Genomic DNA, 57,671 nt, shown 5'->3' with positions numbered 1-57,671 from the left:
GATTCATTAAAAGAAGATCCTTCACCTAACGAATTAAAATATACTGGTGCAACACTTGGCCCAACTGACCACTTACTATCTATTTTCTCTACTTCAACAGTTTCTTCATCATCTTTATAAATTTCATCGAAAATAGATTTCTTTTTAAACTCTTTCTCTCCTACTCCTTCATCTACTGCAACATCATTTTTATTTGAAATTCCTTCTTTAGCTTTATTATGATTAGAAGCTATAGCTGAGTTTTTAGTTTGACCTTGCCCTACTAAAATTTCTTTATTAGACTCATTTTCATCTTTACTAACAACTGTATTATTGTCATTAAAATTAGCTCCCGAAGCATTGTTTTTATTTGAGTCTCCAACAATCTCATTGTATACAGGTGTACTACTTTTATGACTATTGTTTAAACCTACATTTTTTATGTTCTGATTGGTATTTTTAATTTCATCAACAACGTAAGAAGGTTCTTTTCTATAATTGATTTTTTCTTTTTTATTGGTTTGATTACTATCTGATTTAATAGTGCTTAGGTTTTTATTACCCTTTTCTTCAATTAAATTTTTATGCTCTTTATAACTATTAGTTTTACTATTTGTAATCTCAATATCACTATCTGAAAATTCATTTTTGAACAATTGAATTGTAAAAATAAATCCTGCCAATACAGCAGCCACCCCACCTAACTTCCACCAGACAGGAATTATTTTTCGAGACTTCTTTTTTTCTAAAGACGTCTCGATTGCACTCCAAATTTTCTCGTCTGGAATTGCATCAAAATCTTTGAATTGCTCTTTAAACAATTCGTCTATGTTCCGTTTACTCATACTCTAATCTATTGCACAATAGTGCTATACTTTATATATTATTTTTTAAGAAATAACATCTTGTTTTATACTTGTTTCTATCTTCTCTTTTAATATTTTTCTAGCTCTAGCTAGGTTTGATTTTGAAGTGCCAATAGAAGTACCTAAAAGCTCACTAATTTCATGATGTGAATAGCCATCTAAAACATACATATTAAATGTAATTCTATATTTATTTGGCAACTCTTGTATGTATTTTAAAAGGCTTGGTAAGCTTACATCAGAATAACTTGAATCTACTTCTTCAATTTCCTCAACCTCTTCAGAAACAACACTTAAATTTGTTTCCTTTCTATATTTTTGTAATACTGTATTTACAGTAATTCTTTTTATCCACCCTTCAAAAGAGCCTTTAAATTTATATTGATGGATTTTATTAAAGATGGTCATAAAACTATCATGCAAATTATCTTCTGCCTCAGTTTTATTTTTTGAATATTTTAGGCATATCCCAAACAGTACACGAGAGTATTCTCGGTACATTTGTTCTTGTGCTTGCCTATTGCCTTTTTTGCAATTATGTATGAGTTCTTCTAGACTCAAATTTTGTGTATAAGTTTAAGATTTTACTATTTGAAAAATACAACATTTTAGATCTTTATCTAATTTTATTCTACAACAGGCACTTCAATTTCAATATATTCAGCTTTACCAGCTTCATTATTTCCTTTTAAAAATTTAAAAACATAGGTGTTATTATACAGCACAATAAAATTAAATGTAGCTTCTACTTCATCAGATATTTCATCACAATTATCGTCCGAACTAATTAATAGTGAACCAGCAACAACAACATTTCTGATAGTATCGGCCTCTTTAGTAACTTCAAAACCTTCAAAAAAAGCGCAACTTGATGTTCTATCATACGTCACATTAATCTCATACGTTTCATTCAAAACAAATGATTCTGGCATAGTAACAGCCGTAATTGGCAATGCAACAAACTGGAAATTTTCTTGATCTTCTAAACTGCAACCAAAAAGGCTCAACACTAATAATAAAACAAACGAAAAGGATAATTTCTTCACCATAGACCGCATTATTTTATTTGAAGATGTATATAATGCTGATAGGTTGCGTTATAAAAAGAAAAATCCCGATTTTCATCGGGATTTAATATTAAGACTTTACTGTTGAAATAGCTTCTCGTATTTTAACATCGAGCTCTTCAAAAAGCTCAGGATTATCGAGTAATAAGTTTTTGACAGCATCTCTACCTTGCCCAAGTTTGGTATCACCATAACTAAACCAAGATCCACTTTTCTTTACAATTTCAAACTCAACACCTAAATCGATTATCTCACCAACTTTAGATATTCCTTCTCCATACATGATATCAAACTCAGTTTGACGGAAAGGAGGAGCAACTTTATTCTTAACCACTTTTACTCTGGTCTTGTTACCCTTAACATTACCATCAGTATCTTTAATTTGAGTTGATCTTCTTATATCCAAACGAACGGAAGCATAAAATTTCAATGCGTTACCACCTGTTGTTGTTTCAGGGTTACCAAACATTACACCAATTTTTTCACGTAATTGGTTAATAAAAATAACGGTACAATGTGTTTTACTAATTGAGCTTGTAAGCTTTCTAAGTGCTTGTGACATTAAACGTGCATGAAGTCCCATTTTAGAATCTCCCATTTCACCTTCAATTTCACTCTTTGGAGTTAATGCCGCAACAGAATCGACAACAACTATATCAATAGCTCCTGAACGAATTAAATTATCTGCAATTTCTAAACCTTGCTCACCATTATCTGGTTGTGAGATTATAAGATTATCAATATCAACACCTAATTTAGCAGCATAAAAACGATCAAAAGCATGCTCTGCATCAATAAATGCAGCTATACCACCTTTTTTCTGTGCTTCAGCAATAGCATGTAATGTTAATGTAGTTTTACCTGAAGATTCCGGACCATATATTTCAATAACTCTACCTCTTGGGTAACCACCAACACCTAATGCTACATCTAAACCTAACGAACCTGAAGGAATAACTTCAACGTCTTCAACAACGCTATCACCCATTTTCATTACAGCACCTTTACCGTAAGTTTTATCAAGTTTATCTAAGGTAAGCTTTAATGCTTTTAATTTTGCTTCTTTTTCTGCACTCATTTTTTTCCTAATTAGAATGGCTAAATTACCATTTCTTTTTGCATATCGCAATTTGATACACAACCTTTTTACGAAACATCATCAAGATTTTTATTTGCCTATGGGTTCTAATTTTATAAATTTGCAGTTCGAAAAATAATCTTTAACGCGAAAAATTAGTATAGCATGCAACTGTACAATACTTTGAGCGCAAAAGAAAGAGCAGCACTTATTGAAGAAGCTGGTAAAGAACGTCTTACAATCTCTTTCTACAAATATGCGCGTATTGAAAACCCAGAATTATTTAGAAACCACCTGTTTATTACTTGGAATGAACTTGATGTTTTAGGCCGTATTTATGTTGCCAAAGAAGGTATAAACGCACAATTATCTGTACCAGCAGAAAATTTTGAACCTTTTAAAAAACATTTAGACAGTATTTCATTTTTAGAAAATGTGCGGTTAAATATCGCCATTGAACAAGACAATAAATCTTTCTTAAAACTAAAAGTGAAAGTCCGTAAGAAAATTGTTGCTGATGGTTTAGATGACAATACTTTTGATGTCACCAAAAAGGGAATTCATGTTGATGCTAAAAAATTCAATGAACTTATTGAAGATCCTGATACGGTTTTAGTTGATATGCGTAATCATTACGAAAGTGAAATTGGTCATTTTAAAAATGCCGTTACACCAGATGTTGATACGTTTAGAGACTCTTTAGATATTATTGAAAATGATTTAAAAGACCATAAAGTAGACAAAAAATTAGTCATGTATTGTACTGGAGGTATTCGATGTGAAAAAGCTAGTGCATATTACAAACACAAAGGTTTTCAGCAAGTTTACCAGCTTGAAGGTGGTATTATTGAATATACAAGACAGGTTCAAAATAAGAATCTTGAAAATAAATTTATGGGTAAAAACTTTGTTTTTGACCATAGAAGAGGTGAACGTATTACTGATGATATAATATCTAACTGTCACCAATGCGGTAAACCTTGTGATACTCATGAAAATTGTGCCAATGAAGCTTGCCATTTATTATTTATCCAGTGTGAAGAATGCGCAAAAGAAATGAACAATTGTTGCTCAACAGAATGTAAAGAAATTCATGCATTACCTTTTGAGGAACAAAAAGCATTGAGAAAAGGTAAAACTGTTAGTAATAAAATTTTCAAAAAAGGAAGATCTGAGGTTCTTAAATATAAAAAATAATTTAAATCTATTATTTCAAAAAAGAACATCATACATACTTATAAATCTACAAAAATGAGCTAATCTATTTTAGAATAGATTAGCTCATTTTTCAATAATTTTTATCGAATTGAAAAATCACTATCTTTACAGATAATAAATTTTAGTATGAACCTTTTTTCTTGAAAATTTGATAAAATTTATCAAGAAATCAATATATATAATATGGGTTGTAGCAGTTGTTCAACTGGTAAAGACGGACAACCAAAAGGCTGTAAGAACAATGGTACTTGTGGCACTGATGGTTGTAATAAATTAACAGTTTTTGATTGGCTTTCAAACATGTCATTACCAAATGGAGAAAAACCGTTTGATTGTGTTGAAGTCCGTTTTAAAAATAGTAGAAAAGAATTTTTTAGAAATACAGAAAACTTATCATTGGCCATCGGAGATGTTGTAGCTACTCAAGCACAATCTGGCCATGATATTGGTATGGTTACATTAACAGGCGAACTTGTAAAAGTTCAAATGAAAAAGAAAAAGGTTGATTATAAATCATCTGAAGTCCCTAAACTATACCGTAAAGCATCACAAAAAGATATAGATATTTGGCAGAAATGCCGTAATCGTGAACCTGAAATACAAAAACGCTCTCGTGAATTAGCAATTGCACTAAACTTGCAAATGAAACTTTCTGATGTTGAATTTCAAGGTGATGGATCAAAAGCTACATTTTATTACACAGCAGAAGAACGTGTTGATTTTAGACAACTGATTAAAGATATGGCCAAAGCATTTGGTATTCGTATTGAAATGCGCCAGATAGGCTACAGACAGGAAGCACAGCGTTTAGGTGGTATTGGCTCATGTGGTCGTGAACTTTGTTGCTCTACTTGGTTAACAGATTTTAGATCTGTAAGTACCTCAGCAGCACGTTACCAACAATTATCGTTGAATCCGCAAAAATTGGCAGGCCAATGTGGTAAACTAAAATGTTGTTTAAATTACGAACTTGATGTTTATTTAGATGCATTAAAGGATTTCCCTTCTCAAGACACTAAAATAATGACTGAGAAAGGCTTAGCAATATGTCAAAAAGTAGATATCTTTAAAGCTACACTTTGGTTTTGCTATAAAGATGATTGGGCAAACTGGCATGCATTATCAAAAGATCAAGTAAATGAAATGCTTGAGAAAAATAAGCGTAAAGAAAAAGTAAGTGCATTAGAAGAATTTGCTATTGTACCTGTTGAAGAAACTGAAAAAGTTTTTGAAAATGTTGTAGGTCAAGATAGTTTAACACGTTTTGACAAACCTAAACAAAGAAGAAACAATCGCAATAAGAAAAAAGGGAACAATAAAAACCCTAATTCTAATGCGAACAAGAACAACCCAAATCAAAAAAACAACAGACCAAATACTCCAAGGGCAAAACAAAACAATAAACCTAAACCTGCAGGAGGTCAAAAGCAAGCTGGAACTCCAAACCAAAATCGCGGACAAAAGCCTGCTCAAAAACAGCAATCTAAAAAACAAGGTAACCCACAGAAAGAAGAGCAAAAAGGGCAAGGAACAAAAAAACCTAACCCTAATAATAAAAGAAGAAACAATAGAAAAAGACCCGCGAACAATGACTAAATATTTTTTTTCGCTTCTCATTTTAACTCTTTTAGCATCTTGTAATGGTGAAATTGTAAAATCTGAATACAAGACCACTTCTGATGGAAGTTGGGAGAAAGATGATAGTATTGAATTTAAAATTTCAGATATTGATACAATACAATCGCACAATGTTTTTATCAACCTAAGAAACGATGAAACATTTGCTTACAGTAATATTTTTTTAATTGCAGAATTAGATTATCCTAACGGTGCATCAGTAAAAGACACTTTAGAATACGAAATGACTTTACCTGATGGGCAATGGCTTGGAAAAGGTTATGGAAGTATTAAAGAAAATAAGCTTTGGTATAAAGAAAACTTTGTTTTCCCTACTCAAGGTGTATACAGTTTAAAAATATCTCATGCCATGCGCAAAAATGGTAAGGTTAATGGTATCATAGATTTAGAAGGCATTACAGATGTCGGTTATCAAATAGAAAAAAGCAATAAATAAAGCAATGGCAACGGCTAAAAAGAAAAAAACAACAAACAACTATTTTAAATTTATTAAATGGTTTTGGATTTTATTTATCACAGGTTTAATAATACCTGTATTGGTTTTTTTAGCAGCTTCTTGGGGCTGGTTCGGAGAACTTCCAACCTTTGAAAGACTTGAAAATCCTCAAACAAATTTGGCAACCGAAATTATATCATCTGACGGCATTACGCTAGGTAAATATTATTTAGATGATAACCGAACACCAATTCCATTTGAAGAATTACCAAAAAACTTAGTTGACGCACTTGTTGCAACTGAAGACGCTAGATATTATGATCATTCAGGTATTGACGCACGTGGAACACTAAGAGCTTTCGTATTTTTAGGAAAAAAAGGTGGAGCAAGTACCATTTCTCAGCAGTTGGCTAAACAATTGTTTACAGGTAGAGCATCAACGGGCTGGCAGCGTTACACTCAAAAAATTAAAGAATGGGTTATTGCTACTCGTTTAGAAAGACAGTATACTAAAGATGAAATCATTGCCATGTATTTTAATATATATGATTTTAATTACAATGCTGATGGTATACGTTCTGCTGCTAAAATATACTTTAGTAAAGAGCCACATGAATTAAACACGCAAGAAGCAGCTATGCTTGTAGGTATGTTTAAAAATTCATCACTTTACAACCCAGTAAGAAGAGAAGAAATGGTAGTTACTCGTAGAAATACCGTTTTATCTCAAATGGCTAAATATGGCTATTTAGACGAAAAAGTAAAAGATTCGCTACAAAAAATTCCGTTAGGTTTACGATTTTCTCCAGAATCACACCAAGATGGTTTAGCTACGTATTTTAGAATGCACTTGCAAAAATTTTTAAATGATTGGATTGAAAAAAACCCTAAACCTGCCCTTGAAGGTGAAAGAGATAAATGGAATATCTATTTAGATGGTTTAAAAATATATACTACTATTGATTCTCGCATGCAACAAAACGCAGAAGATGCTGTAAAAGAACATATGAAACGTTTGCAAGCAGAATTTTTTCATCAAAATACTCCTGATCGTAATAAAACCGCTCCATTTTTAGATTTAAACTCTAAACAAATAAGTCGTATTTTGGAACGTGCTATGAAAAATTCAGATCGTTGGAGAGAAATGAAAGCGAAAAAGAAATCTGAAAAAGAAATAAGAGCATCTTTCAAAAAACCAACACCAATGGTTGTGTTTGATTGGAATAGTGAGGGTAATGAAAAAGATACCATCATGACTCCTATAGACTCTATTCGCTATTACAAATCATTTCTAAGAACCGCAATGATGTCTATGGAGCCACAAACTGGGCATGTAAAAGCATGGGTTGGTGGTTTAAATTACAAACACTTTCAGTATGATAATGTGATTCAAGGTGCTAGACAAGCAGGTTCAACATTCAAACCATTTGTGTATGCAAGCGCAATTGACCAATTACGACTTTCGCCTTGTGAAACAATATACGATGATGAGTATTGTATTGAGGCTGGAAAGCATGGAAATCAAGAAGCATGGTGCCCTAAAAATTCGGACGGTAAATATTCTTTAAAAAACATGACATTAAAAGAAGCTTTAGCTGGTTCTGTTAATACAGTGACTGCTCAATTAATGGATAAAGTTGGACCAAGAACAGTTGCAAACATGGCTAAAAATATGGGAATCACTAGAGAAATACCCGAGGTTCCTTCAATTGCATTAGGTACACCTGATGTAAATGTTTATGAAATGGTTGGTGCTTTTGGGACATTTGCAAATGCAGGTGTTTATGTAAAACCTGTTTTAGTTACACGTATTGAAGATAAAAATGGAACAGTACTTTATGAGTATGTTCCTGAAACTAGAGACGTAATGAGTAATGAAGTTGCCTATGCAATGGTTGACCTTATGAAAGGTGTAGTTCAATCTGGTTCTGGAGGACGATTACGTCACAACTACAATAAAAACAATCATGTTTATAAAGAGATTATTACAGGCTATCCTTATAACCTAAATAATCCTATAGCCGGTAAAACAGGTACTACTCAAAATAATAGTGATGGTTGGTTCATGGGTATGGTTCCAAACCTAGTCACTGGTGTATGGGTTGGTGGTGAAGAACGAGCGACTCACTTCAAAAGTATCACTTACGGTCAAGGAGCATCAATGGCATTGCCGATTTGGGGCTTATATATGACTAAAAATTATGCAAATAAAGAATTAGATGTTTCTGATGGGGACTTTAAGAAACCTAAAAATATGTCAATCGAATTAGATTGTAAAAAAATACTTGAAGAGAAAACAGAAGAAAGTGCTCCTGCAAATGATGATTTAGAAGATTTAGACTTCTAATAAAAATGGATTATCCAATCAAAAAGCCCTTACTTTTAATACAGTAAGGGCTTTTTAATTTAATTTCAGTATTTTAGAAAGAACTCAATTTAATAAAAATTAATTATGATACTTAAAACTGTCTCTGATGTACAACAAGCGTTAAAAGGTGTTGAAAATGGCATGACATTTATGCTTGGTGGTTTTGGCTTATGTGGTATACCTGAAAAAGCAATAGCAGAACTTGTTACGTTAGGTGTGAAAAACATTACTTGTATTTCAAACAACGCAGGAGTTGATAACTTCGGTTTAGGCCTGTTATTGCAAAAGCATCAGATAAAAAAAATGATTTCTTCATATGTTGGAGAAAATGCTGAATTTGAACGCCAAATGCTTAGTGGAGAACTAGAAGTAGAACTTACTCCTCAAGGCACATTAGCGGAAAAATGCAGAGCAGCACAATCAGGTTTTCCAGCATTTTATACTCCAGCAGGTTACGGAACCGAAGTTGCTGAAGGTAAAGAGGTTCGAGAATTTAATGGCAAAATGTATGTGCTTGAAAAAGCATATACATCTGACTTTTCATTTGTAAAAGCGTGGAAAGGTGACGAAGCAGGTAATTTAATTTTTAAGGGAACAGCAAGAAATTTTAATCCATGCATGTGTGGAGCATCAAAAATCACAGTTGCTGAAGTAGAAGAGTTAGTTCCCGTGGGAGAATTAGACCCGAATGAAATTCACGTACCTGGCATTTTTATACAGCGAATTTTTGAAGGGTCAAAATATGAAAAAAGAATTGAGCAACTAACGGTGAGAACAGATCATAACCCATAGATTTTAAAATATTGATATGTTAGATAAAATAGGAATTGCAAAACGCATAGCAAAAGAAGTTAGAGACGGTTACTACGTAAACTTAGGTATAGGCATACCAACTTTAGTCGCAAATTATGTAGACCAAAATATTAGTGTAGAATTCCAAAGTGAAAATGGTGTGTTAGGAATGGGAGCTTTTCCATTTGAAGGAGAAGAAGATGCTGATATTATAAATGCAGGTAAGCAAACCATTACAACATTGCCTGGAGCGTCTTTTTTTGACTCTGTAACGAGTTTTAGTATGATTAGGGGTCAACATGTCGATTTAACCATTTTAGGCGCAATGGAAGTCTCTGAGGGTGGTGATATAGCAAACTGGAAAATTCCTGGTAAAATGGTTAAAGGTATGGGTGGTGCAATGGATCTTGTAGCCTCAGCGGAAAATATAATAGTTGCTATGATGCATACCAATAGAACTGGAGCATCTAAATTATTAAAAAAATGTAGTTTACCCTTAACTGGTGTTGGATGCGTAAAAAAAATTGTGACCAACTTAGCTGTTATAGAAGTTACTAATAAAGGTTTTAAATTATTAGAACGTGCACCTGGCGTAAGCGTGCAACAAATTATTAATGCTACAGAAGGTACGTTAATTGTTGATGAAGATATCCCAGAAATGATAATATAATTTTACAAACATCATATTTAGATTAATTGACCATTAATTTATATGTATTTCACAACAATAAATTATATTAAAAAAACTTTTTTTCTTAAGTTTACGAAACAAACATAAAACCCCAAGTTTATTTAGTATTAATTTAAAAAACCATTCAACCTATGGACGCTCAGATAAATCAAACAAACGCACAACAAGAAGAAATACAAGTTTATAAAAACAACTTCCTCAGTGGAATTATAGTTTTAATGAAAAAACTTTTCATGTTATAAAACTTGAAATTAAAAAATTAGATACAAAAAGAGCAGACTGAATAGTCTGCTCTTTTCGTATTACGCTACTTTCAACGAGTAAATTTGCTTTACATAGAAAATTAAAAATAATAATTTTTTTATACCTGATATATGCTCTTTTTAACCAATAAAATTTAACAAGAAAAAGCATTGCATGAACTTGCAGTATTGTTAATTTATAATTTGGGGATTATGAGGAATATTTTACTCGTTAAAGAAATTTATTTTGAAGCATTTAGAAACCTGGGGAGTTTTCTAATAAAAAACTACATGAAATTTTATTCATGGTTTTGTTTTGCATTAATTGCTGTTTCAATATTTGCGCTTGTATATAGAATATCTACAGGATATGCTTTTCAATAGCATTTAAATTTCGACAAAAATTAACCCCAATAACAAATGTTATTGGGGTTTTTTATTTTAAGAAATAGAGATATTATTCTTTTGGAGTAGTTTCTTCTATTGAATCAAACTTTAATGTTTTGATGATTGCTTCAAGTTCAAACATATTATCTCTTTTTTGGGTAGCAGGAGCGAACGTAAAGCCCTCAATTATAAGTTTTCGGTGATTTCCCTTATCATTTATAATATACGTTAAGTACGGGCCTCCCATAGGATAATCACTCATTTCCCACAACCCTCTTACTTCTACAGCTTTTTTTCCTGAAACTTCAACAGGGTAAACATGTGGTGCTAAATTTTTCTCTGAAACCATATGATTCTTTTTTCCTGGAATATCTTCGCCTGGAATATAATATGCACCAATAGAATCACGCATTCTAATAATGTCTTTAACTAAAGTAGTGTCAGACTTAAAATAGTCTTCTGGCATTTCGTAAACCACAAGATTCATAGTTCCTTTAGGAACTTGACGATCAATCCACACAAAATTACGTTCTTGCTTCCCTACTCTATAGGCTGATGGAATATCTAAAGTAATGCCAAAATTATTTTTAAGGGCTTGCTCTTTATTTAATGATCTTCTAAATCTATTTTGAGCCTCAGTAATTTCTAATTCTTTAAATGTTTCTATAATTTCAGAGGCTTTAGCATCAATATTAGTTATTATTTCATCAACGGTACTACCTGAAATTACCGCTACATTCTGTGGTCTAGCATAAACATCTTTTTTCAATAAAGCTTTACTTGTACTGTCTTTAGCCACAAATAATACTGAACGTGAATGTCGAATAGTACCCGAAAAAACAGATTGTGGCATGTAATTAATTGTAAACAAAGGTTCTTCTAAAGTTAAACCTACAACAGGAGCTGCAAAATGTTCTCTTACCCTGTCACCTACCTCACCTTGCCAAAGTTCATTATCCATAACCACAGCTAATGAATTAATTGCGCCAGTAGATTCTGGTAGGTATTTTACTTTTTTCTCATCTTTACAAGCAGTAATTACAAGCAGTAAAGCAATGCTTAAAATTTTCAATTTTTTCATGTTCCCCTTTAGTTTATGGTTGACAATCACATAACACAAGTTTCGTGCCTAATTTTAAATTGTTACCACTAATTCCGTTCCACTTTTTTAAATTATCAACAGTTAGTCCAGGGTATTTTCTTGAGATGGTCCAAAGTGAGTCTCCTTGAGAAACTGTATGTATTTTTGTGCCCTTAGGGATTACTCTATTTGTTGACGATTTACTTGCATTTTTAGCAACTGCAGGTCGAGTTTTCCCATAGATTAATAATCGTTGACCAATTTTTAATCTATTACTTCTTAAATTATTCCATCTTTTTAATTGGCTGACACCAACACCATGACTTTCTGCAATTTTACCTAAATAATCACCACTTTTTACATAATAGCGAATTTGGTCTTTAGTATTTACAAACTGTGGTAATGGTTTTTCTTCTGTTTTAGATTCTTTTTCAGCATATGCATAAATTGCATCTTCATTACTTACAAACTTACCAATAGCCGTAATTGGTAAACGCAATGCATAATCTTCACCATCAACATAAGGTATAATATTCAATTTATAAGATGGGTTTAAGACCTCCAATTCTTCCTCAGAAACATTTACTAATTCAGATACATGTTTAAAAGAGATATTCTTTTTAATTAAAATAGTATCGGTTTGAAAATAAGGTCGCTCAGCGTTTTTAGGGTTTATACCATGTTCTTTAGCGTACTCAAATAAATACATAGTGGCTAAAAATGCAGGTACATAACCAGCAGTTTCACGTGGTAAATTTTTTCTAATATTCCAGTAGTTGGTATAACCACCTGACCGTCTAATCGCTTTATTTACGTTTCCTGGTCCAGAATTATATGCTGCTAATGCTAAATCCCAATCTTCAAAAATGCCATACAATTTTGCTAAATATTTACATGCAGCTTGTGTTGACTTTATAGGGTCACTACGTTCATCAACGTAACTACTTACATCTAAGTCATACATTTTACCTGTAGGGTACATGAATTGCCATAAGCCCGTTGCTCCTACTCTAGATTTTGCTTTAGGGTTTAATGCAGATTCAATTACAGCCAAATACTTAAGCTCTAATGGAATATTATAATTAGCTAATTCTTGCTCAAATAATGGAAAATAAAACTGGCTTAAAGTAAGCATACGTTCTATTAACCCTCTTCTTCTTTTCAAATACGAATTAATAACACTTTCAAGTGAAGCATTATATTCAACATTAAAAGGCGTTTTTTGGTTTAGTTTTTCTAAACGAATTTTTAAAGTTTCTGTATCTATAGATGCGTATACATCTTCTCCATTTTCATCTAAAGTTATTGTAGAAACTTCTTCATACATTTCATCAAACAAATGAGCACTATCAGACATTTCTTTTAACCAAATACTATCGTATTTAGCGGCTAATGGATTATCTGGTAATTGAAATTTTTCACCATTTTTCACTAAAAAACCAGGAGCATCTTTTGTACCTATTGATAGTATAGTAGTAGAATCAGGTATGACATTTTGTACTCGAACAGTACTATCTAAGGGAATATCTTTGGCCTGAATAATTCTAATTTTATTACCTGAAGGAGTAATTGAATCAATCTCTTGGGCCACTAAATTTACACTTAAAAACAATGAAGAGTAAAGTGCTAAATATTTAGCTGTATTTTTTATCATAATAAGACCTTTAACAATAAGCAGTTGGCGAAAATCGTGTTTTTTTTACAGAATATAAAATTTTTACTGTAAAAGCCTGCCAATACTAGATGTTAAAGGTCTCTTAAATTATAATTTGTTAAATATTAAAGTATTGCGGCAATACCTGGTAAGGTTTTTCCCTCTAAACTTTCTAACATTGCACCACCACCGGTTGATACATAACTTACTTTATCTTCAAAACCAAATTGCTTAACAGCCGCAACAGAGTCACCACCACCTACTAATGAAAACGCCCCTTTTGAAGTAGCTTCATCAATAAAATTACCAATTGCAATAGTACCTTTTGCAAAAGTTGGCAATTCAAAAACACCAATTGGTCCGTTCCAAAGAATAGTTTTAGACTTTAAAATTACTTCTTTAAAGTTCTCTAATGTTTTTGGACCAGCATCTAAGCCTTCCCAACCATCAGGAATTTCATTTACAGGAACTACTTTTGTATTAGCATCATTGCTAAAATCATCTGCAGCTAAAACGTCAACAGGAATATGAACTTCAACTCCTTTTTCTTTAGCTTGTTTTAAAATATTTAAAGCCAATTCTTGCTTGTCATCTTCACAAATAGAATTACCTACTTTACCCCCTTGAGCTTTAATAAACGTGTACGTCATTCCGCCACCAATAATTAAATGATCAACTTTATCAAGTATATTTTCAATAATTGTAATTTTTGAAGATACTTTTGAACCTCCTAAAATTGCAGTTACAGGCTTTTCTCCTGTTTGCATCACTTTGTCAATAGATTCAATTTCTTTTGCTAATAAATAACCAAAACATTTATCTTCAGAAAAAGATTCTGCAACTATAGTTGTTGAGGCATGTGCTCTATGGGCAGTACCAAAAGCGTCGTTTACATAAACATCACCTAATTTTGCTAATTGAGCAGCAAACTCTTTATCACCTTTTTCTTCTGCAGCATGAAAACGAAGATTTTCTAATAAAAGAACCTCTCCACTTTTTAAATTACTTACAGCTTCTTCGGCAGTACTACCTACACAATCTTCAGCAAATTTTACTGTTACACCAATTATATCAGCAACTTTACTTGTAATGTGCTTTAAAGACATATCAGGATTTACTTGACCTTTTGGTCTTCCTAAATGGCTCATTAAAATTGCACTACCACCATCTTCTAAAACTTTTATAATTGTTGGTTTTGCAGCTTCAATTCTACTTGTATCAGTAACATTTAAATCACCATCTAATGGCACATTAAAATCTACTCTAATTAATGCTTTTTTGTCTTTAAAATTAAAATTGTCTACCGTTTTCATTCTTAATGATTATTTGAATAGTCACAAATGTAAAAATTTATGTGTAGCGATAAGTAATTGACACCGTCTTATTATTGATGATTTAACAGAAACTTGCTAAATCATCAATAATTCTAAGAATTCGGTAAACACTTTAAGATTTCTAACGTTTTCGTATTTATATCAAATTTTAAAGCGTTTAACAATAGCGGTTCGATAATATCAAAAACCTTATATTTGAATCATGTTATTTGATGAAATTCTTGGTTTATCTCATATAAAAAACCATCTAAAATTAAGTGCTGATGCAGGCCGTACACCACATGCTCAATTGTTTATTGGAGCAGAAGGTTGTGGTACCTTACCAATGGCGATTGCTTATGCTCAATATATACTTTGCAACACAACGGAAGGGAAAGTTGAAGATGCTATAAATGCTTGCAATTTAAAATGCAATTCACTAACTCACCCAGATATGCATTTTGCTTTTCCGGTGTCTAATTCTGACAAAGTAAAAAGCCATGCTGTAAGTGATAATTACATTCAAGATTTTCGTGAGTTTGTAAAAGAACAACCTTACGGAAACCTTTTTGATTGGTATTTACAAATTGGAATTGAAAAAAAACAAGGTCAAATTGGTGTTGATGAAGCTCAAGATATTGTAAAAAAACTATCTTTAAAATCATACGAAGGTGGTTATAAGGTTTGTATTATTTGGATGGCTGACAAAATGAATTCTTCAGCTTCAAATAAACTTCTAAAACTTATTGAAGAACCACCTAACAAAACTGTTTTTATTTTAATTGCACAAGATGAAGAACAGATTATACAAACAATCCGATCAAGATGCCAAGTATTACATTTTCCGCCATTAGCTGCTGATGCTATTGCAGGCGGACTTGTAGAAAAAGGTTTGACACAAGAGCAGGCTTTACGAATTGCAAATGAGGCTAACGGAAACTATAACAAAGCACTTGATTTAATGAATAATGATTCGGAAGATTTAGTGTTTGAAAAGTGGTTTGTGCAATGGGTACGTAGTGCTTTTAAAGCAAAAGGAAATAAAGCCGCTATTCATGATTTAATTATGTGGAGCTCTGATCTTGCTAAAACTGGTAGAGAAACACAAAAAAACTTCATCTTATTTTGCATTGCTATGATGCGCCAAGCCATGTTAATTAATTTTAATGTCAAAGAGCTTGCTTACATGCGTGTACATGTAGAAGGTTTTGATATTAATAAGTTTGCGCCTTTTGTACATGAAAATAACATTATAGAAATTACAGATGAACTTGAAAAAGCAATGTACCATATTGAACGGAATGGTAATGCTAAATTGGTTTTCACAGATCTTTCAATAAAACTTACTAGGTTACTCCACAAAAAACCATCTGTAGTTTCTTAACTAATTTTGAAATAGACTTATGCATCAATTTTTATCGTTTGCTACTGAATTACTAATTCTGGCATTTTTAATTATTACATTTTTACAAAGTGGTATTGATAAATTGTTAGACTGGAAAGGCAATGTTACTTGGCTAAAAGGTCATTTTTCCGAAAGTCCGTTTAAGAATATTGTACCACAACTATTAGTTGTTTTGGTAATTTTAGAAATGATTACTGCATTACTATGCTTTGCAGGTATTTACCAGATTTTTACGAGTAGTAAAACAGAATTTGCTTTCTATGCTGCAATTTTATCAAGTATAACACTGTTATGTTTACTTTTTGGTCAACGCATGGCGAAAGATTATGAAGGAGCTAAAACCATTGTTATATATTTTATACCAATTGTTTTATTAGTTTACTTATTACAATAAAAAAAGCCCCAACTTTAAGTTGAGGCTTCTAAATTTCTAATACTAAATTAGAGCTTATTTTTTATATCCGTCGTTTAAAACTTTTAAAACTGGATCTGTAACATCATTAGCTTCAGCACCATAAAGTACGCTTCCACCTTCGCCACCACCTAAAATATATGTGTAACCGTTAGATTTACCGTAAGCATTAATCTCTTTTTTTACTTTACTGATTAAGCTATCCATTTCAGTCTGACTTTCCATTTGTAACTTTTGCTCTTCTTGTTGCAATTGTTGACCAATTATTTGACCTTGTTGTTGCAATTGCGCATATTCTTCCTCTGCTTTTGATTGCGCCATTTTTTGAGCTCTCGTTTGAAAAGCTTGAGCTTTAGCTTGAAAACTTTGAGAAATACTATCTCTCTTTTTTCCGAAAGCTTCCATTTTTACTTTTAAGCTTTCTTCTAAATCCATTTTTTCTTGATAGTCATTCATTACTTTTTGAGTATCAACAAATCCGATTTTACTTTCTTGGCATGCAAAAACACTAAAAAGTGCTAAAGCGATAACTATTTTCTTCATTATTTATATTTAAGTGTTTCGCAAAAATAGAAAAGCTTTTGCGATATATTGTAAAAACTCAGTTATAAAGCTTTAAATATATCTCTTAATTTTATTATAAATACATTCGATTATATAAAAAATGGAAGTGCTAAGCCTAAAAGTCTTACCAAAATATTATAAACTATGCCTATAACAAACCTGTCTCCCATTCACCTCCAGTATCAAAATATAAACTATAATAAATTTTAAAAAAACATAACTGTTAAAAGCCTATAAATACTACAAAATACAAGCGGTAAGACTCTGAATAAATATGATTACGATATATTTAAAACTATTTATAGTTAAATTTAAAGTCAAAAAAAAAAAGACAACTGCATAAATGCAATTGCCTTTTCTAATCATCAAAAAAAGAATCTACCAATATTGGTAATTTCTTCTTTTGAATTTATTCTTCCTCTGTGCTTTCAATAAACTTTTTATCACGTGTATTTTTTTGTACCGCTATTGCAGCAAATAAACTTAGTAAGAATGACATACCGTAAAAACCTTTTTCACTCAACTCTAAATCAGCATTCCATAACCCGACAACTAATAATGATATTGACGCTAAAGTAGCAAACCAGCTTATTCCATAATACATATCAGTAACCTCAATACCTTCTAATTTATCACGTACATTTTTTTGAACTGACACTGCTGAAAACAATCCAAATAACAAAATTGTTAAGTAGTATCCTTTTTCATTCAACATCATTGCTGCATTTGACAAACCTGTACAAAACGCTAACATTCCTGCAATTAAAGCTACCCAAGAAGCTCCTATAAAAGCAGGTGTGGGTTTGTTGTCAAACTCTTTATTAATTTTTTTACTAGCTTCTTCTTTAATCTCGTTACTAAAATTGTAATTCATAATAATTGATTTTGATGATTAATTATTTGTTGAATTAATTTGTTTCAACGCTACAAAGATGCATTAGATTCAAGGTTGAAAAAACTCTAATTTATATAAAAACTTACGATATATATTATTAAAAATAATACTAAATAATTGTTATTAATATATTTACATTAAAATTTAATTACGATATAATGAATGTAATTGTTGCTATAATTTCAACATTAAGTATTGAAGATCGAAAAGCTTTTGTTAATCTATTGAGCAAAAAAAATAAAAGGAAAGACACTAAAAACATTCAGTTATTCAAATTATTGGAAAGCCAACCCAATGCAAAAGATATAGATGTACAACTATATGGAAAAAGTGCAAAAGGAGCTTATCATGCTTTAAGTAAGCGTTTATTTGATTCATTGATTGACTTTGTTGCCACTAAAAACTTTGAAGGCGAACAAACCCAAGAAATGGAAATTATTAAGTTATTGCTGGCAAGTAGAATCCTTTTTGAACAAAAAGCATTTAAAGTAGCTTTAAAAATTATTAAAAAAGCCGAATTAAAAGCAAAGCAATATGAATTGTACAGCATTTTAAATGAGATTTATTACACTCGAATACAATATGCGCATTTAGATAAAACCATTGCCTTAAATGATTTAATAAGCCGTTTTAAATCGAATAAATTATTATGTCAACAAGAAGAAAACTTAAACCTCTTTTATGCTACAGTGCAAAATCAATTACTAACGAAAAGTAAAAGTGTTAGTGAAACTATGTCAAGAACATTAGCTAAGTTCGATTTGTCTATTGAAAATGGGTTGAGCTATAGGTCATTATTTAAGATTGTTGAAATAAATAATAAAGCTGCAACTATTACACGTAACTTTTATTCTATACTCCCATTTATTGAAAAAGTTAATAAAGAGATTGAGCTTAAGAAAAAACTTTCTGAAAAGCATTTATTCTATCACATTCAAATCTTATACTACATAGCAAATTCGTATTTCAGGAATAAAGAATTTGAAACTTCAGTTGAATATTTAGACAAGATGTACTCTGAAATGCAAAAACAAAATAAGACGTATTACAGCCGTTTTTTACCACAATACACTCTAGTAAGAATTTTAAATTATAATTACACAGGACAAGCTAAAAATGCCTTAAATCTTATAAATAGTTTTGATTTTACAATACATAAACAACAAATCTCATACTTATTAGATTTAAAGTTAACAACAGCGATGATTCTATTCCAACAAAATGAACATAAACAAGCTTTTAAGGTCATAAAAGAATTTAATCATAGTGATAATTGGTACACACAAAAAGCAGGCGAGATTTGGGTGGTGAAAAAAAATATGACAGAAATTATATTTTACTTAGAAAGTGAAAATATAGACTTGGCTGAATCAAGAATAAAAAGTTTTAGAAAAAAACACGGAGAATTTTTAACCACAATTGGAGAAACTAGAGTTTTAAATTTTCTGTCATTAGCAACTCAATATTTTTATAACAAACAAAAAAATGAATCAAACTATTTTATGAAAAAAATAAAAAATAAGCTCTCTGCAGAAAATTATAAAAATGAAGATTTATTCATACAAACATTTTATGCTTGGTTAAAATCAAAAGTTTTAAAATTAGATGTGTATCAAACAACTTTAGATTATGTGAAAAAAGATTCAAAAAATTAGAAAATTCAATCATAGACACAAACTATTAAAAATAACATTTAAATAAATAAACACAATTAACTTTAGATGCTTAAAACAACACTATTTTAAACTAAAAAAATAAATCAATATACTTTGTTAGGTCACGCCATTAAAATCCATTAGAAGCTTTTAAAAGAACAAATGAACTGTTTGGGATAATTAAAATAGATTCTGAGTATTAAGATTTATAATAATTAATTATCATCAAGTTTTACTTAAAAAAAAGTAATAAGAATTGACTAAATCACAGAAGAACTCCATATAATAAATATCTATATTAAAAATATTTTTAATAAGTTAAACCAATCGAAAATAGCTCTCTAAAACAAGCCTTAAATCAACTAATATAATTTAAGCATAACAATATTCCAGAAGTGAGCATAAAGCCGATTAAAAGCCTTTAAAATAACTTTTCACTTCTTTTAAGTACATAAATTAATGAAGAATATTCTTTTGAACGCATAGCTTTCAAATTTGAAATTAATCCCACAAAAAAAGCAAGCACGAAATTCTTTTTTCCTTTTTTATATTTTTCTGAAAGAAGAGAAACATAAAACGAATCAAAAATCATTGGAAAAGTTTTCACCAACTCAAAACCTGTTTTTGAAAAAAGTTTTTGAATACTTGATTTTGAAAAATGCCAAAGGTGTCGAGGAACATCAAAAGCTGCCCAATGGATTTTATAAAATTTAGCATCATAAGATTTAAAATTTGGCACTGCAATTATTAGCACTCCATTTTCTGAAAGTAAATTTGAGAGTTTTGAAACTTGCTCTTCTAGATTTGGTAAATGTTCTAATACATGCCAAAGTGTAATTACATCAAAAGTGGAATTTTCAAAATCATCTAAACTAGATTTTAAATCAATCCCCTTTTCAATTGCTTTTTCTTTTGCTTTAAAATTTGGCTCAACACCTGAAACTTGAAAACCAAAATTTTTAGCCACAACTAAAAAATCTCCAGTTCCTGCTCCGACATCTAAAATATTTTTAGCGTCAGTAAATTTTTGAACAAGAGTGATTTTATTTTTAAGATTTATTTTTTTTACTTTTTGATAAATTCTATCTGTAAAATTTTTTGATGCATCAGTGTGTGAAATATAATTTTCACTTTCATAATACGAACTTAAATTTTGTGGAACAGGATTTGTAATCAACATTTCAAAATCTTCATCATAAAGCAAATCAAAATCTTCATTGCTCACAGAAAAGTCTTTCGTTTTTAAATAGGTCTTCATCAAAAAAATAAATTACAAAAAAATTAAATTTTAAAAACACGAAGATACTTTAAAAGCAAACTATCAAAAAATGAAATTCAGAAAACAAATCAATCTAATTTTAAAAAAGAAAAAATTCATCTTTATAAAAATCATTATTGAAAAAAGAAAAAAATTTTATGATTAAAAATCGGAACCTAAAATAAGATTATTTGATACTATAATATGAAAATAAATCTAAATCTGATCAGTCATTTTTTTATAAAAAAAATTCAAATTTTGAAACAAAAACTTAAATCAAAATCAAAATATTCTAAAATAGAAATTGCGGATAAAATAAAAAAAGAAGTTACAAAAAACGAATAAAAAGATTTTAAAAAAGAGATGAAAAAACAAAAAAACAAGTAACTAAAAATCTCAAATATAATTCACAAAAAACAAATCAAAAAAAGCATTACAAAATTGAAAATTATTGTTTCTTAAAAACAAAATAGTAGGTAGTGAAAATTCAAAAAAACAAAATTGTTCCACGTGGAACATTGAATAAAAAAGAGTCATTACAACAAAAAATGTAATGACTCTTTTAATCTTATTTAATAAAAAAATTATCGCCCTAGAAATACTAAAAGCACACTAATATCACTTGGTGAAACTCCACTAATTCTAGATGCTTGTGAAATTGTAACAGGTTGAATTTTGGAGAACTTTTCTCTAGCTTCATAAGAGAGAGATTTAAGTTGTGTATAATCAAAATTAGCAGGGATTTTTACATTCTCTAAACGCTGTAATTTATCAGCATTATTTTTCTCTTTAGCAATGTACCCTGAATATTTAACTTGAACTTCGGTTTGTTCTAGAACTTCCCTATCAAGATTATGTTCAGCCACAAAATCTGAAACAGTATCAATTTGAAGCATATGTTTCATAGTAACATTAGGTCTAGAAAAAGACTTAAACATTTTATCAGATTGTTTAACTAAAGAAGAGTTAACACTCTCAAGTATAGGGTTTATCTGATCTGGAAGCACACTAGTGTCTTTAAAGAACTTCACAAACAAGTCTGACTTAGACTGCTTTTCTTCCATTCTTTTTAAACGATCTTCTGTAGCTAAACCTATTTGAAAACCTTTTGGTGTAAGTCTCAAATCTGCGTTATCTTGACGTAATAAAGTTCGATATTCAGCTCTTGAAGTAAACATTCTATATGGTTCTTCAGTACCTTTTGTTATCAAATCATCAATCAGAACACCAATATAAGCTTCGTCTCTTTTAAGTATAAAGTCCTCTTTTTCGTTCTGTTTTAGATGGGCATTTATACCTGCCATCAGCCCTTGAGATGCTGCTTCTTCATACCCAGTTGTACCATTAATTTGACCTGCAAAATAAAGGTTATTTACAAGCTTAGTTTCAAGTGTATGTTTCAATTGTATGGGTGGAAAATAATCATATTCAATAGCATAACCAGGTCTAAAAAACTTCACATTTTCAAATCCAACAACTGAACGTAAAGCTTTAAATTGTACGTCTTCTGGTAGTGAAGTTGAGAAGCCATTTACATAAACTTCTACTGTATCCCATCCCTCTGGTTCAACAAATAATTGATGGCTATTTTTATCAGAAAACCTATTAATTTTATCTTCAATTGAAGGACAATAACGAGGTCCTAAACTCTTAATTCGACCGTTGAACATAGGTGATCTATCAAAGCCTTCACGGAGTAAATCATGAACTAATTCACTAGTATGAGACATATGACAATCACGTTGATTAACTAATGATTTAGTATTGGAATAACTGAATTTTTCAGGTATTAAATCACCTGGTTGAACAATCATTTTTGTGTAATCTAATGATCTACCATCAACTCTTGGAGGTGTTCCAGTCTTCATTCTACCACTCTCAAAACCGAGTTGAACTAACTGTTCTGTAATACCAGTTGAAGCCTTTTCTCCAGCTCTACCACCACCTAATTGTTTATCTCCTATATGAATCAAACCATTCAAAAAAGTCCCATTTGTAAGTACTACAGACTTAGATTTAATACTAATTCCTAGCGATGTTTTAACTCCACAAGCCTTTCCGCTTTCAATAATTAAACCAGAAACCATCTCTTGGTAGAAGTCAACATTAGGTGTGCTTTCTAAAGCCAAGCGCCATTCTTCAGCAAAACGCATACGGTCATTTTGTGTCCTAGGACTCCACATTGCAGGCCCTTTTGACTTGTTTAGCATCTTAAATTGAATGGCAGATTTATCAGAAATAATTCCACTATAGCCACCAAGAGCGTCAATTTCTCTAACAATTTGACCTTTTGCAATACCTCCCATTGCAGGATTACAAGACATTTGGCCAATAGTTTGTAGGTTCATTGTTACCAATAAAACCTTTGAACCCATATTTGCGGCAGCTGCAGCAGCTTCACAACCTGCATGCCCTGCGCCTACAACAATAACATCATACTCTTTATCAAACATAATAACTAGTGTTCCACGTGGAACATTTTAATTTTTTCTTCTTCTTTTTTTTTCATTTCAACAGATTGTTCATCTGTTTTATCATTGTAACCAATCAAATGAAGAACTCCATGAGCCATAACTCTACTCATTTCTTTATCAAAAGAAACATTAAATATCTTAGAATTTTCTTCTACCCTTTCAACAGATATAAAGATATCTGAAGAAATTAAATCACCTTCACAATAATCAAAAGTGATAATATCTGTGTAGGTATCATGATCTAAATACCTTTGATTTATATCCAATAAATACTTATCATTACAAAAAATAAAAGATACATCACCTTCTGTTTTACCTTCAGAACTAATAATTTCTTGAATCCAAGAGATATTTTTATCTTCAGAATTTAGTTTAAAATCAGTTTCATAATTAAATTCAATCATTATTTTTAAAATAATTTTTAAGTTTATTTTGATAATTTTGTTGTAAAGGTAGCACTTGCCTATTTAAGATTTCGTTTTCATTTTCATTATTCTTCAATAATTCAGGTATAGAAAGTAAAGGGTTTTTAAATGAATTTTGAAAAACATTACTTTCTCTTTCTTTTATTTCTCCTTGTTTTAAAGCAGCACCTTCTAATTTTATTAATTGATATTCTATAATATTTGCTTTTTCTATGGTTGATTTTGTTATACCATTTTCAAGTAAATTATCTTGAAATTCATTCATTTGTTGAATTAATTTAGAAGCAAGTTTACGATCAGAACCATTAATTATGTTTTTTAACTGATCTTCAAGATGATTTTTAAGTTCTTCTTGTTGCTTATAAATGTCATATAATTCTTTTAGTTCGGACTCAGTCAGGTTAGAATTACCATTCCCTGAGCTTAAATTTGAACCAGATTTACCTTTACCTTCACTGTTATTTTGCGACTTAGGAATAATTTTAGAATTAGATTCACCACCATTATTCCCTTCAGAATTTGAATTTATATCTTTATTACCTTTTTTTCCATCATTACCTGATTCACCAGAATTTCCATTTTTACCAGATTCAGATGATGATTTAGGTTTACCTTGACCAGAATTTTTCATTTTATCAGATATTCCACGCTGAGATTTAATTATATCTGGTAATTGAAAATCACCATTTTGACCAGATCCTTGACCTATTTTTGTACTCTCATTCATATTATCAAGAATGTCAGCCAATAAAGCAGATAAAGAATTACCAGAATTTAGTGTGTATTTTTGATAAGAAACACTTTGGTATATTCTTGATTCTGTTAAATTATCAATAGTCTTATCAACATTATAATATATTTCAACAACTTCTTTATTTATTTTTTCTGATATTTCAGGAACTCGTAATGATAACGCAAATAAACTGTCATCAATATGTTCAAAAAGGGCTTTTAAATTTTGTTGTTTTTTAATAGTAAAAGATTGATTATCAAAAGTCCCCTCATTAATATCTAAACTATTAATCAACTGTTCTTGTTTAAAAGTAAAATCAATTAAATTATCTAATATTTGTCTAAGAACATTAGCATTTTCGGTTACTGTTGAAGAGCTACTGTCGGAAGATGAACTCTCTAATTGTTTACTTAATTCATCAATTTTCTTTGATATAGAATTTTGTATATTTTTAGTAGTGTTAGATTTTTTAGCTTTTGAAGCATTAATATCTTTACTTAAATTCGATTTAGCTTCTGCTTGTTCTTTCTTAATTTTTTTATACTCATCAGTATTATTATGAATCTTTAATGGTTTATTTAATCCTCCATTGTCCTTTAATAATTCATTGAATTTTTCTGATAGCTTATTAAATTGTTTATTTAAACTATCTTGTTTAGATTCAGAAAATTTATTAATCATCTCATTATCAGAGAGTTGATTTTGTTCTTTTGCTAAATCTTTAAGGTCTTTTGCAAGTTGAGATAAAGCTTCTTTGATGTAATATCGTTTAGTCAATTCTAATAATTGTTCTAAATTACGTTCACTACCTTTTTGTTTTCTAGCTATTTCATCCAGCTTTTTAGTTAATTCTTCTTTTGTGAGTTTATCAGCAATTTTTTTTAATTCTTCTAAAAACTTCTTATTCTTCTCAGCTTTAAGTTCTTGTCGTTCTAAACGCTCTTGTAATAATTTATTTAATTTAGCATCAGCACTACCCTTCTTCAAATTTTCTTTTAAAAGTTTAGAAAATTCTTGCATCTGAGCTTCTTGTATTTTTTGTTTGTTCAAAAAACTATTTACTTTATTCTTATCATTAAAACTTAAAGATTTTTTTTCTTTATGTTGATCGGTAAGTTTTTTTAAAGATTTAGATTGTTCTTTTAGATTTTCAACAGATTTATCTAACTCTGATAAAATATTATTCTGTTGTTCTAAATTTTTATTACGGATTTGATTATCGTTAAGGATAAAAGAATTAAACATTTTACTTTTACTTGTTTTACCTTTATGTAAAGCGTCATTATCAGTAACAACAAAATAGTAATTATAGTTTTTATTTGAATCTATATTTAATCCTGAAGGGAAAGTATAATAAAATTTTTCTATAGTATTAGTTGAATTTAAAAGAGATATTTCTTGCCTATTTTCAATATTATCAGACTCATAACATATTAATTTTAAGTTAGTTACAGCGTAATCATCTGAAACAATACCATTATAATAAAATTGATTAGTAGTTAATGAATCAATAACTTCTTCAACTTCAATTTGGGGAAATTCATCTTTTATAACGGTAAAATTATAATCTAAACTTTCAAAATTTTTAACATCTTTATTAGATGTGGTAATAGAATAATCAATGTTATTAAAGATATACGTACTCATTAAAAAACTATCATTATCCTTATTAAAAGAATAAATAGAATCTTTGGTTTCTAAAAAAACAACATCGGTATATAATGTATTTAATTTCAAGCTAACTTTAGTTCCCTCTAAAAGCGTTGCATTACCTGTTCCAGAAATTAATTCAGTTTTTTTATTTGTATAATCTGGATAATTTAATTCAAGATAAAACGTAGTTATAAAAGGAGTTTTTAGAACATTTAATTTATAACTATTTGATGTATAATCATTAGCAATAAAATTAAATAATATATCTTCTTGAACAGATTTGATAGTGTATTCAAAGATCTCATTGTTCTTAGTCATCAAAAAGTTTTCTCCATTAATCATAACAGAAACTTCATCAGGAAGTATTTTACCATTTATACCAACGCTTATAGTATAGTCGTCATTTTTAATAGCCTTAAGTTGATTATCTAATAAATTAAAATTAAAAGGTGCAGGTTTCTCAAAAGCTAAATCGTAATTTATAACACGATTATAACTATTAAAAAAAGAAGATAAACTACCTGATAACCAAATTAGTAGAACAATAGTTAAAGGAATAAAAATATACTTTAAATATTTAAGATTGCCTTTAAAATTAATAGCATTACTAAAATTAAAAACGGATAAAGAATTGCTACGTTGTTCAATACTAGCAATTAGTAATTCATTAGATAAAACATTAGTGTCTGATAATTCAAGTAAATTTAATAATTTGTCAGAAATATCAGGGAAGTGTTTCCCAATTAGTAAAGATGCATCCTTATTATTAATTCCGTTTTTAAATTTTAATAAATAAATTAATGGTCTAATTATAAAAAATACCAATAAAAATAATTCAACAACTAGAATTGTTAAAAATAAAACAAACCTTGATGTTGTATTTAACCATAGGAAATATTCAAAACTTAAAAAAATAATAAAACATAACAATCCTAGGCCTAAAAAAAGAAGTACTCCTTTTAAAAGCTTATTTGTATAAAACTTATATACAAATTTGTTTAAATTACTTTTTATAATATCTAATTGACTCAAATAATTGGATTAAAAAACAACTTATTAACAAATAAAACCAATGAATTGTGCATAAATTGCCAACTTGCAAAATTATAAAATAGATTGGTATAAAAGAACATTACAATGTTAAATGTAGTTAATTGATTGTTAGTAATTTAAGGTTAAAATATTTGTAAATAGAAAACAATTATAAATTAGTTAGGCATATTGCTTTTATTATATTTGTCACAAATTATTAGTTATGAGCAAAAAAGTCCGTGTTAGGTTTGCACCTAGCCCAACGGGACCGCTACATATAGGCGGTGTAAGAACAGCACTTTTTAATTACTTATTCGCCAAAAAAAATGGTGGAGAATTTATTTTACGTATTGAAGATACAGATCAAAATAGATATGTAGAAGGAGCTGAAAAATATATAATTGATGCTTTAAATTGGTGTAATATTCCTTTTGATGAGGGACCAGGAAAAGAAGCAGATTGTGGACCATACAGGCAAAGTGAGAGAAAGCCAATGTATAAAAAGTATGCTCTTAAGCTAATAGAAGAAGGTAAAGCTTATTATGCATTTGATAGTTCTGAATCACTAGATACGCACAGAAAAGATCACGAAAAGGAAAGTAAAACATTCATCTATAACTGGCACAATAGATTAAAGTTAGATAACTCTTTATCAATGATGCCTGAAGATGTAAAGGCTAAAATCGAAAAAGGAGATGATTATGTGATACGTTTTTTAACACCTCAAGATGAAAAAATAGAATTAGTAGATATTATTCGAGGGAATATGACAATAGACTCTAATATTTTAGATGATAAAGTTTTATTTAAAAGTGACGGTATGCCTACCTATCATTTAGCGAATATTGTTGACGATCATTTGATGGGTATTTCGCATGTAATTAGAGGTGAAGAATGGTTACCATCATTAGCATTACACTATCAATTATACAAAGCATTTGAATGGGAAGTACCTGAATTTGCTCACTTACCATTGATAATGAAGCCCGTAGGAAAAGGGAAATTAAGTAAAAGAGATGGAGATAAATTAGGATTTCCTGTTTTTCCTTTATCATGGAAGGAATCTAAAGGTTACAGAGAAGAAGGATATTTTCCTGAAGCAGTAATCAACTTTTTAGCTTTATTAGGTTGGAACCCTGGTACAGAGCAAGAAATATTCTCTTTAAAAGATCTTACTGAACTATTTTCTTTAGAAAGAGTAAATAAATCTGGAGCTCGTTTTGATCCTGACAAAACAAAGTGGTACAATCAACATTATTTACAAGAAAAAACGAATTATGAATTAGTACCTATATATAAGGACATACTAAAATCAAATAATATTAGAGTTGAAAATGAAGCTTTAATAGAAAAGGTAATTGGTCTAATAAAAGAAAGAGCCGTATTTCCATCAGACTTTTATGAGTTATCAGACTACTTTTTTGTTACTCCAACTTCTTATGAAGAAAAAGCTTCAAAAAAACAATGGAAAGATGGTACTTGTGATATAATGACTTCATTAATAGAAGTAATTAAAACGATTGATGATTTTAGTACTGAAAATACAGAAAAGATTGTAAAACAATGGATTGGAGAACAAGAATTATCGTTTGGTAGAGTAATGCCACCTTTACGTTTAGTAATAGTTGGTGCTATGAAAGGACCACATATTTTTGATATATTAGAAGTAATTGGGAAAGAAGAAACTATTAAAAGAATAGAAAAAGCTATCGATTATTTAAAATAAAAAGAGATAACTGTAACAATTATAAGTATTTTAATACATATAATTATAAACCAATAAATTTAAAACTATGGGATACTTATTAATACCACTTATTTTTTTCGGATTAGTAATTTTATTTTCTTCTTTTTTTACTGTAAAACAGCAAACTGCTGCAATAATAGAAAGATTTGGAAAATTTAATAGCGTTAGAACATCGGGCTTACAAATGAAAATTCCGATTGTAGATAGAATTGTATCACGTGTAGGACTTAAAATTCAACAATTAGATGTAATAATAGAAACAAAAACGTTAGATGATGTATTTGTAAAACTTAAAGTATCAGTACAATACGTAGTAATTAAAAGTAAAGTATATGAGGCTTTTTACAAATTAGAATATCCACATGATCAAATTACTTCATATGTATTTGATGTTGTTCGTGCTGAAGTTCCTAAAATGAAATTGGATGATGTATTTGTTAAAAAGGACGATATTGCCATTGCTGTAAAAGGGGAATTACAAGATGCAATGCTTGATTACGGATATGATATTATCAAAACCTTAGTTACTGATATTGATCCTGATGCACAGGTAAAAGAAGCTATGAATCGCATTAATGCTTCAGAAAGAGAGAAAATTGCAGCACAATTTGAAGGTGATGCTGCACGTATTTTAATTGTTGAAAAAGCAAAAGCAGAAGCAGAATCAAAAAGATTACAAGGTCAAGGTATTGCTGATCAACGTAGAGAAATTGCTAGAGGTTTAGAAGAATCTGTAGAAGTATTAAATAAAGTTGGAATAAATTCTCAAGAAGCATCTGCTCTAATAGTAGTTACTCAACATTATGATACTTTACAATCTATTGGTGAAGAGACAAACAGTAATTTAATTTTACTACCAAACTCACCACAAACAGGTAGTGATATGTTAAATAATATGGTTGCTTCATTTACAGCTAGTAACATGATAGGTGAAAGTATGAAAAAACAAAAACCTAAACAGATAGATAAAGAATAGTAAATTTTAAACAAAAAAAGCCAATCAATAAATTCAATTAGATTTATTGATTGGCTTTTAAATTTCAATAATATTTATTTATAAAAATATATAGATTAGGTTAAAAACTTAAAATAAGGCCTTCTAGTAAACTTTTAACCATTTAGCATTACAATCATATTAAGTAAAATTATTTCTATGTCAAATAATACTTAAAAAAAGTCGTTTTTAATAGCTAAAATAAATTGATTAATTTAAATTAATCAATTTATTTTATAATGCTATTTTTGCTGTAATTTTGCCCATGTATCTCTTAAACCAACAGTTTTATTAAAAACTAAATTATCTGCAGAAGAATCTTTATCTATGTTAAAATATCCAATTCTTTGAAATTGAAAAATATCTTCAACTTTTGCAGTTTTCAAACTTGGTTCAACAAAACCAGTAATGACCTTTAAAGAATCTGGATTAACAAATTCCATAAAATCTTTGTCTTTATGATGATCAGGTGTTTCGTCATTAAACAAACGATCGTACAAACGAACTTCAGATGGTATTGCATGTTTTATAGAAACCCAGTGTAAGGTACCTTTTACTTTACGCAAACTTTCTTCGGTACCACTACCACTTTTACTTTTTGGGTCATAAGTACATTGAATTTCTGTAATATTACCATCTTCATCTTTTGTACAAGATTCAGCTTTAACAATGTAACCGTTTTTTAAACGAACTTCACCACCTAATTTAAGTCTGAAAAACTTTTTATTTGCTTGTTCTCTAAAATCTTCTTTTTCAATATAAAGTTCTCTAGAAAAAGGTACCGTACGGTATCCTGCAGTTTCATCACCAGGGTTATTTTCTGCATCTAACCATTCTTCTTCTCCATCAGGATAATTAGTAATGACTAATTTTATAGGATTTAATACAGCCATTACACGAGGTGCAATTTTATTTAAATCTTCGCGGATAGAAAATTCTAAAAGAGATACATCAACTACATTTTCACGTTTAGCAATACCAATAGTATTGGCAAAATTACGAATTGCAGTAGCTGTATAACCCTTTCTACGTAAACCAGAAATGGTTGGCATACGAGGATCGTCCCAACCTGTAACAACATCTTCTTCAACAAGTTGTAATAATTTACGTTTACTTACAACAGTATGACTAAAATTTCTACGAGCAAATTCTCGTTGTTTTGGTCTTACTTTGGTCTTAACAACTACTTGATCTAAAAACCAATCATAAAGTTCTCTATGCATAGCAAATTCAAGTGTACAAAATGAGTGTGAAACTTGTTCCAAGTAGTCACTCTCACCGTGTGTCCAATCATACATTGGGTAAATACACCAATCGGTATTAGTTCTATGATGTGCTTTATGTAAAATACGATACATTAAAGGATCACGCATTAACATATTACTAGAAGTCATGTCTATTTTAGCACGTAAAACGTGCTCACCTTCTTTAAATTTACCTTCTTTCATATCTGAAAAAAGTGTTAAGTTTTCTTCAATAGATCTATCTCTAAACGGGCTATTTTGTCCATCTTCAGTAGGTGTACCTTTTTGTTCAGCAATTTGCTCAGCAGATTGACTATCAACGTAAGCTTTTCCATCTTTTATTAATTTTACAGCCCAATCATATAACTGTTGAAAATAATCAGATGCATAAACTTCTGAATCCCAAGAAAAACCTAACCAGTCTACATCACGCTTAATAGCATCAACATATTCTTGTTCTTCTTTTGCAGGATTTGTATCATCAAAACGAAGATTAACAGGAGAATTATAACGTAAACCAAGTCCAAAATTTAAACATATTGAGCTGGCATGTCCAATATGTAAATACCCATTTGGTTCTGGCGGAAAACGAAATCTCAATTTATCTTTTGGAAAACCAGAAGACAAATCATCCTCTATTATATGCTCTATAAAATTTAGAGACTTTTCTGCTTCACTCATTACTTTTTATTTGTGATACAAAGGTAGGAAAATTGCAGTTATAGCACTAGTCAAAAAAATATTCACATTAGAAAAATTGGCTTTCACAACATATTTAATATGACCTACAACATTAAATGCATAAAGGCTAAAATAAGTTTCATATTTGATATTAAGAACTGTAGTTCTGATAGATATGGACATTATGCGTTTTTTAATCGATGAAATGCAACAACGTGTAATTAAGTATTTAATACTAGTAAGAACCCAATGAAAACTAAAGCTTAAGCAAAATGAAAAAACCTACTACATTTTCAAAAAAAACACTACTATTACTGTCATTTATAATGATAAGTATAGGTATGGTTGGTCAAACTTTAAACCAACCAGAACCAATAGCAAACCCCAACTTCGGTAGCGGTGGCGATCCTTGGACAGCTATTTGTGCATCATCAACATTTAATGAATATTTTGTGAATTTTACGTGGTCACCAACACCAAGCGTTGATAGTGACAACTCATTTATACTAGAATTATCTGATGCTGATGGTAATTTTAATTCACCAACTACCTTAGCTACAGTTACTGATAAAAACAGTACTACAGATTTTGATATAGAATTTGCCATTCCAATAACTACACGTGGTGATAACTACAAATTAAGAGTAAAAAGTACCAACCCTGAGTTATATAGCCCAGAAACGGATGCTTTTGAAATGTATTATATAGATTATAAAAATCCCATAAGCATTACCGAAGATGGTAGTGGAACAATAGGAGATGGTACCATATCAATTTGTGATGGAAATAGTGCAGTAATAGAAGTAGATAATGTACCAGATGCAGACACTTACCAGTATATATGGAGAAGAAGTTCAACAATATTATCTGAAACTAGTTATTCAATAACAGTTTCAGAAGCCGGTAGTTATACTGCTGAAATAGATTATGGATTAACATGTTCTGGATCAGCAGGTACACTTTCAAATATGATTACCGTAGAAACAGGAACAGCACTTGGTGTAACAATAAATGAACCAACTACTACAACTTTTTGTGAAGGTGAAACAGCAGATCCACTAGAGGCAACTATTGCTGAAGCTGATTTGTATTATACTTGGTATAAAGATGATGTAGAAGTTGAGGCAAGAACACAAGGAGCTTATGCTTATACTATAGATACCAATACTGCAGACTTTTCTGGTGATTATACAGTAAAAGTTGATGGTGATGGCGTATGTACAGAAACGACACCAGCTTTAACAATAAGCAAAACAGGAGAATTCACAGTTACTGTTGTTAATGAATTAGAAATGGTAATTCTACCAGGAAATACAGAAATATTAAGTGTTACAACAACAGCAACATCACCAACATACCAATGGTACAAAGATGACATAGCAATAACAGGTGAAACATCTAGTTCTTTAGCAATAAGTGAAGAAGGTGAATATTATGTTGAATTAACAGAGACAGGTGCATGTACAACAAGTCAAAATTCAGAAAAAACAAGCGTAGTTGCACCAGTATCTTTTGAAATAGTAATTGATTATACAAATTCATATGAAGATTGTATAAACACATCGGTTTTATTAGGTGTATCAAACATATATGCCATTGCAGAAGATGGATCAGAAACAGATGTAACTACTGATTTAATGGACAATTTAACATACCAATGGAAAAAAGATAATACTGATATCAGTGGTTCTACAGGATCAAGCATCAGTTTAGCTGATAATTCAGAGAATGGTAGTTATACTCTTGATGCATCAATTGAAAGCTTTAGCGCTATTTCAAATAGCTTAGATGTAGTATTAAAAAACAACTTATTGGTTGAAATTGAGGCTTCAAGCTTAATTGCATGTAATTCTTCTGAAGCTATTACAATAAGCACAACAACAGACTTAAGTAGCGAAACATATACTTGGTACAAAGATGGTTCAGATTTAGGAATAAGTACTACAGAATTATCTATAACAGAAACAGGAGTATACCAATTAGTTTTAATTAAAGATGGTTGCCCTATACTATCAAATGAAGTTACAATAGAGGCATTAGATGAATCTTTAATTACTTTAGATGATGCACTAAACGTTGTAATTATTGAAGGTAGTACCAAGACTATTACAGCAAGTGGTGGTACTGCATACCAATGGAGAGATAGTGATAATAATATTATAAGTGCTTCAACATCAGCAACTTTTACAGAAGAAGGAACGTACTTTTTAACTGCTTATATTGACGATTGTGCTGTTATAAAAGAAATTACGGTTAGTTATAAAGACACATTTAAAATACCAAACGTTATAACAGTAAATGGAGATGGAATTAATGACTTATGGGTTATACCAAATTCATACTCAAACCAAGAAGATATTACTGTTACTATATATAATGAAAACGGACAAGTAATAATAAACACTAATAATTATCAAAACAATTGGCCAGAGTCTTCTACGTCTTTCCCATCACAGAATATGATATTCTATTATAAAATAAATGAAGGGTCAGATATAATAAAACAGGGGACTATTACCGTTATAAAATAACCCAAACCCCAAATCACACCTAATCAAAATGTTTAAACCAAAATATCTATACCTACTATTATGCATCTTAGCACTCACAAAAATGAGTGCTCAAGATGACAGTACAAACCCGTATATTACATACGATGTTGCTTCTCAAAACTTGTTGAAGTTTAATAGATTTTTAATTAACCCTACGTTTTCAACAGTAAGGGAAGATAAGTCTTATATAAATCTCTTACATAGAAACCAGTCAGCAACGTTTGATGATAATAACCAAACTTATTTTTTAAGTTATAGTGGGCGTATGAATGATAGGACTGGTTTAGGTTTAAGTATTTATTCACAACAATTAGGTACACTTAGCAACTATGGTGTACTTGCAAATTATGCGTATGGATTAAAGTTGAGTGATAAAAGCAATTTTACTTTTGGTGCCAATTTCTCTTATTACAGAAGTGGTTTTGATGAAAGTAGAAGTACAACAGTAGATGCTGATGATCCATTATTAAGTGGCCTACAAGACAGTAATTTAATATCATTTCAACCAGGTTTTAACCTATCATACGGCAAATTTGATTTTGGTGTATTTGCTGAAAATTTATTTGACTATAACTTAAAAACTAGCGAATCAATAACGGAATTTGGTGATAAAACATATGCTGCTCATTTACAATATACACATGAACTTGATGCTAGTAGCACTAATAGTATTTTAGATGGTGGTAGATTAATGCCATTATTAAGAGTAAGAAAAGCAGGAGCTAAATATGAAAGCTTAGATGATGATATAATTCTTGGTGGTAGTCTAATATTAGATTTACCTAAACTTGGTTGGGTACAAGGGGGTTATGATTCATACTATGGTGCGGCAGCAGGTTTAGGAATTAACTTAAATAAAAGAATATCTATAGGATATACAATGGAAAAAGGCTTAAGTAATAGTTTCGATAATTTTGGTGTAACTCATGAAATCTCATTTGCATATTCTATTACACCTAACTTAACTGAAGATAGGGTAATGCTTGAAGATACAGAAGAGTTAGCTGATAATAGTGATTTATTTGAAGAGCCTGAACCTATAACTGAAAAAGATATTGAAATTGAAAATCTTAAAAATGCATTAGCTGAAAACAATGAAATTGTTGCAGAGATGATGTATAGACAAGATTCTATTGAAGCTAGTAGAAATAGAGATTTAGAACAACGTTTTGATATGGTTATGCGAATGGTTCGAAGAGAAACAAATGGTGAAAACCCTGATTTAGAAGAACGTGCTAAACAAATGTATTTACTAAATAACTTAAAAGATGACGATGGTACTGAGCTAGTGTCAAATAATCCATTAAACAACAACGTAAAAAATGCTACTTCTAATGAAGTTAAAACAAATAAACCAGTATATAACGGCGTAAACTATAACGATCAAAATGGCTCACAATTAGTATCAAATACTTCTGATACTGAAAAACCTATTGTAAAAAATGCTGCTTCTAATGAAGATAAAACAAATAAACCAGTATATAACAGTGTAAACTATGATGATCAAAATGACTCACAATTAGTATCAAATACTACTCATACTGAAAAAACTACTGTAAAAGATCTTCTAGAAGATCCAAAGAAAACTATTAGTAATAAGCAATCAATTGACACAAGAGAAAATACAGTACAACCAGAAAAAAAGGTAGATGCTTTTACTAAAATTGCTAAAAATAGCAATGTAAAAACTAGAAAATTTAAAAATCTTGATGGTGTAAATGAAGGATATTATGTAGTAGCAAATGTGTATAAAAATGAGCACTACATGAACAACTTTATTAATGAATTAGAAGAAAACGGAATTGAAGCTGATTATTTTGAAAATAAAAATAATGGTTTAAAGTATGTGTATTTAAAGCGTAGTGATTCATGGGAAGATGCTTTAAGTTCTTACGAATCTAGAATGGATGATAATTATGATGCTGCAATGTGGATCATGAATGTTGATAACTCTACTTATTCAGATACTGCTTATGCCAGTAATTCAGTTAAAATTAAAGAAAAATCATCAAAATATAATACAGATAGATTAAAAACAAATACTATTACAAAAGACAACGTTGCATCATCTAGTCAACCTGTTATAAAAAATTATAATTTGAGAGGTATAGGTAATGGTTACTATATAATTGCCAATGTATTTGCAAGTGCAAGAAACGCTAACAACTTTGTAAAACTGTTAAATTCTCAAGGATTAAATGCTAGTTATTTTATAAATCCTGAAAATAATTACAGATATGTTTACTTAAAAAAACATGGAGACTGGAATAATGCATTAATATCATATTACTCAAAAATTAATAATGCATATGATCAAAGAATGTGGATTATGAAAGTAACACCAGGTCAAATAACCTAATAAAATAAAGCCTCACACAATTTAAAAAAAGCCTATAAATAATACTTATTTATAGGCTTTTTTTAGTGCTCAAAAACTAAATATATACACTTGATTACAAATTATGTACAGATTAAATGCAACTTTCAAAATCTGAATTTAAGTAAAATGAGCCTTGGTTCTTTAAAACAGAAACCATAGATAAAAAGACTTTCACAACATAAACAAACTAAACCACAACATTAAATTCTAAACCTAGTGTTTTAAAATCATATTTGTTATTCATTCTCATTACGCAAAAAATGAAAATGAAAAAGCCAATTTAACTACGAGTATTAAACTCTATACCAATAAATGAAAAATTTATTTTCAAAAAAACCAACATTTATCTTATTCCTATTATTGATTATAGGTTTAACATATAGCAGTTATGGGCAAGAATATACTCCATTTACTAGAACATATGACTCAGGAGAAAATTATAGGTATCAGAACAATATCAAAGGTGATTTAATATTTATAGCCAACAATATTCTTAATCGTGATGGCGGCACAACAACTACAGAACCCGAAGACCCATACGACAATCAAGCTGTTATAATAACTAGAGGACGAACACCATCTGATTATAATGATGATGAGACTGGAGGTGCTAATAACTATAACGACAGCAAAGATATGCAGTATATTGATGTTGATAATGATTTATCAACATTTAGTTCAAGTAGTGCAACGTTAGATTTTCCTGAAATAGATTGTAACCAAATAAGATATGCAGCCTTATATTGGTCAGCAACTTACCCAAGTGAACTTGCATCAGATGCAGTAGGTACTAATAGACAAACAGATTTTAACCAAGTAAAATTAAAAGTACCTGGTGGTTCTTATGTTGATATTACGGCAGATGAAATTTTATATGATGGTTTTACCGCAGCAGATAATGATAATAAAACAAACAGTCCATATGCTTGTTATGCAGACGTTACAAGCCAGTTAACGGCATTAGATGATCCAACAGGTGAATACACTATTGCAAACGTAAGGGCAGCCCTAGGTGATCTTTCAGGAGGAGCTGCAGCAGGTTGGACAATTGTGATTGTTTATGAAAACCCTACTTTAAGTGGTAAATTAATAACAACTTATGATGGTTTTGCTAGAGTAAATAGTACAAATCCAAACGTTGATATTAATTATAGTGGTTTTTTAACCATTCCTTCAGGTCAAGTTAATGCAAATTTAGGTGCTGCTGTATTAGAAGGAGATTACAACATATCGGGCGATCAACTTCAAATTAGAGAAAAAAATTCGGATCCTTTTGTTACAGTAAATAATGGTGCAAACCCAACAAATAACTTTTTCAATAGTAATATATCTTATAATGGGACTGTGACTACAGGCAGAACTCCTAATAGTATTAATACGTTAGGTTATGATACTGATATATTTCTATTAAATAATACTGCAAACTCAATTATTGATAATGATGCAACTGAAGCTACCTTTAGGTTTACATCAAGTGGAGATCAATATTATCCATTCTTTAACTCTTTCAATATTGAAATAATTGAGCCAGAAATAGTTTTAGAAAAAAAAGTTACAGATCTAGCTGAAACAGAGGACTTAACAGGTGCTGGTGTAAATTTAGGCGATAATTTAAAATACATATTATCTTTTGAAAATATTGGTAATGATGATGCTACAAACTATACAATAAAAGATATTTTACCCTTAAATGTTACTTTAAATGAAGCTAGTTTAGCCGTAGATGGTAATCTACCTGATGGTGTAACTTATACTTTTGATGAAGCAACAAGAACTATAATTTTCACAATACCTGATGAATATATAACAGAAGGTGCGCCTGTTGAAAGTATTCGTATGGAAGTAAAGGTTGCTGAAAATTGTTTTGATTTTATTGATGCATGTTCTGATCAAATTGAAAATGTAGCTTATTCAACGTATCAAGGTGTAGAAAATGATAACGTAATAACTGAAGATCCTAGTGTTACTGATTTTGATTCATGTGGTTTTGTTACTCCAGGAGCAACAAACTTTTTATTAGACGATTTATCTGATTGTGATTTTTCAAGAGAAGTATTGCTTTGTGGTGATGATGTTTTATTAGAAGCAGGTGAGAATTTTGATGATTATATCTGGTATTTAGATGTAAATGAAAACGGACTTATCGATTTAGGCACAGATACTGTTTTAGATGATGGCAATTCTGATAATGATTTAAGTACTTTTCTTGTAGATCAAACGGGAACCTATATTGTTGACAAAATAGTAGCTGATCCTTGTAAAGGTTTCCAAGAAATTATAACAGTCAAATTATTTGGTACTACGCAAACCAGTCCAATTATTGACTATTTTAACGACCAAAATAGTGATTCAGACCTAACAAATGATATCCAAGGTGAAATTTTAAGGTGTTCCATTGATGGTGAATCAACTGTAGAAATATTTTTATGTGGTTCAAATGATACGGAACTATTAGAAGTAAATATACCAGACGCAGATAGTATTGAATGGCAAAAATTAGATGAAGCTTCTTGTTCTTCAACAGATGCTGCTTGTCCTAATAAAAGTAATTCATGTTATTCAACCATTCAAACAGGAAATGCATATACACTTACAGGTTCTGGTAAATATCGTTTAGTTATTAATTATGAAGATGGATGTTCAAGCCGTTTCTATTTCAGTGCTTTTAAAAATGATTTGGAAATAATTACATCTCAAAATGATATTTTTTGTGATACTGATGGTAATATAACAGTAACAAATTTGGGTTCTGGGTATGGCTTTCAATTATACAATTTAGATACAGATAGTGCTGAGGTTCCATTTAGTGCTGGACAAGGACCAAGTTTTGATATTGCCAATGCAGGTAATTACCAAATTGATATTCGTCAATTAGATAGCAATGGAGACCCAATTGAAAATTCTTGTGAGTTTTCAAGTGATGAAATTGGTATTAGAGATAGAGAGTTTCAGGTAGATATAGAAACAACCGAAGCAAATTGTAATGAAGGTGGTTCTATAAATATTCAAGTATTAAATGTAAGAGCTAATTATACTTATGATCTTCGTTTTGATGACGGAACAACAAACTCATATGGTACTGGTACCAGAGTAAACATTGTTACCGCTGAAACAAGTAATGATCATACTTTTTACAATTTAAATGCTGATGATTATATTGTAGTAGTAACAACACAAGATGGTTGTGAAAGCACACAAAATATTACAGTTGGTGAGGTTGATGATATTAAACTTACTGCAGCCGTATTATCACATATTGGTTGTACAGCTGGTACTATAGAATTAACTGCTACAGGTGGTTTTCCTGATCCTGAATATTCATATGCAATATGGAGTAAAGATGGTACAGATTTCTACACATCTATTGATGATATTCCTGCATCAGCATATACTGCAGATCCTATTTTTGAATTTGGTTATAGAGATACAGATTTTGATGATGTAGACGAATATTATGCTGGTGAAGATGGTATTTACGAATTTGTGGTTGTTGATGCTAATAACTGTTTTATAGCATCTAACAGTGTTACATTAGAAGATAATGGTACCATGACTATTTCAATAGATGCAACTGCATCTACACCAATAACATGTAATAGTAGTTCAGATGCTAGTATTGTAATAAATACATCAAACGGTGTTGCTCCATATGAATATAGTATTGACAATGGAGCTAGTTACCAAGACAATAATACATTTTTAAACTTAGAGCCAGATACCTACTATATATCTGTTTTAGATAGCTCTGGATGTTCAGAAACATTAGAATATACTATTGATGAACCAGAAACTTTATCTGCTTCTGCAGGTGTTTCTAGAGACGTAACTTGTGATCCTGCAGGAGCAGAAGTTAGATTTACAAACGTAATAGGTGGACAATCACCATATACTTATAGTTTTGATGGCGGTAGTACATTTGGTACTTCTAGCACAGCGATACTTCCTCCAGGTAATTACAACACCTTAGTTGTAAAAGATGCCTTAGGGTGTGAATTTGCTATTGATGTTTTTGTTGAAGATTTTCCCGTAGAACCAACAATTACAACTGATGTTGATTACAATTGTGATGGTACAGGAAACATTACTGTTAATTCAGATATTGACACTTATGATTATACTTATGAATTAGATGGTGTATTAAATAGTCCTGATGAAAGCTCTAATATATTTAGCAATATTGCACCAGGTACTTATAATATAACAACAAATTATTCGTCTCAAACACCACCAACGCCAAGTCAATTATTGGTAGAAGATTTTGGTAGTGGTACAACAACATCAAGTAACAATACTATAGGATATACTTACGAAGATCAAACTACGGATGCTCCTGGTGATTCTGATAGAAATATAAATGATTTTGAATATTCTGTAACAAATAGCATAGTTGCACCTTTTGGTACTTGGTTAAACCCTGATGATCATACCAGTAATGGTACTGATACCAATGGTAGATATTTAGTAATAAATGTTGGTACACCTTCACCAGGACAAGTAATTTATTCTAAAGAAATTAATGATGTTATTCCTAATCAAGATATAAACATATCATTATTCATATTTAATCTTGTAAATAGTTCAAGTACAATTTTAGATCCAGATTTAACTATAGAAATTGCAACAACTACAGGTACAGTTGTTCAATCAATTAGAACTGGAGATATACCAAAAACAGAACAATGGGAAAGTTTTAGTGTAGATTTAAATCCTGGGAATAACACAGAATTAGAATTTATTATTCGTTCTGAAAAAGTAGGAAATAATGGAAATGATTTTGCTTTAGATGACATTGAAATTTATCAAATTCCAGAAGTTTGTCCATTATCCGTTGAAACCACTGTTATTGTTGAGGAAGATCAAGAATTTAGAACCAACTTTATATCATCTACAAATGTTACTTGTAATGGTGATACTGATGGTACAATAACTTTTGAAGTTTTTAATTTTGATCCTGCAACAGGTTTTGAATATTCAAATGATAATTGGGTAACATCTTATACTTCTACAATTTCTCCAGTAACTACACCTGCAATTTTAGGTGCAGGTACACAAACTATTGATATTAGAAGAGTTAATGAACAAACTTGTATTTCACAAATTATAAGAGATATTACAGAACCTACTGCTGTTCTTGCAAGTGCTTCAATAACTACAGAATTTACTTGTGATAATACTGGTGCAACTATTACCGCTAGTGCTACAGGTGGTTTACCTACTTATGAATATCAACTTGAAGATACTTTAGGGAACATAATTGGTTCTTATGATTTTGCATCTAATGGAACTAATACAACTTTTATTGACCTTCCTACTGGGGATTATATTGTAATTGCCAGAGATTCTAGCAATTGTGAAGATCCTATTGATTTACCTATTACAGTTGAAGATCCTGAAGCAATAACTTTTACAGCTTCTCCTAGTTCTTGTTATGCAGGTGCTAGTGATGCTGAAATTTTGGTAACTGTTACTGGTGGTAACGGTGGCCTATTATTTAGTATTAATAACGGAGCCTATGAAGCACCTAATCCTACTACCGCTTCAACGTATACTTTTGATAATTTAGCTTCTGGTGATTATATTATCAATGTTAAAGATCAATTTGGATGTGAGGCTGGTCCTCAAACTATAACTATTAATCCTAGTTTAAGTGTAACTGCTAATGCTAGTGCTATTACTTCATGTGCTACTACTACTGATGTTACTTTTACAACTACTGGTGGTGATGGTAATTATGTATATGCTATTGTTACTGATGGAACAACTGTTACTGATTCAGATTTCTCAACTACTAATCCTGTTGCTATCTCTATTACTGGTGATTATGATGTATATGTGAGAGATGCAGCTGGTGTTTCTGATTATTGTGAAGCTACTAATACCATTACTATTACTAAAAATGATCCTTTAGTGATTACTGAAACGGTAACTGATGTAACTTGTTTTGGTGATACTAATGGTACCATTTCTGTTGATATTACTGGTGGTAATGTACCATATTCATACAGTATTGATGGTGGAACTTTAGATACTAATGCGACTTTTTCTAATTTATCTGCTGGTGATTATGATATTCTTGTTCAAGATGCTGATGGCTGTACTGAAACAAAAACTATTACAGTAAGTGAACCTAATGAAATTGTTGCTGAAGCCATACAAACTAGAGACTATACTTGTTTACCTAGTGGCGAAGCTGAAATTACTGTAGGTAGTGTAACCGCTACAACTGGTGGTTCTGGTAATTATCAATATAATATTAATGGTGGTTCTTGGACTACTTCAACTACTGGGGGTACAATTTTTACAGGATTAACAGATGGTACTTATACTATCCAAGTTAGAGATGCAAATGCAACTAGTTGTGTAACTACACTAACTGATGTTATTATTGATCCTTTACCAACAGTTCCAACTTTAGAAGATACTATTACTTACAATTGTGATGGTACAGGTAATATTACAATTACTCCTTTTGATGCTTCTTATACCTATGCAATAGATGGTGGAACTCCACAAACCGGAACTGATGCTAATATATTTAATGATATTGCTACAGGTACCCATACTATTGAAGTAAATTATGGTAGTGAGTGTACAACTAGTATTACTGTAAATGTCGAAGCTGGAAAAGAATTTACAGCTTCTATTACTAACCCAATAAATGTTACTTGTTTTGGAGATAGTAACGGTGGATTTACAATAAACGCTTCAAATTTTGGAAGTAATGGTTATGAATATTCTTTAGATGGGACAAATTTCTTTGGTCCATTCACAACTTCTGAAACGGTAACTGGTCTTACTGCTCAAAATTATTCAATTACAGTTAGAGATATTGATAACCCTACAATATGTGCTGTTATATTAACCGAAGATATAACTGAACCAACTGAGCTTATTGCTAGTGCAATTAAAACAACAGAATTTACTTGTTCTAATACTGGTGCAACTATTACTGCTAGTGCTTCTGGAGGTACACCAACTTATGAATACCAACTTGAAGATGCTTCAGGTAACATTATTGGTACTTATGATTTTATATCTAATGGTGATAATACTGTATTTACTAATCTTACTGCTGGTGATTATATTGTGGTTGCTAGAGATAGTAATAATTGTGAAGATCCTATTGATGCACCTATAACAGTTGATGTACCACAAGTACCAACTTTTACTGCTACACCAACTGCATGTTATTCTGGTGAAAATGATGGTACAATACAAGTAGATGTTACTTCAATACCTGGTAATGGAAATTTCCAATTTAGTATTAATGGTAATCCTTGGATAACTCCAAATACTTCTACAGCAACAACGTATACTTTTACAGGCTTAGCAAGCGGTTCATATACTATTGATGTAAAAGATGGTTTTGGCTGTGAAGCAGTACAAGAAACGGTAGTGATAAATTCTACAATAAATGCAACAATAGATGTTACTCACGTTAGTTCATGTGATGATGGAAATATCACTGTTAATGCAACTGGTGGAGATGGTAATTTGATGTATGCTTTTGTAACAACTGGAACAACAGTTACTAGTATAGATTTTATTAGTTCTAATTCTTATACAGTTGATGCTTTAAATTCTGGAGATTATGATGTATATGTTTGGGATAATAATGCAATAGATCCACATTGTGAATATACAGATACAGTTACAGTAGATCCTGCAACAACATTAACGTATACTGCAATACCTACAGATCCTGAATGTTATGATGGTACTGGAACTATTGATATTAACGTAAGTTCAGGTATTGCTCCATATACGTATGAAATTATTGATTTAGATAACGGAGGAGCTTCAGATGAAACAGCAACAAATGTTATAAATAATACAAAAACATTTTTCAATTTATCTCCTGGTAATTATACAATTAATGTAACTGATGCTAGTGGTTGTACTATTCAAACTACTCCTGTAACCATTAATAATCCTGATGAACTAGTAACAGATATTGAATCTAACTTAACAGATGATTGTGATCCTGCAACAGGGTTTACATTTATAAATTATACTACAACTTTAAATGGAACATTAGAGTTTAGTCATGATGGTGGTGCTACATGGCAAACTTCTGATGTTTTTGATGCTCCAGCATATACTTTAACTTCAGGTGATGCTGTAGATCCTTCTATAAGAACGGTAGATGCCTCTGGTAATACATTATGTCGATTAGATTTACCTAGGTATATTATTAAATATCCATTAGATAATTTGGATATTACAATTGCAGCTATTATTGTCAATTGTAATGAACTACAAGTAAGTGTACAAGGTAATGAAGGTACAGCTCCTTATCAATATACTTATACAGATGATCCTGTTAACTTTGATGCAACTACACCTAGTAATCCTTGGACAACACCTGCTAAAGGATTATCAGATCCTCATACATTTACAGGTTTAGTACCTGGAAGAACATATGTATTTTTTGTAAGAGATGCTAACGGATGTATTCGTCAAAGTGATATTAATGTAAATGATTTAATTACGTTACCATTAGAAATTACATCAACTTCAATACCAGCTTGTTTTGGTATGACTAATGGTAGTATTACATATACTATTACTGATAATGAAGCTCCTTTTGGTACAGAATATAGATATGAAGTATATAATATGTCTACTGGTACACCTGTATCTGTAACTAATAGTGGAGGTAATGTGGCATTTTCTTCTCCACAATCAGTAACAGTTTCTGGTTTAGGTGAAGGAGAATATTTTATTGAAGTAACTGAAAGAGATAGTGGAGTAGATAGTTGTGTATCTGCATCAGAAAATCTATTATTAGAAGAGTTAGAAGAAATAACTGCAGATTTAAATAAAATTGAAGATATTTCTTGTGCTACACCAGGACTTATAGAAATACAAAATATTAATGGTGGTGGCGGTAATTATAGTTATACAGTTGCCGGACCTTTACCTTTTTTAACTATAACAGGAACTACTGATAATCCAATAGAAATTCCAGCTAATTCACCAGCAGGAAGTTATAATGTAACAATTCAAGATCAATATAGTTGCTCTAAGGATTTGGGAGATGTTATAATGACATTAACTCCTAACCCTACAATAGATAGTATTGAAATTAATAATTGTGCAAACCCTAATTCATTAACTATTAATGCAACAAGTACAGCTACTGAAATTTTATATTCTATTGATGGTGGTGTAACATATCTTGATAATGGCGGTTTATTTACAAATTTAACTGATGGTACTTATACTGTTTCAATAAAAGATAGTAATGGATGTACTGCAACGGATACAGCAATAATACATCCTGTATTAGAAGCTAATGTTCAGCTTACAAAATTAATGGATTGTACTCCTGGTACTGCTGAAATTACAATTGAAGCAATCAATGGTTCTGGTAATTATGATTATGAAATTACGAATACGTTAGGTACTGTAGTATCAAGAACAGCATTAACTACGAACCCTTTTGTAGCTAGTGTAACAGTTGTTGAAACTTATACAGTAACTGTTTATGATAACGATACTACTGGTCCTGAATGCTCAAGAGTATTTACAATAGATGTTGAAGATGCTGTTGAACCTATTATAGATACAACAAATTCTACACCAATTACTTGTATTGGTGATGATGATGGAACTATAACGGTAACAGCTTTAGATAATGGTACGGGTCCATATACTTTTGAAATTACATCTTTAGATGGTACAGCAACAAGTATAGCTCCAACCACAACAACAAATACTTCAGCTACATTTACTAATCTTGCACCAACCACAACAACTGATGGATATATTGTAACAGTAACTGCTGATGCAACAAATAATTGTAGTACTGACAGTTCATCAATAATAATTAATGAACCAACTGCAATAAGCATATCAATTGATCCTTTAGTTGATGTTGTACAATTTACTTGTATTCCTGATACGAATACTGATAACAATGCTAGTATTACTGTAAATACAGTAAGTGGTGGTTCAGGTACATTTACACGCTATGTATTTGAAAATACAACTACCTCAACAATTGTTCAAGATGGTACGAATATTGAATATATCGAGACAGATAGAAATGGTGGAAATTATACAATATCTGTTTACGATGACAATGGTTGTATTGGTACTGCTACAGCAACAATTGATGCTTTTGATGAGTTATTAACAATAGATTCTAGTATTACAAGTGCAATAACTTGTACTCCTGGTAATGATGGAGAAGTAACTATTTCAGTAACTTCTACAAATAATGATACTACCAAATTTGAATATAGTAATGATAATGGTGCATCTTGGCAAACATCTAATATATTCCCTAATTTAGGTGTTGGTACTCATAACTTCTTAGTCAGACATATAGATACTAATTGTGAATTATTCACATCTATAAATATTACTGATCCTAATACTTTTACAGTAGATACTCCAGTAACTACTGATGTTATTTGTAAAGGTTCTGCTACTGGTACTGCTACTTTCAATGTGAATGATGTTACTTATACTGGTACTTATTCTTGGGAAGTATTTAATAGTGATAGTACTACTACTAGTATTATTGGTACTTCTGCTGATTTTACTGCTACTGGTTTAATAGCTGGTGAATACTATGTAACTTTTACCCAAGATGGTGTGCCTACTTGTGATAATCAAGAACCGTTTAGCATTGCAGAACCTGAGAATGCTTTAGCAGCTGGTACTTCTATTGTAACGGATATTACTTGTAATCCCACCGATAATGGAACTATTGAAATTGTCAATGTAACTGGTGGCTGGGGTGATTATTCTTACTATGTAAGTACAACACCTAATCCTGATTCTAACGATGCTTCTAATTATGTGGCTACGCCTAAGTTTGAAAACTTAGTTGCAGGTACCTATGAAATTTGGGTGATTGATAGTAGAGGGTGTGCTTTACGATTAACTGATATTACTTTAGTTAATCCAACTCCTATTACTGCTGATCTTCAATTAAACAATGAAAATTGTACCAACTTTAAAGGCGAATTACAAGTGATTAATCAAACAGGTGGGCAAGGTGCTAACTACAGTTACCAACTACAACGTTTTGATGGTTCTAACTTTGTAGACTTAAGAGCTATTCAAACTAACGATACTTTTAGCGATTTAGGTGAAGGGCAATATCAAGTAGTTATTACAGATCAGTGGGGTTGTACTGGTACAACTACTAATACTATTGATTTATATGAAGAAATAGTTCCTTTAGCAACTACTGTAAAAACTATTGATTGTACTGCTACTCCTGGTGGTGAAATTACAATTTCACAAACTGGTGGTTCTGGTACCTATAGCTATACAGGTACTGATCCTAGTGGAAATCCACTTACTCCGAATACGGATGGAATTTTTACAAACTTAACTCTTGATGGTGAATATTCATTTACAATTACTGATGGTACATGTTCGTTCTCTATTAATAAAACTTTAGCGCCTGCTGTTTTACTACCAACTCCAACTATTGATGCATTTACTAATGTAACTTGTTTTGGTGATAATAACGGAACTATTGCTGTAAGTGTAACAGATAATGGTATTGATCCTTATACTTTTGAAATTACTGATAAAGATGGTACTACAGTAAATATTGCACCTACTAGTGCAACAAATACTAGTGCTGTTTTTGAAAATCTCGAAAATACAACTGGTACTGGATATGTTATTACAGTAACTGGAAGTAATGATTGTACTAATACTATTACCCAAACTATCTCGCAACCAACAAGTGCATTAACAGTAGCAACACCAACCGTAACTCAATACAATTGTACTACGGCAAATACTACTAATTATGCAACTATTGATGTTACAGGATTGGCAACTGGTGGTTCTGGAAATTATGTACGTTATGTATTTGAAAATACGACAACCTCAACAGTTGTTCAAGATGGTGCTAATACAACATACACTGAAACAAATTTATCAGGTGGAAATTATACCATTACTGTTTACGACGATATGGGTTGTACAAATTTCACAACAACTACAATTGATCCTTTTGTAGCAATATCTGATCCTACGGTGAGTATTGTTAATACGGTTACTTGTAATGCTGATGATGAAGATATTATTGTAGGAATTACTATTAATCCTGTTACTGCAACACCAAATTTAACATATACAGTTACGAGTACAAATGGGTATAATCAAACATTCAATTCTAGTATAAATTCTCAAGCATTTACTGGTTTAGGAATAGGAAATTATATAGTAACTGTTACAAATAATGATACAGGATGTTTTGTTACTACAATACATGAAGTAAAAGATCCTAAAGAAATTGAAGTTACTGCAACAAAAATTACTGATGAAGAATGTTTAAATGATGGTATTGATGCGGGTAGCTTTAATGTAACTATTGACGGATATACTGGCGGATATAATTATCAATTATATTCTGCGGATGGTACAGCAATAGGAACATTACAAACAGGAAATACAAATACGCCTTTAATTATAGATAATTTAGAAGGTGGTGGTTATTATGTAGAAATTACTGAAACTGATACAACAAGCACATTCTGTACAGATGCTTCTAATGTAGTAATTATTAATGCTCCTGAATTTGAAATAACTGCAACTGTTAGTGAACAATCTAATGTTACTTGTGATAATAATAAAGGAAGTATTTTAGTTGACCCTACTGGTGGTGAAGCTCCGTATACTATTACAATAACATCGGCAACATTCACACAAACAGAAGCTGATGTAAGTGCATACTTATTCCAAGATTTAAGTGCTGGTGATTACAATGTTACAATTACCGATGCTCTAGGATGTATGAATACAGATTATTCAATAGAATTAATTGAACCAACACCTATCACAGCAACTATATCTGCTGATATACAATTAGAATGTTATGGTGATAATACTGGTTTTGTAACCGCAACAGTTACATCTGGTGGATTAGGTACTTTAAAATATCAATTAAATACTTATGATGCTTCTGGTACAACAATAATAACAACATCAGTAGCACAAAGTTCTGATACATTTACTGGTTTATTCTCTGGTAAATATAGTATTACTGTTTCTGATGATGTTAGCTGTTTTGGTGAAACTCCAATTGCTACTATCTCAGATCCTGTTGATGTTTTTGGTTCATTGACTTTAACACAAGATATTTCATGTGTTAATGATGTAGAATTATTATTAACTGCAAATGGAGGTACAGCGCCATATAGTTATAGTATTGATGGTACTAATTTCTTCGCTTTTAATAATGGAAATGAACATGAATTTAATTCACTTCCTTCAGGTAATTCTGGTGCAGGTACTTATAGATATTATGTTCAAGATTCTTTTAATTGTATATCTACATTATCAAATGAAATAGTGGTTGACGAAGTACCACCAATAACATATGATATTGACACTTCTGCTGCAACAATTAATTGTAATGGAGATAATACAGCAATTATAAGTATTAGAGCTGCCGGCGGTTTAGGTAATTATGAATATGAATTACTAGATAGTGCAACTAGTACAACTCCTTTAGAAACGAATACCAATGGTACCTTTAATAATCTTTCAGCTGGTGAATATTATATTAGAATAATTAGTGAAGATTGTGAAGAAATAACTACGGTAATTGAAATTATAGAACCAACACCATTAGCATATACTGATGATTATTCAGCCGTAATTTGTGCTGGTGATGATAATGGCTATATCACAGTTTCATTAAGTGGTGGATCTGGTAATTATCAATATGCAATTTCACCTAACCTTGCACAATTTGATGATGAAAATTCATTTACAGATTTAGAGCCTGGTATATATACTGTAATTGCACAAGATATGAATGGTTGCTTTATTCAAACTGAGTATATTATTGAAGCATCTACAGAAATTAATATTGATGCTATCACAACTGGTGAAACTTGTTTAGGTGAAGAAGATGGAATAGTTGATTTAGAAATTACTGGTGGTGTTGCTCCATATAGCACACGATTAGAAAATACAAGTTATGTACTAGATCAAGTAACATATTCAGGTTTTGCATCAGGTATTCATACAATTTATGTAATTGACGATTTGGGTTGTGAAACTGAAATTGAAATTACTATTGATTCAGGTGTAAATATTAAAGCAACAGTTACACCAATTTATGAATGTACTGGAGATACACCTAATAATTCATTAAACGTTGTTTTAGAAGATGCATCAGTTGATGGTATGGTAATCTATCAATTAGATGATGAAAATTCATCTGATGCAAGATTAGAACCTAATTTTACAAACATAGCACCTGGTGAGCATACTTTAATTACATCATTAAATGGTTGTGTAGAACTTATACCATTCACTATTGAAGATTTTGAAACACTTACGCTAGAATTACAAAATAATAATATCAATGAAATTACAGCAATAGCCGATGGTGGTAAAGAAGAATACATCTATTATTTTAATGGTGTTAGTAATGGTAATGACAATACAATTTACATTAACAGATCTGGTACTTATACAGTTACAGTAGTTGATGAAAATGGTTGTGAAGCTATAAGTTCTATTGAAATGGAATTCATAGATATCGAAATTCCTAATTTCTTTACACCTGATGGCGATGGAAACAATGAATTTTGGACACCAGAGAACACAGAAGGCTTCCCAAATATACTAACAATTATTTTCGATCGTTATGGTAGAGAGCTATATCGAATGGGAGAAAATGATAAAGGATGGAATGGTATTTACCAAAATTCAGAACTTCCTACAGGTGATTACTGGTATGTAATTAAACTTAGAGGAGAGAGTGATGAAAGAGAATTTGTTGGAAATTTCACATTATATAGATAAACTAAATCGTAACCTACTTACTAATGAAGAATATAATAATAACTCTTACACTATTACTGTGTACAATTGCAAAAGGGCAAGAACTAAATTCACCCCAATTATCTCAATATTTAGCAGATAACCCTTTCGTATTATCACCAACATATGCAGGTATTGGTGACCACGTAAAAATTCGTGTTAACGGACTTACCCAATGGGTCGGAATTGAAGATGCACCTGATACCCAATCATTAGCAGCAGATATGAGACTTGGTAACAGATCTGGGGTCGGTATTTTTTTATACAATGATAGAAATGGATATACTAAACAACAAGGTGCAAGACTTTCATTTGCACATCATTTAACTTTAGACCGTTATGAAGATGAATTTTTATCTTTTGGTTTATCGTATAACTTTAATCAATTTAGAATTGATATTCAAGAATTTATAGATGCAGGTGGTGATCCATCAGTAACTGACGATAGATCTACAAGTAACCACAATTTTGATGTTGGTATATTATATAGAAAAGATAAATTTTACTTTAGTTTAAACTTATCAAATTTATTAGATAAAGATTTAACTAGTTTTAATGAAACTTTCGAACCAAATGCACTTAGAAATTATTATGTGTATACAGGTTACAGGTTTAGAAAAAACAAGCGTAGCGATTTAGAAATTGAACCATCAGTCTTATATAAAATATTTGAAAGTGATGGTAGATCAGAAACAGATTTTAATTTAAAATTCCGTTTTTATGATTTTGAAGATTATTATTATGCAGGTGTTACATACCGTTTCTTAAACGATCAAATAGGTAAACCCTTATACGTTGCACCAATTGTAGGACTTAAAAAGAATAATTTTTACTTCGGATATTCATACCAAGTAATATTAAATGAAATTTTAAATTATAGCACAGGAACACACGTTGTTACTTTAGGTGTTGATTTATTCCAAGGATTAAGTAATTGTAGGTGTACATATTAAAATTCTTAATGATAACTTTGTAGTTCTTAATATATGTAATGGGAAAAATAAAAGTTAGTAATATTAGAGTTTACGCCTACCACGGTTGTTTAAAAGAAGAGAGTGTAAATGGTAGTGATTATAGGGTTGATGTTGAAGTTTTAGCTGATTTATCAAAACCATCAGTTTCTGATCAATTAAAAGATACGGTTGATTATGTATTAATCAACCATATTGTTAAAGAAGAAATGGCCATTAAATCTAAACTATTAGAACATGTAGCTAAACGTATTTTAGATCGTATTTTAGTAGAATGCCCAACCGTGAATACAGCTGAAGTAACAGTTTCTAAAATAAATCCACCTATAAATGGTGATGTTGAAATGGTTTCGATAAACTTACAAATAACTCGATAACGTACTTATATCAAATTTTTAAATAATATTTATAAGTACGAAATTTACAAGTAATTATGGCATTGTGGTTGAATTGGATAAACAAAGTTCCGCAAGAACTTTTATAGTGGTTCGAGTCCACTCGATGCCTCAAAACAAAACCTTTTAATGATTTTTATTATAAAAGGGATTTTTTATTTCTAATTAAGTGTAGTTAGAATATTTATTTTTATTAAATTTGCAGTCTTAAAATTTGGCATTGTGGCCGAGTGGCTAGGCAGAGCTCTGCAAAAGCTTGTACAGCGGTTCGAATCCGCTCGATGCCTCAAAAACCTTTATCTTAATTGATAAAGGTTTTTTTATTTTACTACTTATTTTCTGATTCTCTTATTAATTCAATACCCTTTTCAATATTCATTTTATCTTTCGGTAAAAAGCCTTTTGTAATTAATACAATACCGCAAATAATTAATATAACACCTAAACTTCTTTTCACTAAAAAAATACGTTTGGGAGTTAATTTTTTTCGCAATTGTTTAGCAAGTAAAATTTTAAATAAATCTGTGATAAAATAAGCGCCTAACATAGCACCAAAAAATACTACAATACGCTCATTGTTATTATCAAGACTAGGACCAACAATTATGATAATACCTAACCAGAAAACTAGAACACCAATATTTATAAAATTTAAAAGAAAACCTTTTACAAATAAGCTTAAATAATGGCCACTTGTAACCTTTACATCGTCATCACGTAATTTTACTTTTTTAATTTTAAAAGTTACAGCCCCATAAATAAGTAAAATTACACCACCAAATACATACAAACCTGGTTCATTACTTAAATTTTCAAGGAGTTGAAAACTACTAAAATAAGCAACTGTAATAAATATTATATCGGCTAAAATTACACCAATATCAAAACATAAAGCCGCTCTAAAGCCTTTAGTAGCACTAGTTTCTAAAAGGACAAAAAAAACAGGCCCAATCATAAAACTTAAAAAAAAGCCTAATGGAATTGCTGCCTGAATATCTTCTAACATAATAATGTAGATCTAAATTATTTACATTCTAGTTATTATTCTACTCTTGTTATGGTTCCACCAAAAACTTTTTTCTCATCCATTTTTTCAGGATTGCCGTAAACTTGAACTTCACCACCAGCTTTTACGCTAACTTTAGCATAATCAACAGCGTAAATTTCAGCACTTGAACCAGCATTTACATTTACTGTAGTAAAATAAGTTTTAAAGTCTTTACCATGGTAAACACCACCAGTATTAATCATTACATCTTGGTTTTTTGAAAAACCAGTAGTTGTAATAATTCCACCAGTAACGGTTTTAATAAGTAATTGATCTACTTGAGTAGAAATAACTAATTCACCACCTTCTTGAGCTTTAAGTTCTAGTAGTTTTTGTGTAATAACTTCTTGGTTGGTAATTTTAGCATCTTCATTTACATCAATAGTAATTAATTCATCTGTATAATATAAATCAACAAAAGTCTTATAACCACTAAACATTTTAGTGATTTCCATACGTATTTTTAATAATCCATCTTTTTCAACAATGGCAACTTTTTTGGTGTTTTCACCTTTAATAATTGCTTTGTTAATATCCGATTTTATTAAGTTTATTGATATACCATCAAAAGCTTTAATAGATGTAAATTTATCAAGAGGTATTAATATATCTTCTTCTTCTTGCCCTTGTATATTTGTTACAAGAGAAATAATTAAGAAAATTGATATATAAAATTGTTTCATTTTTTTTGTTTTATGATAATTCTAATCATTAGTAAACAAATTCTATTCCAAATTACAAAAATAACCTATTCTGCTGCACCTATCAAGGTAAAGTCTAAATGCCTTTTAACTAAATCTGTATTCTTCACCATTACAACTACTTCATCACCAAGTTGATAAACAGTTTTTGTTTTATCACCAATTATGGCATATTGCTTTTCATCAAACGTATAGTAATCACCTTTTATATCACTAATACGAACCATTCCCTCGCATTTATTTTCAATAATCTCTACGTAAATACCCCACTCAGTAACTCCTGAAATTACGCCAACAAATTCTTTATCTTGGTGATCTTCCATAAATTTAATTTGCATGTATTTAATAGAATCACGTTCTGCATTTGCAGCTAAAGATTCCATATCAGAAGAATGTTTACATTTTTCTTCATAAACATCTTCTTTAACTGATTCACCACCATCTAAATAATGTTGTAATAAACGGTGTACCATAACGTCAGGATACCTACGAATTGGCGATGTAAAATGTGTATAATAATCAAAAGCCAAACCATAATGCCCAATATTATCGGTAGTATAAATTGCTTTACTCATACTACGTATCGCCAAAGTGTCCACCATATTTTGTTCACCTTTACCCTTTACATCTTCTAAAAGCTGGTTTAGTGATGCGCTAATAGTCTTTTTATCTCTAAAGTCTAGTTTATGACCAAATCTTGATACAATACCATTTAAGGCCATTAATTTTTCTTCATTAGGCTCATCATGTATTCTATAAACAAAAGTCTTTTTAGGTTTCTGTTTTCCTATAAATTCTGCAACTTTTCTGTTAGCTAAAAGCATAAACTCTTCAATAAGCTTGTTAGCATCTTTAGATTCTTTAAAATAAACACTTTCAGGTTCACCTTGTGGTGTTAAATTAAAACGAACTTCAACTTTATCAAAAGATATTGCACCAGCACCCATTCTACGAGAACGCATAATTTTAGCTAGTTCATCTAATTTTAAAGTAGCTTCAACAATTTCATTAGAAACTTCATAAGCGTTACCTCTTATCGAAACATCTTCAGGAATTGTATTTTCTTTATTTTCAATAATGTGTTGCGCTTCTTCATAAGAAAAACGTTCATTTGAATTAATTACAGTTCTACCAAACCACTGGTTAATAACATGTGCTTTTTTATCAATTTCAAATACTGCAGAAAATGTATATTTTTCTTCATGAGGTCGTAATGAACAGGCATTATTTGATAAAACTTCAGGTAACATTGGTACCACTCTATCAACTAAATAAACTGATGTTGCTCGTTCATAAGCTTCATCATCCATTACAGTATCAGTCGTTAAATAATGAGAAACATCTGCAATATGAACACCTATTTCATAATTTCCATTTTCTAAAACTACAAATGAAAGTGCATCATCAAAATCTTTCGCATCTTTAGGGTCAATCGTAAAAGTTAGCGTTTCACGCATATCTCTACGTTTGGCAATTTCTTCTGCTTTTATTTCAGTATCTAATTGATTTGCAAATTGTTCTACTTCAACAGGAAATTCATATGGCAAACCATACTCTGCTAAAATAGAATGAATTTCAGTATTATGTTCACCAGGTTTACCTAAAACCTGAGTAATAGTTCCGTAAGGCGAATCTGTTTTATCAGGCCATTCATTAAATTCTACAATAACCTTATCACCATCTTCGGCATTATTGATTTTATCTTTACTAATAAAAAAATCAGTATACATTCTAAAATCTGAGATACGAACAAAAGCAAAACTTTTTTGCATATCAACAATACCAACGAAAGCTGTTTTATAACGTTCTACTATTTTAGTTACTTCACCTTCAAGTTTTTTACCTTTTCTACGTGGGTAAATGTAAACTTCAACGGTATCTTTATGAAAAGCTTTATTTATTTTATTTGCTGGTATAAATACATCATCATCTAAACCTTCAACAATAATATATGCATTACCACGACTTGTCAAGTCAACAGTACCAGTATGATATGTACGTGTAGAAACTATAGTTTTATACTTGCCAGGTGTTTCTTCAACAATTCTTCTTTTTTCTTTTAATTGTACTAACCTTTTAATTAAATCATTACGATCGTTAGCATTTTCTATATTTAACCTTGAGGCAATCTCTTTATAATTAAAACTTTTTTTAGGTTCTTTTTCAAGTACAGTGAAAATACCTTTAGTAATTTCATTCTTTTTTTGACTTGAAGACCTTCTTTTTTTCTTCGACATTTAATCTTATTAATTTCTATAAAATTACAATTAAAAATTTATAGCTTACATTAACGAAGTGTAAACTAACTAATTTTAATTTCTTTACAGTTATAAACATATATAATATATATACTTTTTCTTTTTTTTAAAATTTAAATAAAATGGTGACTATTATAGCTTGTTAATAACCGCTATAAAATTTATGTAGTATACTTGTTATATTGACAAAAATGAATTTATTGACAATTTATACAATTGATTATTTATTTAAAATCAACTAATTAAAAAGGTTATTAACTATTATTAATAACTAATGTCAACATAAATTTATTGATAAGTAGACGTAAATTAATTGTTAACTACTGTATATAACTTCTTAATATCTTTCGAGTATAATTTTAGAAGTTTATAGTTCAAAATCCAATTAGTTTTCTAAACCAGATTTTAATTTTAAAATCAAAATTTACTAGTTAGTTTTTTTGAGTAGTTTATTAACAATCGTACTCTTTTTCTAAAGTACTAAGTAACAGCTTAATTTCATTTTTGGTAAATAAATGTTGTTAATAACCCAAAAAGTGTGGTGAAAGCATAGGTATTTGTACCTTTACT

General features: G+C 30.4%; 34 protein-coding genes and 1 tRNA gene (1 of these 35 cut by a window edge). 18 read left to right on the top strand and 17 right to left on the bottom strand.

The window, feature by feature from the left end; genetic code table 11:
* The 4 genes from KO500_RS05755 to recA all read right to left on the bottom strand — a co-directional run.
* Positions 1–824: the 5' portion of a hypothetical protein gene (locus KO500_RS05755; protein ID WP_215955546.1), read on the bottom strand. The gene continues 649 nt to the left of window position 1, outside the view; the window shows 824 of its 1,473 coding nt (coding positions 1–824); the start codon lies at positions 822–824; its stop codon lies beyond the left edge, outside the window.
* A 45-nt stretch (positions 825–869) separates the two neighbouring features.
* The gene (locus tag KO500_RS05750) at positions 870–1,406 is read right to left on the bottom strand and encodes an RNA polymerase sigma factor (protein WP_215955545.1); all 537 of its coding nucleotides are present in this window, start codon (positions 1,404–1,406) and stop codon (positions 870–872) included.
* A 65-nt stretch (positions 1,407–1,471) separates the two neighbouring features.
* Positions 1,472–1,894 carry a hypothetical protein gene (locus KO500_RS05745; RefSeq protein WP_215955544.1) on the bottom strand — a complete coding sequence of 141 codons (423 nt, stop codon included), beginning with the start codon at positions 1,892–1,894 and terminating at the stop codon, positions 1,472–1,474.
* A gap of 88 nt (positions 1,895–1,982) precedes the next feature.
* A complete protein-coding gene (gene recA, locus KO500_RS05740; protein WP_215955543.1) occupies positions 1,983–2,990 on the bottom strand; it encodes a recombinase RecA in 1,008 nt (335 codons plus the stop codon).
* A 165-nt stretch (positions 2,991–3,155) separates the two neighbouring features.
* Between recA and trhO the strand changes: the two genes are divergently transcribed.
* The 7 genes from trhO to KO500_RS17545 all read left to right on the top strand — a co-directional run bounded on the left by trhO (position 3,156) and on the right by KO500_RS17545 (position 10,759).
* Complete coding sequence (gene trhO, locus KO500_RS05735; protein WP_215955542.1) at positions 3,156–4,187, top strand: oxygen-dependent tRNA uridine(34) hydroxylase TrhO; 1,032 nt, start codon at positions 3,156–3,158, stop codon at positions 4,185–4,187.
* 204 nt (positions 4,188–4,391) lie between these two features.
* Entirely contained in the window at positions 4,392–5,804 is a 1,413-nt protein-coding gene (locus KO500_RS05730; protein ID WP_215955541.1) for a PSP1 domain-containing protein, read from the top strand.
* Entirely contained in the window at positions 5,797–6,282 is a 486-nt protein-coding gene (locus tag KO500_RS05725; protein ID WP_215955540.1) for a gliding motility lipoprotein GldH, read from the top strand. The genes KO500_RS05730 and KO500_RS05725 overlap by 8 nt, the downstream gene beginning before the upstream one ends.
* A gap of 4 nt (positions 6,283–6,286) precedes the next feature.
* Positions 6,287–8,629 carry a penicillin-binding protein 1A gene (locus KO500_RS05720; protein WP_215955539.1) on the top strand — a complete coding sequence of 781 codons (2,343 nt, stop codon included), beginning with the start codon at positions 6,287–6,289 and terminating at the stop codon, positions 8,627–8,629.
* Between the two features lie 105 nt (positions 8,630–8,734).
* Entirely contained in the window at positions 8,735–9,442 is a 708-nt protein-coding gene (locus KO500_RS05715) for a CoA transferase subunit A (RefSeq protein WP_215955538.1), read from the top strand.
* A gap of 16 nt (positions 9,443–9,458) precedes the next feature.
* Entirely contained in the window at positions 9,459–10,112 is a 654-nt protein-coding gene (locus KO500_RS05710; RefSeq protein ID WP_215955537.1) for a 3-oxoacid CoA-transferase subunit B, read from the top strand.
* A gap of 476 nt (positions 10,113–10,588) precedes the next feature.
* Entirely contained in the window at positions 10,589–10,759 is a 171-nt protein-coding gene (locus KO500_RS17545) for a DUF6747 family protein (protein ID WP_354668433.1), read from the top strand.
* 73 nt (positions 10,760–10,832) lie between these two features.
* Here the strand turns inward: KO500_RS17545 and KO500_RS05705 are convergent, their stop codons facing one another.
* The 3 genes from KO500_RS05705 to KO500_RS05695 form a co-directional block, all read right to left on the bottom strand.
* On the bottom strand, positions 10,833–11,843 hold the full coding sequence (locus tag KO500_RS05705; protein ID WP_215955536.1) for a DUF4837 family protein: 1,011 nt from the start codon (positions 11,841–11,843) through the stop codon (positions 10,833–10,835).
* A gap of 13 nt (positions 11,844–11,856) precedes the next feature.
* Positions 11,857–13,497, bottom strand: coding sequence for a lytic transglycosylase domain-containing protein (locus KO500_RS05700; protein ID WP_215955535.1), 1,641 nt, complete (start codon positions 13,495–13,497; stop codon positions 11,857–11,859).
* Between the two features lie 125 nt (positions 13,498–13,622).
* The gene (locus KO500_RS05695; RefSeq protein ID WP_215955534.1) at positions 13,623–14,810 is read right to left on the bottom strand and encodes a phosphoglycerate kinase; all 1,188 of its coding nucleotides are present in this window, start codon (positions 14,808–14,810) and stop codon (positions 13,623–13,625) included.
* A gap of 223 nt (positions 14,811–15,033) precedes the next feature.
* Between KO500_RS05695 and KO500_RS05690 the strand changes: the two genes are divergently transcribed.
* Both KO500_RS05690 and KO500_RS05685 read left to right on the top strand, forming a co-directional pair.
* The gene (locus KO500_RS05690; protein WP_215955533.1) at positions 15,034–16,194 is read left to right on the top strand and encodes an ATP-binding protein; all 1,161 of its coding nucleotides are present in this window, start codon (positions 15,034–15,036) and stop codon (positions 16,192–16,194) included.
* A gap of 19 nt (positions 16,195–16,213) precedes the next feature.
* Positions 16,214–16,609 carry a DoxX family protein gene (locus tag KO500_RS05685; RefSeq protein WP_215955532.1) on the top strand — a complete coding sequence of 132 codons (396 nt, stop codon included), beginning with the start codon at positions 16,214–16,216 and terminating at the stop codon, positions 16,607–16,609.
* A 54-nt stretch (positions 16,610–16,663) separates the two neighbouring features.
* On the opposite strand, the gene KO500_RS05680 is transcribed toward KO500_RS05685, so the two are convergent.
* Entirely contained in the window at positions 16,664–17,170 is a 507-nt protein-coding gene (locus KO500_RS05680) for an OmpH family outer membrane protein (protein WP_215955531.1), read from the bottom strand.
* A gap of 430 nt (positions 17,171–17,600) precedes the next feature.
* Complete coding sequence (yiaA, locus tag KO500_RS05675; RefSeq protein WP_215955530.1) at positions 17,601–18,065, bottom strand: inner membrane protein YiaA; 465 nt, start codon at positions 18,063–18,065, stop codon at positions 17,601–17,603.
* 179 nt (positions 18,066–18,244) lie between these two features.
* Here yiaA and KO500_RS05670 point away from each other — a divergent pair, with 179 nt between their 5' ends.
* Positions 18,245–19,741 carry a hypothetical protein gene (locus tag KO500_RS05670; RefSeq protein ID WP_215955529.1) on the top strand — a complete coding sequence of 499 codons (1,497 nt, stop codon included), beginning with the start codon at positions 18,245–18,247 and terminating at the stop codon, positions 19,739–19,741.
* A gap of 421 nt (positions 19,742–20,162) precedes the next feature.
* Here the strand turns inward: KO500_RS05670 and KO500_RS05665 are convergent, their stop codons facing one another.
* The 4 genes from KO500_RS05665 to KO500_RS05650 form a co-directional block, all read right to left on the bottom strand.
* Complete coding sequence (locus KO500_RS05665) at positions 20,163–20,999, bottom strand: class I SAM-dependent methyltransferase (RefSeq protein ID WP_215955528.1); 837 nt, start codon at positions 20,997–20,999, stop codon at positions 20,163–20,165.
* Positions 21,000–21,583: 584 nt separating this feature from the next.
* Entirely contained in the window at positions 21,584–23,452 is a 1,869-nt protein-coding gene (gene mnmG / locus KO500_RS05660; RefSeq protein ID WP_215955527.1) for a tRNA uridine-5-carboxymethylaminomethyl(34) synthesis enzyme MnmG, read from the bottom strand.
* Between the two features lie 5 nt (positions 23,453–23,457).
* A complete protein-coding gene (gene ybeY / locus KO500_RS05655; protein WP_215955526.1) occupies positions 23,458–23,877 on the bottom strand; it encodes an rRNA maturation RNase YbeY in 420 nt (139 codons plus the stop codon).
* Positions 23,870–27,109 carry a hypothetical protein gene (locus KO500_RS05650; protein WP_252732431.1) on the bottom strand — a complete coding sequence of 1,080 codons (3,240 nt, stop codon included), beginning with the start codon at positions 27,107–27,109 and terminating at the stop codon, positions 23,870–23,872. Before KO500_RS05650 ends, ybeY begins: the two co-directional genes overlap by 8 nt.
* A 430-nt stretch (positions 27,110–27,539) precedes the next feature.
* On the opposite strand from KO500_RS05650, the gene gltX reads away from it, so the two are divergent.
* Positions 27,540–29,042: a glutamate--tRNA ligase gene (gltX, locus tag KO500_RS05645; protein ID WP_215955524.1), complete on the top strand. Its 1,503-nt coding sequence runs from the start codon at positions 27,540–27,542 to the stop codon at positions 29,040–29,042.
* A gap of 67 nt (positions 29,043–29,109) precedes the next feature.
* Positions 29,110–30,039 (top strand): SPFH domain-containing protein, encoded by a 930-nt coding sequence (locus KO500_RS05640; RefSeq protein WP_215955523.1) that lies wholly within the window; start codon positions 29,110–29,112, stop codon positions 30,037–30,039.
* Positions 30,040–30,299: 260 nt separating this feature from the next.
* Here the strand turns inward: KO500_RS05640 and KO500_RS05635 are convergent, their stop codons facing one another.
* Positions 30,300–31,982 carry a glutamine--tRNA ligase/YqeY domain fusion protein gene (locus tag KO500_RS05635; RefSeq protein ID WP_215955522.1) on the bottom strand — a complete coding sequence of 561 codons (1,683 nt, stop codon included), beginning with the start codon at positions 31,980–31,982 and terminating at the stop codon, positions 30,300–30,302.
* A gap of 272 nt (positions 31,983–32,254) precedes the next feature.
* On the opposite strand from KO500_RS05635, the gene KO500_RS05630 reads away from it, so the two are divergent.
* The 6 genes from KO500_RS05630 (at position 32,255) to KO500_RS05605 (ending at position 53,381) form a co-directional block, all read left to right on the top strand.
* The gene (locus KO500_RS05630; RefSeq protein ID WP_215955521.1) at positions 32,255–34,513 is read left to right on the top strand and encodes a gliding motility-associated C-terminal domain-containing protein; all 2,259 of its coding nucleotides are present in this window, start codon (positions 32,255–32,257) and stop codon (positions 34,511–34,513) included.
* A 28-nt stretch (positions 34,514–34,541) separates the two neighbouring features.
* Positions 34,542–36,893: a PorP/SprF family type IX secretion system membrane protein gene (locus tag KO500_RS05625; RefSeq protein WP_215955520.1), complete on the top strand. Its 2,352-nt coding sequence runs from the start codon at positions 34,542–34,544 to the stop codon at positions 36,891–36,893.
* 333 nt (positions 36,894–37,226) lie between these two features.
* Positions 37,227–51,710 carry a T9SS type B sorting domain-containing protein gene (locus KO500_RS05620; protein WP_215955519.1) on the top strand — a complete coding sequence of 4,828 codons (14,484 nt, stop codon included), beginning with the start codon at positions 37,227–37,229 and terminating at the stop codon, positions 51,708–51,710.
* 23 nt (positions 51,711–51,733) lie between these two features.
* On the top strand, positions 51,734–52,681 hold the full coding sequence (locus KO500_RS05615) for a PorP/SprF family type IX secretion system membrane protein (protein WP_215955518.1): 948 nt from the start codon (positions 51,734–51,736) through the stop codon (positions 52,679–52,681).
* A gap of 38 nt (positions 52,682–52,719) precedes the next feature.
* Positions 52,720–53,076 (top strand): dihydroneopterin aldolase, encoded by a 357-nt coding sequence (folB, locus tag KO500_RS05610; RefSeq protein WP_215955517.1) that lies wholly within the window; start codon positions 52,720–52,722, stop codon positions 53,074–53,076.
* 234 nt (positions 53,077–53,310) lie between these two features.
* Positions 53,311–53,381, top strand: a tRNA-Cys gene (locus KO500_RS05605).
* Between the two features lie 41 nt (positions 53,382–53,422).
* Here KO500_RS05605 and KO500_RS05600 read toward each other — a convergent pair.
* From KO500_RS05600 to rnr, 3 genes are all read right to left on the bottom strand, one after another.
* A complete protein-coding gene (locus KO500_RS05600; RefSeq protein WP_215955516.1) occupies positions 53,423–54,100 on the bottom strand; it encodes a LysE family translocator in 678 nt (225 codons plus the stop codon).
* 35 nt (positions 54,101–54,135) lie between these two features.
* The gene (locus KO500_RS05595; RefSeq protein WP_215955515.1) at positions 54,136–54,825 is read right to left on the bottom strand and encodes a head GIN domain-containing protein; all 690 of its coding nucleotides are present in this window, start codon (positions 54,823–54,825) and stop codon (positions 54,136–54,138) included.
* Positions 54,826–54,890: 65 nt separating this feature from the next.
* Positions 54,891–57,080: a ribonuclease R gene (gene rnr, locus KO500_RS05590; protein WP_215955514.1), complete on the bottom strand. Its 2,190-nt coding sequence runs from the start codon at positions 57,078–57,080 to the stop codon at positions 54,891–54,893.
* Between the last annotated feature and the right edge of the window lie 591 nt (positions 57,081–57,671).

Source organism: Cellulophaga baltica (assembly GCF_018861125.1).
In the GTDB taxonomy this organism is placed as follows: domain Bacteria; phylum Bacteroidota; class Bacteroidia; order Flavobacteriales; family Flavobacteriaceae; genus Cellulophaga; species Cellulophaga baltica_A.
This window is presented reverse-complemented; position numbering and strand designations above follow the sequence as displayed.

Bases quoted from the DNA above. Each gene is read 5' to 3' on its own strand.
- KO500_RS05745 (WP_215955544.1), bottom strand. From the start codon at position 1,894: ATGGTGAAGAAATTATCCTTTTCGTTTGTTTTATTATTAGTGTTGAGC.
- trhO (WP_215955542.1), top strand. From the start codon at position 3,156: ATGCAACTGTACAATACTTTGAGCGCAAAAGAAAGAGCAGCACTTATT.
- KO500_RS05705 (WP_215955536.1), bottom strand. From the start codon at position 11,843: ATGAAAAAATTGAAAATTTTAAGCATTGCTTTACTGCTTGTAATTACT.
- KO500_RS05615 (WP_215955518.1), top strand. From the start codon at position 51,734: ATGAAGAATATAATAATAACTCTTACACTATTACTGTGTACAATTGCA.
- KO500_RS05685 (WP_215955532.1), top strand. From the start codon at position 16,214: ATGCATCAATTTTTATCGTTTGCTACTGAATTACTAATTCTGGCATTT.
- KO500_RS05715 (WP_215955538.1), top strand. From the start codon at position 8,735: ATGATACTTAAAACTGTCTCTGATGTACAACAAGCGTTAAAAGGTGTT.
- KO500_RS05720 (WP_215955539.1), top strand. From the start codon at position 6,287: ATGGCAACGGCTAAAAAGAAAAAAACAACAAACAACTATTTTAAATTT.
- KO500_RS05600 (WP_215955516.1), bottom strand. From the start codon at position 54,100: ATGTTAGAAGATATTCAGGCAGCAATTCCATTAGGCTTTTTTTTAAGT.
- yiaA (WP_215955530.1), bottom strand. From the start codon at position 18,065: ATGAATTACAATTTTAGTAACGAGATTAAAGAAGAAGCTAGTAAAAAA.
- KO500_RS05635 (WP_215955522.1), bottom strand. From the start codon at position 31,982: ATGAGTGAAGCAGAAAAGTCTCTAAATTTTATAGAGCATATAATAGAG.
- KO500_RS05665 (WP_215955528.1), bottom strand. From the start codon at position 20,999: ATGAAGACCTATTTAAAAACGAAAGACTTTTCTGTGAGCAATGAAGAT.
- KO500_RS05620 (WP_215955519.1), top strand. From the start codon at position 37,227: ATGAAAAATTTATTTTCAAAAAAACCAACATTTATCTTATTCCTATTA.
- KO500_RS05730 (WP_215955541.1), top strand. From the start codon at position 4,392: ATGGGTTGTAGCAGTTGTTCAACTGGTAAAGACGGACAACCAAAAGGC.
- rnr (WP_215955514.1), bottom strand. From the start codon at position 57,080: ATGTCGAAGAAAAAAAGAAGGTCTTCAAGTCAAAAAAAGAATGAAATT.
- KO500_RS05725 (WP_215955540.1), top strand. From the start codon at position 5,797: ATGACTAAATATTTTTTTTCGCTTCTCATTTTAACTCTTTTAGCATCT.
- mnmG (WP_215955527.1), bottom strand. From the start codon at position 23,452: ATGTTTGATAAAGAGTATGATGTTATTGTTGTAGGCGCAGGGCATGCA.
- KO500_RS05690 (WP_215955533.1), top strand. From the start codon at position 15,034: ATGTTATTTGATGAAATTCTTGGTTTATCTCATATAAAAAACCATCTA.
- KO500_RS05670 (WP_215955529.1), top strand. From the start codon at position 18,245: ATGAATGTAATTGTTGCTATAATTTCAACATTAAGTATTGAAGATCGA.
- KO500_RS05680 (WP_215955531.1), bottom strand. From the start codon at position 17,170: ATGAAGAAAATAGTTATCGCTTTAGCACTTTTTAGTGTTTTTGCATGC.
- recA (WP_215955543.1), bottom strand. From the start codon at position 2,990: ATGAGTGCAGAAAAAGAAGCAAAATTAAAAGCATTAAAGCTTACCTTA.
- KO500_RS05700 (WP_215955535.1), bottom strand. From the start codon at position 13,497: ATGATAAAAAATACAGCTAAATATTTAGCACTTTACTCTTCATTGTTT.
- KO500_RS05640 (WP_215955523.1), top strand. From the start codon at position 29,110: ATGGGATACTTATTAATACCACTTATTTTTTTCGGATTAGTAATTTTA.
- KO500_RS05595 (WP_215955515.1), bottom strand. From the start codon at position 54,825: ATGAAACAATTTTATATATCAATTTTCTTAATTATTTCTCTTGTAACA.
- gltX (WP_215955524.1), top strand. From the start codon at position 27,540: ATGAGCAAAAAAGTCCGTGTTAGGTTTGCACCTAGCCCAACGGGACCG.
- KO500_RS05625 (WP_215955520.1), top strand. From the start codon at position 34,542: ATGTTTAAACCAAAATATCTATACCTACTATTATGCATCTTAGCACTC.
- KO500_RS05710 (WP_215955537.1), top strand. From the start codon at position 9,459: ATGTTAGATAAAATAGGAATTGCAAAACGCATAGCAAAAGAAGTTAGA.
- KO500_RS17545 (WP_354668433.1), top strand. From the start codon at position 10,589: ATGAGGAATATTTTACTCGTTAAAGAAATTTATTTTGAAGCATTTAGA.
- folB (WP_215955517.1), top strand. From the start codon at position 52,720: ATGGGAAAAATAAAAGTTAGTAATATTAGAGTTTACGCCTACCACGGT.
- KO500_RS05630 (WP_215955521.1), top strand. From the start codon at position 32,255: ATGAAAAAACCTACTACATTTTCAAAAAAAACACTACTATTACTGTCA.
- ybeY (WP_215955526.1), bottom strand. From the start codon at position 23,877: ATGATTGAATTTAATTATGAAACTGATTTTAAACTAAATTCTGAAGAT.
- KO500_RS05695 (WP_215955534.1), bottom strand. From the start codon at position 14,810: ATGAAAACGGTAGACAATTTTAATTTTAAAGACAAAAAAGCATTAATT.